At 72.5% G+C, this 57202-nt stretch carries 49 protein-coding genes and 1 pseudogene (1 of these 50 cut by a window edge); 30 read left to right on the top strand and 20 right to left on the bottom strand.

The features are described from left to right. Positions 1–99: 99 nt before the first annotated feature. The 3 genes from AC0666_RS13095 to AC0666_RS13085 all read left to right on the top strand — a co-directional run bounded on the left by AC0666_RS13095 (position 100) and on the right by AC0666_RS13085 (position 2254). On the top strand, positions 100–1038 hold the full coding sequence (locus AC0666_RS13095) for a PAC2 family protein (RefSeq protein ID WP_468584737.1): 939 nt from the start codon (positions 100–102) through the stop codon (positions 1036–1038). Positions 1039–1119: 81 nt separating this feature from the next. After that, on the top strand, positions 1120–1731 hold the full coding sequence (gene coaE / locus AC0666_RS13090; RefSeq protein ID WP_361720969.1) for a dephospho-CoA kinase: 612 nt from the start codon (positions 1120–1122) through the stop codon (positions 1729–1731). Positions 1732–1852: 121 nt separating this feature from the next. Further along, positions 1853–2254 carry a tetratricopeptide repeat protein gene (locus AC0666_RS13085; RefSeq protein ID WP_478707594.1) on the top strand — a complete coding sequence of 134 codons (402 nt, stop codon included), beginning with the start codon at positions 1853–1855 and terminating at the stop codon, positions 2252–2254. 101 nt (positions 2255–2355) lie between these two features. Here the strand turns inward: AC0666_RS13085 and AC0666_RS13080 are convergent, their stop codons facing one another. Next, complete coding sequence (locus AC0666_RS13080) at positions 2356–2613, bottom strand: DUF6343 family protein (protein WP_468966859.1); 258 nt, start codon at positions 2611–2613, stop codon at positions 2356–2358. Positions 2614–2818: 205 nt separating this feature from the next. Between AC0666_RS13080 and AC0666_RS13075 the strand changes: the two genes are divergently transcribed. Beyond that, positions 2819–5659, top strand: coding sequence for a DEAD/DEAH box helicase (locus AC0666_RS13075; RefSeq protein WP_468966856.1), 2841 nt, complete (start codon positions 2819–2821; stop codon positions 5657–5659). Continuing rightward, complete coding sequence (locus tag AC0666_RS13070; protein ID WP_478707593.1) at positions 5656–6861, top strand: SWIM zinc finger family protein; 1206 nt, start codon at positions 5656–5658, stop codon at positions 6859–6861. The genes AC0666_RS13075 and AC0666_RS13070 overlap by 4 nt, the downstream gene beginning before the upstream one ends. On the opposite strand, the gene AC0666_RS13065 is transcribed toward AC0666_RS13070, so the two are convergent. Continuing rightward, positions 6842–7390 carry an HAD domain-containing protein gene (locus AC0666_RS13065; protein WP_478707592.1) on the bottom strand — a complete coding sequence of 183 codons (549 nt, stop codon included), beginning with the start codon at positions 7388–7390 and terminating at the stop codon, positions 6842–6844. The genes AC0666_RS13070 and AC0666_RS13065 overlap by 20 nt on opposite strands. Before the next feature lie 194 nt (positions 7391–7584). Between AC0666_RS13065 and AC0666_RS13060 the strand changes: the two genes are divergently transcribed. After that, positions 7585–8244: a chaplin gene (locus AC0666_RS13060; RefSeq protein ID WP_478707591.1), complete on the top strand. Its 660-nt coding sequence runs from the start codon at positions 7585–7587 to the stop codon at positions 8242–8244. Here AC0666_RS13060 and AC0666_RS13055 read toward each other — a convergent pair. Beyond that, positions 8200–8919: a DUF2293 domain-containing protein gene (locus AC0666_RS13055; RefSeq protein WP_468966844.1), complete on the bottom strand. Its 720-nt coding sequence runs from the start codon at positions 8917–8919 to the stop codon at positions 8200–8202. The genes AC0666_RS13060 and AC0666_RS13055 overlap by 45 nt on opposite strands. A 148-nt stretch (positions 8920–9067) precedes the next feature. On the opposite strand from AC0666_RS13055, the gene AC0666_RS13050 reads away from it, so the two are divergent. After that, positions 9068–9532: a cupin domain-containing protein gene (locus AC0666_RS13050; RefSeq protein ID WP_468966841.1), complete on the top strand. Its 465-nt coding sequence runs from the start codon at positions 9068–9070 to the stop codon at positions 9530–9532. Here the strand turns inward: AC0666_RS13050 and AC0666_RS13045 are convergent. Beyond that, positions 9496–10941 (bottom strand): WGR domain-containing protein, encoded by a 1446-nt coding sequence (locus tag AC0666_RS13045; RefSeq protein WP_468966838.1) that lies wholly within the window; start codon positions 10939–10941, stop codon positions 9496–9498. The two genes, AC0666_RS13050 and AC0666_RS13045, sit on opposite strands and share 37 nt — an antisense overlap. Positions 10942–11032: 91 nt before the next feature. Between AC0666_RS13045 and AC0666_RS13040 the strand changes: the two genes are divergently transcribed. Beyond that, positions 11033–11686 (top strand): nucleoside/nucleotide kinase family protein, encoded by a 654-nt coding sequence (locus AC0666_RS13040; protein ID WP_468966835.1) that lies wholly within the window; start codon positions 11033–11035, stop codon positions 11684–11686. 179 nt (positions 11687–11865) lie between these two features. Beyond that, a complete protein-coding gene (locus tag AC0666_RS13035) occupies positions 11866–12471 on the top strand; it encodes a hypothetical protein (protein WP_468584718.1) in 606 nt (201 codons plus the stop codon). 3 nt (positions 12472–12474) lie between these two features. Here the strand turns inward: AC0666_RS13035 and AC0666_RS13030 are convergent, their stop codons facing one another. Continuing rightward, positions 12475–13413, bottom strand: coding sequence for a carbohydrate kinase family protein (locus AC0666_RS13030; protein WP_478707590.1), 939 nt, complete (start codon positions 13411–13413; stop codon positions 12475–12477). Continuing rightward, positions 13410–14369, bottom strand: coding sequence for a pseudouridine-5'-phosphate glycosidase (locus AC0666_RS13025; protein ID WP_478707589.1), 960 nt, complete (start codon positions 14367–14369; stop codon positions 13410–13412). The genes AC0666_RS13030 and AC0666_RS13025 overlap by 4 nt, the downstream gene beginning before the upstream one ends. Positions 14370–14537: 168 nt before the next feature. Here AC0666_RS13025 and AC0666_RS13020 point away from each other — a divergent pair, with 168 nt between their 5' ends. Then, positions 14538–14900: a cupin domain-containing protein gene (locus AC0666_RS13020; protein ID WP_468966826.1), complete on the top strand. Its 363-nt coding sequence runs from the start codon at positions 14538–14540 to the stop codon at positions 14898–14900. A 10-nt stretch (positions 14901–14910) separates the two neighbouring features. Here AC0666_RS13020 and AC0666_RS13015 read toward each other — a convergent pair whose 3' ends face one another. The 3 genes and pseudogenes from AC0666_RS13015 to AC0666_RS13005 form a co-directional block, all read right to left on the bottom strand. After that, positions 14911–16095 (bottom strand): MFS transporter, encoded by a 1185-nt coding sequence (locus AC0666_RS13015; RefSeq protein ID WP_478707699.1) that lies wholly within the window; start codon positions 16093–16095, stop codon positions 14911–14913. 221 nt (positions 16096–16316) lie between these two features. After that, complete coding sequence (locus tag AC0666_RS13010) at positions 16317–16880, bottom strand: methylated-DNA--[protein]-cysteine S-methyltransferase (protein ID WP_468966823.1); 564 nt, start codon at positions 16878–16880, stop codon at positions 16317–16319. Between the two features lie 219 nt (positions 16881–17099). Next, a pseudogene (locus AC0666_RS13005) lies at positions 17100–18053 on the bottom strand (glycerophosphodiester phosphodiesterase); the annotation flags it as partial. Positions 18054–18298: 245 nt separating this feature from the next. Between AC0666_RS13005 and uvrB the strand changes: the two are divergent. From uvrB to AC0666_RS12985, 4 genes are all read left to right on the top strand, one after another. Further along, positions 18299–20458, top strand: coding sequence for an excinuclease ABC subunit UvrB (gene uvrB, locus AC0666_RS13000; protein WP_468966817.1), 2160 nt, complete (start codon positions 18299–18301; stop codon positions 20456–20458). A gap of 86 nt (positions 20459–20544) precedes the next feature. Next, positions 20545–21123, top strand: coding sequence for a TerD family protein (locus tag AC0666_RS12995; RefSeq protein ID WP_468584707.1), 579 nt, complete (start codon positions 20545–20547; stop codon positions 21121–21123). 86 nt (positions 21124–21209) lie between these two features. Then, positions 21210–23132 (top strand): TerD family protein, encoded by a 1923-nt coding sequence (locus AC0666_RS12990; RefSeq protein WP_478707588.1) that lies wholly within the window; start codon positions 21210–21212, stop codon positions 23130–23132. A gap of 233 nt (positions 23133–23365) precedes the next feature. After that, complete coding sequence (locus tag AC0666_RS12985) at positions 23366–24349, top strand: TerC/Alx family metal homeostasis membrane protein (protein ID WP_478707587.1); 984 nt, start codon at positions 23366–23368, stop codon at positions 24347–24349. Between the two features lie 25 nt (positions 24350–24374). On the opposite strand, the gene AC0666_RS12980 is transcribed toward AC0666_RS12985, so the two are convergent. The 3 genes from AC0666_RS12980 to AC0666_RS12970 all read right to left on the bottom strand — a co-directional run bounded on the left by AC0666_RS12980 (position 24375) and on the right by AC0666_RS12970 (position 27256). Further along, positions 24375–25691: an MFS transporter gene (locus AC0666_RS12980; protein WP_478707586.1), complete on the bottom strand. Its 1317-nt coding sequence runs from the start codon at positions 25689–25691 to the stop codon at positions 24375–24377. A 209-nt stretch (positions 25692–25900) separates the two neighbouring features. Further along, a complete protein-coding gene (locus AC0666_RS12975) occupies positions 25901–26557 on the bottom strand; it encodes an MBL fold metallo-hydrolase (RefSeq protein WP_361721023.1) in 657 nt (218 codons plus the stop codon). A 9-nt stretch (positions 26558–26566) separates the two neighbouring features. After that, a complete protein-coding gene (locus AC0666_RS12970; RefSeq protein ID WP_468966805.1) occupies positions 26567–27256 on the bottom strand; it encodes a maleylpyruvate isomerase family mycothiol-dependent enzyme in 690 nt (229 codons plus the stop codon). 185 nt (positions 27257–27441) lie between these two features. Between AC0666_RS12970 and uvrA the strand changes: the two genes are divergently transcribed. Beyond that, positions 27442–30390, top strand: a complete 2949-nt coding sequence (gene uvrA / locus AC0666_RS12965; RefSeq protein ID WP_468584701.1) for an excinuclease ABC subunit UvrA — start codon at positions 27442–27444, stop codon at positions 30388–30390. A gap of 129 nt (positions 30391–30519) precedes the next feature. Here the strand turns inward: uvrA and AC0666_RS12960 are convergent, their stop codons facing one another. Then, the gene (locus AC0666_RS12960; RefSeq protein WP_478707585.1) at positions 30520–31170 is read right to left on the bottom strand and encodes an NAD(P)-dependent oxidoreductase; all 651 of its coding nucleotides are present in this window, start codon (positions 31168–31170) and stop codon (positions 30520–30522) included. Positions 31171–31239: 69 nt separating this feature from the next. Between AC0666_RS12960 and AC0666_RS12955 the strand changes: the two genes are divergently transcribed. Beyond that, on the top strand, positions 31240–31845 hold the full coding sequence (locus tag AC0666_RS12955; RefSeq protein WP_468966797.1) for a TetR/AcrR family transcriptional regulator: 606 nt from the start codon (positions 31240–31242) through the stop codon (positions 31843–31845). Positions 31846–31870: 25 nt separating this feature from the next. On the opposite strand, the gene AC0666_RS12950 is transcribed toward AC0666_RS12955, so the two are convergent. Then, positions 31871–32752: a carbohydrate kinase family protein gene (locus tag AC0666_RS12950; RefSeq protein ID WP_468966795.1), complete on the bottom strand. Its 882-nt coding sequence runs from the start codon at positions 32750–32752 to the stop codon at positions 31871–31873. Between the two features lie 92 nt (positions 32753–32844). Between AC0666_RS12950 and AC0666_RS12945 the strand changes: the two genes are divergently transcribed. Then, on the top strand, positions 32845–33303 hold the full coding sequence (locus AC0666_RS12945) for a Rieske (2Fe-2S) protein (protein WP_478707584.1): 459 nt from the start codon (positions 32845–32847) through the stop codon (positions 33301–33303). A 28-nt stretch (positions 33304–33331) separates the two neighbouring features. On the opposite strand, the gene AC0666_RS12940 is transcribed toward AC0666_RS12945, so the two are convergent. Continuing rightward, positions 33332–34282, bottom strand: a complete 951-nt coding sequence (locus tag AC0666_RS12940; RefSeq protein ID WP_468966789.1) for a hypothetical protein — start codon at positions 34280–34282, stop codon at positions 33332–33334. 228 nt (positions 34283–34510) lie between these two features. Between AC0666_RS12940 and AC0666_RS12935 the strand changes: the two genes are divergently transcribed. The 13 genes from AC0666_RS12935 (at position 34511) to pgi (ending at position 50496) form a co-directional block, all read left to right on the top strand. After that, the gene (locus tag AC0666_RS12935) at positions 34511–35101 is read left to right on the top strand and encodes a papain-like cysteine protease family protein (protein WP_468966786.1); all 591 of its coding nucleotides are present in this window, start codon (positions 34511–34513) and stop codon (positions 35099–35101) included. A 5-nt stretch (positions 35102–35106) separates the two neighbouring features. Further along, positions 35107–35895 carry a hypothetical protein gene (locus AC0666_RS12930; RefSeq protein ID WP_468967572.1) on the top strand — a complete coding sequence of 263 codons (789 nt, stop codon included), beginning with the start codon at positions 35107–35109 and terminating at the stop codon, positions 35893–35895. A gap of 302 nt (positions 35896–36197) precedes the next feature. After that, on the top strand, positions 36198–38234 hold the full coding sequence (gene uvrC / locus AC0666_RS12925) for an excinuclease ABC subunit UvrC (RefSeq protein WP_468966785.1): 2037 nt from the start codon (positions 36198–36200) through the stop codon (positions 38232–38234). Further along, entirely contained in the window at positions 38231–39214 is a 984-nt protein-coding gene (gene rapZ, locus AC0666_RS12920; protein WP_468966783.1) for an RNase adapter RapZ, read from the top strand. Before uvrC ends, rapZ begins: the two co-directional genes overlap by 4 nt. Then, positions 39211–40281, top strand: coding sequence for a gluconeogenesis factor YvcK family protein (locus AC0666_RS12915; protein ID WP_468966778.1), 1071 nt, complete (start codon positions 39211–39213; stop codon positions 40279–40281). The genes rapZ and AC0666_RS12915 overlap by 4 nt, the downstream gene beginning before the upstream one ends. Next, positions 40272–41261 (top strand): DNA-binding protein WhiA, encoded by a 990-nt coding sequence (gene whiA, locus AC0666_RS12910; RefSeq protein WP_356849235.1) that lies wholly within the window; start codon positions 40272–40274, stop codon positions 41259–41261. The genes AC0666_RS12915 and whiA overlap by 10 nt, the downstream gene beginning before the upstream one ends. Positions 41262–41425: 164 nt before the next feature. After that, complete coding sequence (locus tag AC0666_RS12905) at positions 41426–44389, top strand: M14 family metallopeptidase (protein ID WP_478707583.1); 2964 nt, start codon at positions 41426–41428, stop codon at positions 44387–44389. A 231-nt stretch (positions 44390–44620) separates the two neighbouring features. Further along, the gene (gene gap / locus AC0666_RS12900) at positions 44621–45625 is read left to right on the top strand and encodes a type I glyceraldehyde-3-phosphate dehydrogenase (RefSeq protein WP_468584682.1); all 1005 of its coding nucleotides are present in this window, start codon (positions 44621–44623) and stop codon (positions 45623–45625) included. Positions 45626–45749: 124 nt separating this feature from the next. Next, on the top strand, positions 45750–46961 hold the full coding sequence (locus tag AC0666_RS12895; RefSeq protein ID WP_478707582.1) for a phosphoglycerate kinase: 1212 nt from the start codon (positions 45750–45752) through the stop codon (positions 46959–46961). Positions 46962–46967: 6 nt separating this feature from the next. Next, positions 46968–47744, top strand: coding sequence for a triose-phosphate isomerase (gene tpiA, locus AC0666_RS12890; protein ID WP_468584679.1), 777 nt, complete (start codon positions 46968–46970; stop codon positions 47742–47744). A gap of 161 nt (positions 47745–47905) precedes the next feature. Beyond that, positions 47906–48127, top strand: a complete 222-nt coding sequence (gene secG / locus AC0666_RS12885; protein ID WP_361724080.1) for a preprotein translocase subunit SecG — start codon at positions 47906–47908, stop codon at positions 48125–48127. 188 nt (positions 48128–48315) lie between these two features. Further along, positions 48316–48651 carry an RNA polymerase-binding protein RbpA gene (locus tag AC0666_RS12880; RefSeq protein WP_007263454.1) on the top strand — a complete coding sequence of 112 codons (336 nt, stop codon included), beginning with the start codon at positions 48316–48318 and terminating at the stop codon, positions 48649–48651. Positions 48652–48789: 138 nt separating this feature from the next. Beyond that, positions 48790–50496, top strand: coding sequence for a glucose-6-phosphate isomerase (pgi, locus tag AC0666_RS12875; protein ID WP_478707698.1), 1707 nt, complete (start codon positions 48790–48792; stop codon positions 50494–50496). 84 nt (positions 50497–50580) lie between these two features. On the opposite strand, the gene pgl is transcribed toward pgi, so the two are convergent. From pgl to tkt, 5 genes are all read right to left on the bottom strand, one after another. Continuing rightward, on the bottom strand, positions 50581–51363 hold the full coding sequence (pgl, locus tag AC0666_RS12870) for a 6-phosphogluconolactonase (protein ID WP_361724083.1): 783 nt from the start codon (positions 51361–51363) through the stop codon (positions 50581–50583). A 112-nt stretch (positions 51364–51475) separates the two neighbouring features. Beyond that, complete coding sequence (opcA, locus tag AC0666_RS12865; protein ID WP_468966766.1) at positions 51476–52531, bottom strand: glucose-6-phosphate dehydrogenase assembly protein OpcA; 1056 nt, start codon at positions 52529–52531, stop codon at positions 51476–51478. Next, the gene (zwf, locus tag AC0666_RS12860) at positions 52528–54054 is read right to left on the bottom strand and encodes a glucose-6-phosphate dehydrogenase (RefSeq protein ID WP_361724089.1); all 1527 of its coding nucleotides are present in this window, start codon (positions 54052–54054) and stop codon (positions 52528–52530) included. Before zwf ends, opcA begins: the two co-directional genes overlap by 4 nt. A gap of 6 nt (positions 54055–54060) precedes the next feature. Further along, the gene (gene tal, locus AC0666_RS12855) at positions 54061–55179 is read right to left on the bottom strand and encodes a transaldolase (RefSeq protein WP_468966762.1); all 1119 of its coding nucleotides are present in this window, start codon (positions 55177–55179) and stop codon (positions 54061–54063) included. Between the two features lie 30 nt (positions 55180–55209). Next, positions 55210–57202 carry the 3' portion of a transketolase gene (gene tkt / locus AC0666_RS12850; RefSeq protein WP_468966759.1) on the bottom strand. The gene runs 95 nt beyond the window's last position, so only the last 1993 of its 2088 coding nucleotides appear in the window; its start codon lies beyond the right edge, outside the window; its stop codon occupies positions 55210–55212.

Raw genomic sequence — 57202 nt, 5'->3', positions numbered from 1 at the left:
CCGGTGGCCTGTTGCGTTCCTGTGAAAGCGCCAACTGGGGAATGGTGCAGCCCTCTTGGACGTTCTTGGCAAGGAAGGCGGCGAGGAGGAGTGGTGGCGGTGCTTGATCCACGAGGTTTGTACGAATGGGATGCCAAGGGACTGGCAGTGGCGGACCTGGCGTTGGCCCAGGACTCGGCCGGGCTGGTCATGCTCTACCACTTCGAGGGATACATCGACGCGGGCGAGGCCGGTGAGCAGATCGTCGAGCGGTTGCTCGACACGCTGCCGCACCAGGTCGTCGCCCGTTTCGACGCCGACCGGCTGGTCGACTACCGGGCCCGGCGCCCGCTGCTGACCTTCCAGCGCGACCACTGGACCGAGTTCGAGGAGCCCCGGCTGGAGGTCCGCCTCGTGCAGGACGCCACGGGTGCACCCTTCCTGCTGCTGTCCGGCCCCGAGCCGGACGTGGAGTGGGAGCGCTTCGCCGCCGCCGTCCGGCAGATCGTCGAGCGGCTCGGTGTGCGGCTCTCGGTCAACTTCCACGGCATCCCGATGGGCGTCCCGCACACCCGGCCCGTGGGCATCACCCCGCACGGCAACCGCACCGACCTGATGCCGGGCCACCGCAGCCCGTTCGACGAGGCGCAGGTACCGGGCAGTGCCGAATCGCTGGTCGAGTTCCGCCTCGGCCAGGCCGGGCACGACGTGCTGGGCGTCGCCGCCCACGTACCGCACTACGTGGCCCGCTCCCCGTACCCGGACGCCGCGCTGACCGTGCTGGAGGCGATCACGGCGGCGACCGGGCTGGTGCTGCCGGCCGTGGCGCACGCCCTGCGGACCGAGGCGCACCGCACGCAGACGGAGATCGACCGGCAGATCCGCGAGGGGGACGAGGAGCTGGTCGCCCTGGTCCAAGGCCTTGAACACCAGTACGACGCGGCGGCCGGGGCCGAAACCCGGGGCAACATGATCGCCGAGCCGGCGGAGATCCCGTCGGCGGACGAGATCGGCCGCGAGTTCGAGCGGTTCCTCGCGGAGCGCGAGGGCGAGGGCTGACCATGGGGGCGCGGAGCCGCGCCGACGACGCCGTACGGGGTGGCGCACGGCGGCGGGGGTGCGGGGTCTAGGCTGCTGGGCATGCTGAAGGTGGGCCTGACAGGCGGAATCGGCGCCGGCAAGAGCGAGGTCTCGCGGCTGCTGGCGGGGTACGGGGCGGTCGTCGTGGACGCCGACCGCATCGCGCGGGAGGTCGTGGAGCCCGGGACACCGGGGCTCGCGGCGATCGTCGCGGCCTTCGGGGAGTCCGTCCTGACCCCCGAGGGCGGGCTGGACCGGCCCAAGCTCGGATCGATCGTCTTCGCCGACCAGGCGAAGCTCCAGACCCTCAACGCGATCGTGCACCCGCTGGTCGGCGCCCGGTCGGCGGAGCTGGAGGCTGTCGCGGGGCCCGAGGCGATCGTGGTGCACGACGTACCGCTGCTCGCGGAGAACGGCCTGGCGCCGCTGTACGACCTGGTGGTCGTGGTGGACGCGGCGCCGCAGACGCAGCTGGCCAGGCTGACCGGGCTGCGCGGGATGGCCGAGGAGGAGGCGCGGGCCCGGATGGCCGCGCAGGCCACGCGTGAGCAGCGGCTGGCGGTGGCCACGCTGGTGATCGACAACGACGGGCCGCTGGCGGCGCTGGAGCCGCAGGTGCGCGACGTCTGGGAGGAACTCGCCGCACGGGCGGCCGCCGGAAACGGGGCCTGACCGGCGGACCGGCCGGTCCTGGTCGGCCGCCCGGCCGGGCCCGTCGGCGGATGGGCCGGGCCGTCGGAATGCGGGCGGGGCGGTCGGCGTTGAACGCGCGGGGAGAGGGAAGGAACAGACCGTGTCCGACACCACGCCGCATTCGGCGCCGCAGCCTTCGCCGTCCGGCGCGTCCCCGGAGACGCACGTCATCGACTACCGGGCCGCCGAGCAGCTGCTGGCCGCGCGGGACCCGCGCGGCGCAGTGAAACTGCTCGACTCGGTCATAGCCGCCCACCCGGAGAACACCGCGGCCCGGCTGCTGCGCGCCCGGGCCTTCTTCGCGTCGGCCCAACTGCGTCCGGCGGTGCTGGAGTTCGAGCTCGTGCTGGAGCGTGAGCCGGACAACGCGTTCGCGCACTTCGCGCTGGCCCGCACCCACGAACGCGCGGGCCGTCCCGCGCAGGCCCGCAAGCACTTCCGCCTCGCTGCGGCGCTGGACCCCCGGCCGGACTACCTGGCGGCGGCCCGCTTCGAGGAGTAGGCCTCGGCCGTGGCCCTCGATGCCCGGGCGGCGGGCGGTGGGCGGCTGTACGGGGCGGGCCGTGGCCGTCAGCGGCTGGGCGGCTCGTACGGCGTGTGCCCTCAGTGTCTGGGCGGCTCGTACGGCGGGATGTCGGGGCCGGGCTGGTAGTGCGGGCCCTGGTGGATGTGGTGCACCACCACCGTCAGGTCGATGGCCGCGAGCACCGCGACCACCCCGCAGGCGGCAGCCCAGCCGGGGCGGCCGACCATCGAGAAGGCGGCCGTGCCCGCGGCAGCCCAGACCAGTCCCCACAGGCTCAGCCAGAACCGCAGCCGCAGCGGGCTGCGCGCCGTCACCGGCTCGTTTCCGGAACGCATGACCATCGCCTCGCCGTCATCGTCCTACGCCCCTCCTACCCATGCTGCCACCGCTGCACCACCCGGGTGACGGGCGGCTGCACGGCGGGCTCCGATTCCGGCAAAGGCCCAGGCCGGGGGCGGTGTCAGTGGGGCCGCCTAGACTCGGCGGCAGAGCAGATCCGTCGGGTGGGGCACCCGGGGAGCACCAGGAGAGGGGGAGACCATGGCAGCGCAGGCCGAGGCGCCGGCACCGGCGGCCGCCCTGCTGCGGCATGCCGCCGTGTTCCTCCCCGCCCCCGTCCCCCGCGAGGCCCGTATCGCCTTCTGGGCCCCCGACGGCGACGCCCTGCCCGAGGCCGGGACGCCCACCCCGCTCACCGTGGTCCGCCCCCACGGCACCGGTGTCCGCACCCGTACCGTTCCCGCCGTGACCCTGCCCCTCGGCGCCGCCCTGCCGCTGCTCGCCCGCGCCCCGCGCAGCCCCGCCGCGCATCCGGCGACCCGGGCCTGGGGCACGGCGGCCGTGCAGGCCCTCGGCCTCGTGGCGCGCGGCCGGCTGCTCCCCGGTCTCACCGCCGACGGGGTCGACGCCTGGCGGGCCGGTCCGCTCGACGCCGAGGACATCGGCCACCTCCGGGCGGTCGCCGCCGCCCTCCCGCCCGAGGGGCATGCGGTCCCGCTGCCCGGGCGGCGCCCGCTTCAGCTGCCCGAACCGGAGGCTCTGGTGCGGGCGTTCCTCGACGCCGTCGCCGACATGCTGCCCCGGACCCCGGCCGCGCCCGTGGCCGCCGGGAGGCCGTTCGCGGCCGCGGAGCCGCAGCAGGTCCGTGCGATGGAGGCCTGGGCCGCGCAGGTCGCGGCCGGCGCCGACGCCGGGGTGGGCATCTCCCTGCGGCTCGACCTGTCCTCCTTCGAGATCTTCGATACGCCGGAGGAGCCCGGGGAGAGCGACACCCGCCGGGCGGGGGCCGCCGTGGTCCAGGTGCACAGCCTCGCCGACCCCACCCTCGTCACCGACGCCGCCCAGCTGTGGGCCGGCGCGTCCGCCGCCGGGTTCGGCCCGCGCGCCCGGATCGATGCCGTCCTCGCGCTGCGCCGGGCCGCCCGCGTCTGGCCGCCGCTGCTGCGCCTGCTGGACCAGCCGGTCCCCGATGCCCTCGCCCTCTCGGACCTGGAGCTCGAAGAGCTGCTGGGCGTGGGCGCGAGCCGGCTGGCGGCCGCCGGGGTCGCGGTCCACTGGCCGCGCGAGCTGGCCCGTACGCTGTCCGCGACCGCGGTCGTACGGTCCACCGCGCCCGGATCGGCCACCGACGGCACCGCCTTCTTCGACGCCGACCAGCTCTTCGCCTTCTCCTGGGAGCTGGCGCTCGGCGGCGACCGACTCACCCCGGGGGAGATGGACGCGCTGGCGCAGGCCCACCGGCCCGTGGTGCGCCTGCGCGACCAGTGGGTGCGGGTCGATCCGGAGCTGGTGCGCAAGGCGCGCAAGCGCGAGCTCGGACTGCTGGACCCGGTGGACGCGCTGGCCACCGTACTGACGGGGACGGCCGAGGTCGACGGCGAGCCGGTCGAGGCGGTTCCCGTCGGGGCGCTGGCCGCGCTGCGGGAGCGGCTGACCGGGGAACTGGCCCCGCTGCCCCAGCCCGCCGGACTGAAGGCGACCCTGCGCGACTACCAGGCCCGCGGCCTGGCCTGGCTGGACCTGATGACCTCGCTCGGCCTCGGAGGCTGCCTCGCCGACGACATGGGCCTCGGCAAAACCGTCACCCTGATCGCGCTGCACCTGCACCGGGACCGCCCCGAACCGACCCTCGTCGTGTGCCCGGCCTCGCTGCTCGGCAACTGGCAGCGGGAGATCGAGAAGTTCGCCCCGGGGGTGCCGGTGCGGCGCTTCCACGGCGGCGGCCGCAGCCTCGACGGACTGGCCGGCGGCTTCGTGCTCACCACGTACGGGACGATGCGCGCGAGCGCGGCCCGGCTGGCCGAGCAGAGCTGGGGCATGGTCGTCGCCGACGAGGCGCAGCACGTGAAGAACCCGCATTCGGCGACCGCGAAGGCGCTGCGCACCATACCGGCGCCCGCCCGGGTGGCTTTGACGGGCACCCCGGTGGAGAACAACCTGTCCGAGTTGTGGGCGCTGCTCGACTGGACCACGCCGGGTCTGCTGGGCCCGCTCACCACCTTCCGGGCCCGCCACGCCCGCCCCGTGGAGCACCAGCAGGAGGAGGACGGGGGCAATGAGGCGGCCGTTGCCCGGCTGGCGGCGCTGGTGCGGCCGTTCCTGCTGCGCCGCAAGAAGTCCGACCCCGGTATCGCCCCCGAGCTGCCGCCCAAGACGGAGACCGACCACCCGGTCTCACTCACCCGCGAGCAGGCCTCGCTCTACCAGGCGGCGGTGGACGAGGCGATGGCGGTGATCGGGGCGAGCGAGGGCATCGAGCGGCGCGGCATGATCATGAAGTTGCTGGCCTCGCTCAAGCAGATCTGCAACCACCCGGCGCAGTACCTGAAGGAGGAGCAGCCCCGGATCCCGCACCGCTCGGGCAAGCTGGCCCTGCTGGACGAGCTGCTGGACACGATCCTGGCGGAGGACGGCTCGGTCCTGGTCTTCACGCAGTACGTGACGATGGCCCGGATCATCGAGCGGCACCTGTCGGCGCGGGGGATCGCGCACCAGCTGCTGCACGGCGGCACCCCGGTCGCGCGCCGGGAGGAGCTCGTGGACCGCTTCCAGTCCGGTGAAGTCCCGGTCTTCCTGCTCTCGTTGAAGGCGGCGGGCACCGGGCTGAACCTGACCCGGGCCGGGCATGTCATCCACTTCGACCGCTGGTGGAACCCGGCCGTCGAGGAACAGGCCACCGACCGCGCCTACCGCATCGGCCAGACCCAGCCCGTCCAGGTCCACCGGATCATCGCGGAGGGCACGGTGGAGGACCGGATCGCCGAGATGCTGGAGGCGAAGCGGGCCCTGGCCGACGCCGTCCTCGGTTCGGGCGAGGCGGCGCTGACCGAGCTGACCGACCGTGAGCTGGCCGACCTCGTCGCGCTGCGGAGGCCCGCATGATCACCGCGCGGGACGACCGCCGCCGGACCTTCGACGCCGTGCCCGCCGGGGTGGAGGCGGTCAGCTGGTGGGGCCGGGCCTGGGTGTCGGCCTTGGAGGAGACCTCCCGCGACCCGGCCCGCCTCGCGCGGGGGCGGGCGTATGCGGTCGAGGGCCACGTGGAGTCGGTCACGGTCACCCCGGGCCGGATCGTCGCGTACGTCCGGGGCAGCCGGGCCCGCCCGTACCGGACGGAGCTGGCGCTGAGCCCCTTCCCCGACAGCGTCTGGAGCGAGGTCCTGGAGGAACTGGCGGCCGACCCCGGGGCTCTGGCCGCGCTGCTGGAGCGGGAGGTTCCGCAATCGCTGGCGGGTACCGTCATGCCCGGCGCGGGCGAGCTCGTGCCCCGCTGCTCCTGCCCGGACACGGGCCGTCCGCCGTGCAAGCACGCCGCGGCCCTCTGCTACCGGGCGGCGCGCCTGCTCGACGAGGACCCGTTCGTCGTGCTGCTCCTGCGCGGCCGGGGCGAGCGGGAGCTCCTCGACGAGCTGACCCGCTGCAGCGCCGCCCATGCCGCCCGCGAGCGGCCCGACGCGGCGCCCGGCCTCCCCGGCGTCCCGGCGCGGGCCGCGCTCGCCCGTGGCGTGCTGCCCCCGCTGCCGGCGCCGCTCGCCCCGCCGGCCGCGGCCGGCCTCCCGCCCGCCTACCCGGCCGATCCCGCCGCCCCGGACCCCCTCGCCCTGGAGCAGCTCGCCACGGACGCCGCCGCCCGGGCCCTCGCCCTGCTCACCACCGGCGAGGACCCCTTCGCCGGGCTCACCCTCTGGCAGGACGCGGTCCGCCTGGCCTCCGCCCACCCCACGGCGGGACTGACCGGCGCGGCCCGCACCCTCTACCGGGACCTGGCGCGCGCCACCGGCCGCACCCCCACCGACCTGGCGCGGGCCGCAGCGGCCTGGCGCCAGGGCGGGCTGCCCGCACTCGACGCGCTTGAGGAACCGTGGGATCCGCCGGCCGGCCCCTTCGACCGGGCGCGCCCCGCGCTCCTGGCCGCCTCCCTGGGGGCGTTCCGACCCGACCGCAACCGCCTCACCGGCCACACCCGCCAGCTCCGGCTGGGCCGCGACGGCCTCTGGTACGCCTACGAGTCCCGCCCGGGCGCCGACGACTGGTGGCCCACGGGCACCCCGTCAGCCGACCCCCTCAGCGCCCTCCTCGGCTGAGCTGCGCCGCCCAATCGGCCAGGGCCGCGAAATCGCGGGGACGCAGTCCCCGGCGGGGGTGGATGCGCAGCAGGAGGGCCGGGGCGGGGTGGCGGGCGGCGACCCACGCGCGGTCCCGGGAGGTGATCATGTCGTCCACCCAGGCGAAGGGACGGCCCGCGGCCCAGTCCAGGAGGGGGCGGGTCTTCCAGGAGAGCCCGTCGGGGTCACGCACGAAGAGTTCCGGCCATTCGATGACGGGAAGGTCGGCGGGTAGTCCGATGTGCGGGGCGATCATCGTGTTGGCCTCGTGCATCCACGTGGTGGCCCACACGAGTTCGTAGGGCAGGGCGAGCAGGCGGGCGCCGTGGGCGGGGTGGAGGCGGACGCGCAGGCCGCGCTGCGCGCTGCGTGAGTCCGGGCGCCGGCGGGACATCCAGACGGCCGGGCGCATCCGGTGGCTGGTGTATCCACGCAGGCCGGCCAGGGGGGAGCGGAAGGGGTTGAGGGGGCCGTCCACATCCAGGAGCAGCAGGGGGCGAACACTCATGAAGGAGGCCCTACCCAGTACACGATGGAGTGAAATGCCCACCGGCTCTATAACCCGAATGGGTTTACCGCGTTGTTCCGGTGCGGGTCCAACACCCGTAACTCCTCCGGAAAGCAGGGAAACTGATGCGTCACAGTCGTCGGAATGGCTTGATCGCCACGGTGGTTGCGGGAGGCGGACTTGCGGTCGCGGGTGTGAGCGGCTTCGCCTATGCCGACGCGGATGCCGGCGGGGTGGCCGAGCGTTCGCCGGGGCTGCTGTCCGGGAACCTGGTGCAACTGCCGGTGCACACGCCGGTGAATGTGTGCGGCAACACCGTGAGCGTGGTCGGCTTGCTCAACCCGGCCGCGGGCAATCGCTGTGCCAACGGGCAGCCGGGGCCCTCCCAGCCGTCCTCGGAGCCCTCGCACCCGGCGACGCCGGGGACCGCGAACGGGGGCGGTGCGCACGCCGCCGCAGGGGGAAAGGATTCACCGGGCGTACTGTCCGGCAACGGGATCCAGCTCCCGGTCGACCTCCCGTTGAACGTGAGCGGCAACTCCGTCAACGTCGTCGGAGTCGGCAACGCAACCGGGGGCAACACCTCCGTCAACGGCACGCCCAGCAGCCCCAAGCCGTCCCAGCCGTCCCAGCCGTCCCAGCCGACGCAGCCGACCCGGCCCCCCGAGTCGTCGCGGCCCGCCGTCCCGTCCCAGCCGGCCGCCGCGGGGCGGCCCCTCACCCCGGCCGCACCGCCGCAGCACGGCTCGGCGCTCGCCCACACGGGGGCCGAAGGCATGGGCTACCTGCTGCCCGGCGGCGGCGCCCTGCTACTGGGCGGAATGCTGCTCTACCGCCGCTTCCGCCTCGGGTAGGGCCTCGCAGGACACTTGTGGTGGCGGCGGTGTCCCCCAGGCGTCCAGGATCGCGTCGATCTGCGGGGCCAGGCGGGCCCGGGCCGCGAACCGCGGTACGCCCGCCATCAGCAGGGCGTCGTACTCGGTGTCGACATGCCGTACGGCAGCCCGGACCGCCACCGACACGGCCGGCCCGTCCAGCGCGCGGCCGGCCGCGGTACGGCCGACCCGGCCGCTGCCGCGTACCGAGGCGTGGGCCGCGATCGCCTGCGCCCGCTCGGCCGGGCATCCCGGGAACAGCCGCAGTATCTCGGCGGCGAACGCCGCCGTGAACCGGACGTCCTCGGCCGCGCGGCGCAGCCGGTCGCGCTCCCGGCGGCGGGCCCGTGCCTCGGCGTCCGCGAGGCAGGCGCGCTCCGCGCGGGCCAGGGCCGGTTCCTCGACCAGGATGCCCTGGCGTTCGTAGCGGCGGCGCCGCTTGTTGAAGCGGACGACGACGGCGGACAGCGAACTGGCCTCACGGGCCCGCCGGGAGAGCGCGGCGTCCCCGCGCGGCAGGTACACGAGGTGGCCGAGGTCGGCGCAGTCCAGACAGCGGGGCACGCCGACCTCGCGGACGAGATGACGCATCGGTCCCTGACGGCACTGCGCGCAGTGGATCGCCTTCAGCGACTCGAAGACCACGAGGCTCATGCCGATGTGATACCGCCACCGGGTCCTGTTATCACCTTGCCGCACACCGGGGTTGAGGTTTGACGAACTCTCCCTCGATGTCCGGATGTCCCTCTACCGTGGGTGGACGGGGCTGCGGTATGGCCGTACTGCCCATGAAGGAGGACACATGGGCGGGCAGCAGACGACGGCGCGGCTTTCCAGAGCGGAGGCCCGAGCGGCCGACCGGGCGGCGGCGCGGGTGCGGACTCGAACGGAGCACCTGGCCGGGCAGGAGGTCGTCATAGAGCCCGGTGGTTGCACCGGCTGGCACTTCCACGAGGTTCCGCTGATCGCACTGGTCCGATCCGGGACGCTGACCCGCATCCTGCACGACCACACGGTCGTCGTGCACCGGCCCGGGGACAACTTCGTGGAACCCCCGGGCATCGAACACGTCCACCTGGGCCGCAACCTCGGACCCGACCCCGTCGTGCTGTACGTGACCTCCACGCTCGCCGAAGGCGACGCCTTCTCCATACCCGCCGCGGCCCCGCCGGGCGCCGCACCGTGTTCCTGCCCGGGGTGCCTTCCCCGCACCCCGGGAGGCAAGCCCGCTCACACCAGGCGGCGTATCTCCCCGCGCACCCGGTAGAAACCGCCCGAGGCCGCATGCAGCCCGTCCACCACGTACCGGGCGCCGGGTTCCCGGATCCCGCGCGGGAACTGCACGTTCCAGTGGGGCTCGAAGCCGCCCGACACCACCTGGACCCGTATCCGGCCACCCTGCTGGACGCACTCCACCACCACGCCGTCCGCCGGCGCCGCGGCCACCGAGACCGTGGCCACCGCCGAGGGGGACGCCGCCGGGGTGAACACCGGCAGCGCAGCGGCCGACTTCACGTCCACCGCCGTCGGCACCGAGCCCCGCTGGGCCGCGGCTATCGCCGCCTCGCTCGCATCCACGCAGACCAGCGAGCCGTCCGTGGTCACCAGGTACAGCCGCTCGTCCAGGTACTGCATGGACAGCGCGGCCCCGCTGCCCGTGCCGAGCTTCCACAGCCGCCGCCCGTCCGCGTCGAAGCAGTAGACGGAGGAGGCGAGGTCGCCGGCGAACACGTGCCGCCCGTCGGGGGAGGTCGCGCAGGAGTACACCGCCGCGTCACACCGGTACGAGGCCTCCACCGCGCCCGTCGCCTTGGACAGCCGCTGCACCGTATTGCGGCCGGTCCCGGCGAACACCGCGTGCTCCTCCTGCCAGCCGAACAGCACCGAGCCGTCCGTCGCGGTGTGCCACAACTCCTTCCCGCCGTCCGGTGCGTACGCCGTGACGCCTCGGCTGTCGCCGTGGTAGACCGCGCGCTCGTCCGCCCGCACCATCCACGCGTTGGTGCCCGACGAGCGCCGCGACCACTGGAACTCGTCCTCGTGGTCGATGACGGTCAGCCCGCCGCTGCGGTCCGACACGCTCAGCACACCCTCGTGGATGTCGAGCCAGAAGATGTCCACGTCCGCCGCGATGTCGTACGCCCCGAACGGAACCTTCGACGACAGGTCGTACACCGTGCCGTCGTCACAGCCCGCGTATATCCAGAACTCGTCCGCCACCAGGCACTTCACCCCGTCCGGCAGCGCGTACCGGGCCAGGACCTCGCCGCCGTGGCTGAGCGTGTAGACGTCCCCCGCCTGGTTGCCCACCCAGCAGCGGTCCTCGTCCACATGGATCCCGAACGCCGAGGACCCCGTACGGAAACGCCACAGCACCGGAGCCACCGCGCGCGCCGTCGACGGCGCGGCGGTGACCTGCCGACGGGTCACCGCCCGGGCGGCGCGTCGGCCGCGCACGGCCGGTGCGTACCCCTTGCGGACCTTTTCGCCGATCTTCTTCGCAGCGGCCGCCCGGGCCTTCTCGGCGGTCGGGAACGAGGAGCTCTGCAGCTGGCCTTCCGCCCCGATGCGGCCGTACCGCACCGAGACGGCCGTGCCGTCCACCGTCACCTCGTAGAACTTGTGCGCTCCGCCGCCGTCCTGCGACAGCTCCAGATAAGTCGTCTCGCGAGCCATGACAGACCCCTCCCCAAGGCCGGGCCAACGGCTCCTTCCCGCCGGTGATCCCTCGTCAAAAACGCTAAGGCCCACCACTGACAATGGGCTCGTGCAGCTGGAAGCGATCACATGGCAGCGGATGGCCGAGCGGCTCGCCGCTCACCTCGACGAACACAGACCCGCGACGGACCAGGCCAGTTGGCAGCGCGTGGGGATCGACGGCGCGCCCGCAGCAGGCACCGGGCTGCTCGCCGGGCAGCTCGCCGACGCGCTGCGGCCGCGCGGCCGCGCGGTCCTCGTGGTGGCGGCCGAGGGATTCCTGCGCCCGGCCTCCCTCCGCTTCGAGTACGGCCGCGAGGACGTGGACGCCTACCTCGGCGGCTGGTACGACACGGCCGCCCTCTGGCGGGAGGTGTTCGGCCCCACCGACCCGGGCGGTACCGGCAGGGTCCTGCCCGACCTCTGGGATCCGGTGACCGACCGGGCCACCCGCAGCCCGTACACGGAACTGCCGCCGGGCGGCGTCGTGATCGTGCACGGTCCTCTCCTGCTGGGCCACTGGTTCCCCTTCGACCTCAGCGTGCACATCCGCCTCTCCGCAGCAGCCCTGGCCCGCCGCACGGAGGAGTCCGCGCGCTGGACCCTGCCCGCCTTCGCGCGCTACGAGTCCGAGACCGACCCGGCCTCGACCGCCGACGCCCTGGTGAGGGCCGACGACCCACGCCACCCGGCGTGGACCGGCATCCGCGGGGAGGCGCCCTGAGCCGCGGCGGCCGGCCTGAGCCCTGCCGTCCGGTCACGGACGTACCCGATCCGCAACAGCCCGATCCCCGCCCGGTGACGACCGTGATCAGGCCATCGTCGTGGCCGATACCGGACGCTACGTTGACGGGAACGCTTCAACGGCGGCCACCCCCTGGCCCCTTGGCAGAGGAGACGGCAATGAGCAGAGGCCCCAAGGCAGCGGCACTGGCCGCGCTGGCCCTGTGCGCGACCCTGGCCCTGACGGGCTGCAACGGTGACACGGACACGGGAGCCGAGGGTCCGACCCCCGGCGGCGCCCCCGGCGCGACCACCGCCCCGCCCTCGGCCCCCGTCGGCGGTGCACTGCCGGCGCCCTCGAAGCCGCCGGTGAAGGCCACGCCGGCCGCGTCCGCCGCCGCGCCCGGCAAGCCCGAGCCGTCGGCCCCCGCGCCCGCCTGCGCCTCCAAGATGCCGATCTCGCCGGACGAGATCGCCGTCTACCGCTACACCCCCGAAGGCGGCTTCCACAGCCTGATCGTCAGGCACGGCCACTGGGGCTGCCCCGGTCCGGGCGGTGCCGCCCACTTCGAGACGGTCGGCGTGGAGACCTTCATCCCGATCGCCGAGGACGCCAAGATCACGGCCCTCACCCCGATCGTCGCAAGCCCGGTGAGCAAGCCGATCACCCTCCACGAGCTCACCGAGTGGCTCATCGCCCACCCCGACAAGGGCCTGGTGTTCCACTACAACGTGGGCAAGTCGGGCGCGATCGAGACCCTCGGCCAGGAGGAATACCTCACCTGAGGCTTACGGGCGTCCGCCCAACCGGGTGACCGCCTGGGCGGCGGTGCGGCAACCCGCCCGGGCGGCTTCCGCCGGGCCGGCGCCCGCGAGCCGGGCCGCGAGGAAGCCGCCGGCGAAGGCGTCGCCGGCGCCCGTCGAATCCACCGCCTCGGCCGCCTCGGCGGCGATCTCGGCCGTGACCCGGCCCGCCTCCGCCACCAGGGCCCCCGCCGCGCCCCTGGTGACCACCACCAGCGGGAACCGCCGGCTCAGCTCCGCCGCCGCCCGCGCCGAACCGGCCGGTTCCGGCAGCCCGGCCAGCAGCCGCGCCTCGTCTTCGTTGGGCAGCAGGACATCCGCCCCCGCCACGGCGTCGAGGAAGCGCTGGGGGCCCAGAGTGACCAGGAACCCGGCCGAGGCGGGGTCGACGCTCACCGGCACGCCCCGGGCCCGGGCGGCGCGCAGGGCGACCAGGGCCAGCTCGCGGCTGCTGTCGGCGAAGAACAGGTAGCCGGACAGGTGGAGATGGCCGACCCCGTCGAGCAGGGCGGGCGCCCAGTCCGCGGGCGAGAGCCGCAGCGCGGCCCCGCTGTCGGTGAGGAACGTGCGCTCGGTGTCCTTGCCGACCAGCGCCACCACCGTGCCCGTCGGCTCAGCCGGGTCGACCACCAGATGGGGCCGCACCCCTGCGTCGAGCAGCGCCCGCTCGTGCCACTGCGCGGACTCGGTCCCCACCCGCGCGAGGAGGCGCACCTCCACGGCCCCCGCCCGGACCGCCCAGCACGCCGCGTTGGCCCCGGCGCCGCCGGGCAGGGTCCGGATCCGGGCCGCCGTGTCCGTGGCCGGGGCGAGCGGCTGCGGATGTATGGCCACCACGTCCGTGACCACGTCCCCGACGACCAGCAGCGCCCCGGAAGCCGCCGCCCCAGCCGCCCCGGCCCCCGTCGCCCCCGCCGCGGTCACGCCCGGTCCTCCCGGTCGGCCCAGGCCCCCGCGATGCGGGCACCGAGCGCCACGTTGCCCCGTACCGCCGCGAGGTTGGCCTCCAGCGAGGCCCCGCCCGTCGCCCGCACCAGGAACCCCAACAGGAACGGGGTCACCGCCTGCCCCGTGATGCCCCGCTCCCGGCACGCGTCGAGGGCCTGGGCCAGGACCCGGTCGTGCAGCTGCGGATCCAGCTGCTCCGCCTCCGCCACCGGATTGGCCACCAGCAGGGCCGATCCGGCGCCACCCAGCCGGTCCTGAGCGGCCATCACCGCCGCCACCTCCTCCGGGCGGCTCACGCTCCAGTCCACCGGCTCACCGGAACTGGAGAGGTAGAAGCCGGGGAAGTGATCCGTCCCGTAGCCCAGGACCGCCACCCCCAGCGTCTCCAGCCGCTGCAAGGTGGCAGGCACGTCCAGGATCGATTTCACGCCCGCGCACACGACCGTGATCCGCGTGCGGGCCAGCAGCGCGAGATCGGCCGACTCGTCCTGCGTCTGCGCCCATTCGCGGTGTACGCCGCCCAGTCCGCCCGTGGCGAAGACCCGCAGCCCGGCGCGCGCGGCCAGGAACGCCGTGGCGGACACCGTCGTCGCCCCGGTCGCCCCCGTCGCGAGCGCGGGCGCCAGATCCCGGTGGCCGAGCTTGCGTACGCCCTCCCCGGCGGCCACCCGCTCCAGTTGGTCCTTGTCCAGCCCCACGTGGGCCACGCCGTCCAGGACCGCGATCGTCGCCGGAACGGCTCCTTCCGCGCGGACCAGCGCCTCCAGCTCGGTGGCCACCGCCAGATTGCGCGGGCGGGGCAGGCCGTGCGCGATGATCGTCGACTCCAGGGCCACGACGGGCCCCTGCCGGTCGAGGGCCTCGCGTACTTCGTCGGAAAGGACCGGGACCGGTCCGGGGACGCCTGATGCGGATGCTGTGTGCTGTGACATGTCCCCATCCATGGCACGGGATTCCCCCCGCCAAACGCCTTCCCGGGCCGACGGTCCGAACCCGTCCGATGAGCGCTGCCTGCTGGACAGGGTGACGCGTGCGGCGGGCCGAGGCTGGACGGTCTGGCCACCGCGGTCCGCCGGGCGTGCGGACTACGCTGGCGCGCCATGAGCACCAGTGAGCACGCCCCGGCCTCCTTCGCCGTGTCCGTTCCCGATGCCGAGCTGGAGCCGGAGGACCTCAACCCCGGCCAGATCGTCTCCGGCGAGCCCGTCGTGACGGGCAAGGTCCTGTGGGAGTCCCCGGACGGCAGGCAGCTGCGCGGCATCTGGCAGATCACCCCGGGCGTGGTCACCGACACGGAGGCCGACGAACTGTTCGTGGTGATCAGCGGCCGGGCCACCATCGAGGTCGAGGGCGGCGCGACCCTGGAGGTGGGCCCCGGCTCCGCCTGCGTGCTCCGGGAGGGCGACAAGACCACCTGGACCGTGCACGAGACGCTGCGCAAGGCCTACCACCTCAACCTCTGAGCCGGGCTGCTCAGCCCTTGGCCGCCACCGGATGGCGGCGCGCCGTGAACAGCGCGAGCGCCGCCATCGGCAGGAGCAGGCAGGCGCCGATGGCGGTCAGCCAGCCGTAGCCCGCCTGGGACATGACCAGGCCGGCCGCCGCCCCGCCCACGCCCGCGGCCGTGTTCATCGTGAGATCGCTCAGGCCCTGTACGGCGGCCCGCGCGGCCTGCGGCACCGAGTCGGTGAGCAGGGCCGAGCCGGAGACCATGCCGGCGGACCAGCCGAGGCCGAGCAGGAAGAGGCCGGCCGCGCTCTGGCCGTGGTGCGGCCCGGCCGTTCCGGCGAGCAGCGCCGCGAGCGACAGCAGTCCCGCCGCCAGGCCGATCACCGTCAGGCGTCCGAGCCGGTCCGCGAGCCAGCCCATGACGGGTGAGAAGGCGAACATGCCCGCGATATGACCGCTGATCACCAGGCCGACGAGCTCCAGGCCGGCCCCGTGGTGGCCGAGCTCGACGGGGGTCATCACCATGATCGAGACCATGGCGGTGTGGGACACGGCGACGGTCAGCAGGGCGAGCCGTGCCCGCGGCGAGGACCGGACGGCCGCGAACCCGGCGCGCAGCGAGCGGCCCTCGCGGGTCTGCTCCTCGGGCGCGGCCAGGGCCCGGGCGGTCAGCAGCGGATCGGGGCGCAGCAGGATGCCGATCAGCGTGCCGGTGAGGACGAAGACGGCTGCGGCCCATACGAAGGGGCCGGCCGTCTCGGGTATGGAGGTGCCGGCGAAGCTCCGGCTGGCCGGCGCGGAGAGGTTCGGGCCGAGCACCGCGCCGATGGTGGAGGCCCAGACCACGACCGAGATGGCCCGCGCCCGGTGGTCGGGGGCGGCGAGGTCGGCGGCGGCGAACCGCGCCTGGAGGTTGGCGGAGGAGGCGGCCCCGAAGGCGGCCATACCGAGCATCAGCAGCGGGAAGCTCCGGACCGCGGTGGCCAGGACGACCAGGCCCGCGCCGACGGCCCCGATCGCGTAGCCGAGCACCAGCCCCGGCCGGCGGCCCCGCGCGGTCATCAGGGCGGCCAGCGGCAGCGAGACGAGGGCCGTGCCGATGACGGCGGCGGTGGAGGCGAAGCCGGACAGCGCCTCGGTGCCGCTGATCTCGGTGGCCAGGACGGGGGCCAGGGCAATGCTGATGGGCACGCCGACGCCGCCCAGCATCTGGGCGGCGACCAGCACGCCGGAGGTACGCCGCTGCAGGCGGGGCAGGTCCGCGGGGTCGACGGGCAGGGCCGGCCGGTCGGTGCCGGGCAGCGCGCTCACGCCGTACGCCCCTGTCGCGGGGAGGGGCGGCGTACGGGTGCGAGGAGGCCGGGGGCGGCGACAGTAGTCACCGCGGAAGTGTCCCACCCCTTACCACCCCTCACCACCCCCTCGGCCGCTCAGAACAGCGGCTGCGGCAGCACGCCCTCCAGCGCCAGCAGGCTCCGCTTGGTCTCCACCCCGCCGCCGAAGCCGCCGATCCCGCCGTCGTTCTCCACGACCCGGTGGCAGGCCACCACCAGCGGCAGCGGATTCGAGCCCATGGCATGGCCCACGGCCTGCGCCGCGCCCGGTTGGCCGACCCGCGCGGCGAGCTCCCCGTACCCCACGACCGCCCCGTACGGCACCGAGCGGTCCAGCTCCTGGAGCACCTTGCGGTGGAAGCCGGAGCTGAGCCGCCAGTCCAGCGGCAGTGCGAAGCGCCGCAGCGAGCCCGCGAAGTACGCGGTCAGCTGGCGTATCGGCTCGGCCAGCAGGACCTCCTCGCCCGGCGCGGGGCGCCGGGCATCGGCGCCGAGCCGGGAGACCAGCGCGCCGATCATCGCCTCCACCCGGTCCGGCTCGGCATGGAACTCGACCCGGACCAGCCCCTGCGGGGTCGCGGCCAGGAGCAGGGGACCGATGACGCTGGCGACGACGGTCCATTCGAGGTGCGGCCCGCGCGGCCGCTCGGTGCTGTCCACCCCTCCACCGTACGGGCCGCCACCGACAGCGGGATCCCGCGCGGTTCAGCTCCCGAGCGCCCCTTCGCGCCCCAGCGCCCCGCCCTGTCCGAGCAGCCCGCCCTGTCCCAGCAGCCCGTCCTGTCCGAGCAGCCCGTCCTGTCCGAGCAGCCCGTCCTGTCCGAGCAGCCCGTCCTGTCCCAGCAGCCCCTCGCGCCCGAGCGCCGCCTCCTGCCCGAGCACCGCCTCCTGCACGACGTCCGGGGCGTTGGTGATGATCCCGTCCACGCCCATCCCCTGGACCTTCCGGGCGGTCGCCGCGTCGTCCACGATCCAGGTGTCGACCTCCATCGCCTTGCCGTGCGCCCCCAGCAGGCCGTGCACCGCCGCCACCCAGTCCGCCGAGATCGTGGTGTGCCACGGGTTGATCCGGTCGGTGAACTCGGCGTACCGCGGGAGGTCGGCCACCGTGGGGGTGCCGAGGAAGGCCGTCACCAGGTCGGGGCGCACGTCGTGCACGATGCGGACGGAGTCCGCGCTGAAGCTCTGCACCACCAGGCGGCGCTGGACGTGGCCCTCGTCGAGCCAGCCCGCCTCGTCCAGGACCCGCAGGGTCTGCTCCTCGATCCCCGGGTAGAGCTCGGGCTTCTTGATTTCGAGCAGCAGCCGCTGCTGGTTGCGCTGCACCCGGTCGAGGTACTGCCGCAGCGTCGGGACCCGGGCGCCGGTGAACTGCGGGCCGAACCAGCTGCCCGCGTCGAGCCGGGCGATCTCCGTCGCGGTGAAGTCCTTGACCAGCCAGGACTTGCGGTCCGGGAACACCTGCTCGACGTCGGTCGTGCGGGTCAGGGAGTCGTCGTGGATCACCACCAGCTCCCCGTCCTTGGTGCGCTGGACGTCGTTCTCGACCCAGTCGAAGCCCAGCCGCATCGCCAGGTCGATGGCCGCGAGGGTGTTCTCCGGGGCGTACGCCGAAGCCCCCCGGTGGGCGTACACGACGGGCCCCAGCGGCCCGGTCGCGGTGGCGGCCGGGGCCGAGCCGGCGGCGCCGGTGCCGGTGCCCGTTCCGGTTCCGGTGCTCGTGTCGGGCCCGGTCTCAGGGCCGGTGGCGGCGGACGAGGCCGTCCCGCCCATGACGGTCAGGGTGAAGCCCAGGAAGGCGGCCGCGGCCGCGGCGGCGGGTCGGACGTACATGTGCGTTCTCCTCGGGTCGGAGCCCTGTTCCTGCGTCAGGCGGGTGCGGAACGGCAGACGTTGTGGCGATGCACCTCACGGCGGGACCGCTAGGGCGATCATCGGCTTGAAGATCACCGGGCCGCCACCGAACTACGACAAACGGACCAGAAAGGAGGAGATCCGCTCCGCCCGCCCCCTGCGGGTGCGAGCCGCGGGCCGGCGGGGAATGCGTGAGTGTCAGTGGAGGGTCGTACGGTGGACTCATGCGGCCCGTATCGAAGATCGAACGCACGGTGGCGCCTTTCGAGGTCGTCAGCCCCTACCAGCCCAGCGGCGACCAGCCGGCGGCCATCGCCGACCTGGAGAAGCGCATCCGCGCAGGTGAGAAGGATGTCGTCCTGCTGGGCGCGACCGGCACCGGCAAGTCGGCGACCACCGCGTGGATGATCGAGAAGCTCCAGCGCCCCACCCTGGTGATGGCGCCGAACAAGACGCTCGCGGCCCAGCTGGCGAACGAGTTCCGCGAGCTCCTGCCGAACAACGCCGTCGAGTACTTCGTGTCGTACTACGACTACTACCAGCCCGAGGCTTACGTTCCGCAGTCGGACACGTACATCGAGAAGGACTCCTCGATCAACGAGGAGGTGGAGCGGCTGCGCCACTCCGCGACCAACTCGCTGCTCACCCGGCGCGACGTCATCGTCGTCGCCTCCGTGTCCTGCATCTACGGCCTCGGCACCCCGCAGGAGTACGTCGACCGGATGGTCCCCCTCAAGGTCGGCGAGGAGATCGACCGGGACCAGCTGCTGCGCCGCTTCGTCGACATCCAGTACACGCGCAACGACGTCGCCTTCACCCGCGGCACCTTCCGGGTGCGCGGCGACACCATCGAGATCTTCCCGGTCTACGAGGAACTGGCCGTCCGCATCGAGATGTTCGGCGACGAGATCGAGGCCCTGTCCACCCTGCACCCGCTGACCGGCGAGGTCATCAGCGAGGACCGCGAGCTGTACGTGTTCCCCGCCAGCCACTACGTCGCCGGCCCCGAGCGCATGGAGAAGGCGATCGCCGGCATCGAGGCGGAGCTGGCCGAGCGCCTCGCCGAGCTGGAGAAGCAGGGCAAGATGCTGGAGGCCCAGCGGCTGCGCATGCGCACCACCTACGACCTGGAGATGATGCGCCAGATCGGGTCCTGCTCCGGCATCGAGAACTACTCGCTGCACATGGACGACCGGGCGCCGGGCTCCGCGCCCAACACCCTCATCGACTACTTCCCCGAGGACTTCCTCCTCGTGATCGACGAGTCGCACGTGACCGTCCCGCAGATCGGCGCGATGTACGAGGGTGACGCCTCCCGTAAGCGCACCCTGGTCGACCACGGCTTCCGGCTGCCCTCCGCGCTCGACAACCGGCCCCTCAAGTGGGAGGAGTTCCAGGAGCGGATCGGTCAGACCGTCTACCTGTCGGCCACCCCCGGCGCCTACGAGCTCTCCCGCAGCGACGGCTTCGTCGAGCAGATCATCCGCCCCACCGGCCTCATCGACCCCGAGGTCGTGGTCAAGCCGACCGAGGGCCAGATCGACGACCTGGTGCACGAGATCCGCCAGCGGGTGGAGAAGGACGAGCGCGTCCTGGTCACCACCCTCACCAAGAAGATGGCGGAGGACCTCACCGACTACTTCCTGGAGCTCGGCATCGCCGTCCGCTACCTGCACAGCGACGTCGACACCCTGCGCCGGGTCGAGCTGCTGCGCGAGCTGCGGTCCGGCGAGTACGACGTCCTGGTCGGCATCAACCTGCTGCGCGAGGGCCTCGACCTGCCCGAGGTGTCGCTGGTGGCGATCCTCGACGCCGACAAGGAGGGCTTCCTGCGCTCGGGGACCTCGCTGATCCAGACCATCGGCCGTGCGGCGCGCAACGTCTCCGGCCAGGTCCACATGTACGCGGACAAGATGACCCCGGCCATGGAGAAGGCCATCGAGGAGACCAACCGGCGCCGGGAGAAGCAGGTCGCCTACAACAAGGCCAACGGGATCGACCCGCAGCCGCTGCGCAAGAAGATCAACGACATCGTGGCCACCATCGCCCGGGAGGAGCTGGACACCGAGCAGCTGCTCGGCACCGGTTACCGGCAGGGCAAGGACGGCAAGGGGCCCAAGGCCCCCGTCCCGGCGCTCTCCGCCGGCGTGGCGTCCCCGGCCAAGGCGGCCAAGGGGGCCGGTAAGGCGGCCAAGGCCGCCAAGGCGCCCGTGGTGGCGACCGACCGTCCCGCCGAGGAACTGGCCGCGCTCATCGAGCAGATGACCGAGCGGATGCGGGGCGCGGCCGCCGAGCTCCAGTTCGAGGTCGCGGCCCGGATCCGGGACGAGGTGAGCGAGCTGAAGAAGGAGCTGCGGCAGATGAAGGAAGCGGGCCTCGCCTGACCCGTGAGCGGTCAGTAGGGTTGGCGGCAGCCGCAGGTACACGCTGCGCGCCCACATCGGGGGCGGGCTAGGAGAGGGGACAGCGCGTGACGGTCAACATGACCAAAGGTCAGGCCATCAGTCTGCAGAAGCAGGACGGAGGCACCCTGACCGCGGTCCGGATGGGCCTCGGCTGGCAGGCGGCCAAGCGCCGGGGGCTGTTCGGCTCCCGGACCCGGGAGATCGACCTCGACGCGTCGGCGGTGCTCTTCGCCGACAAGCAGCCCGTCGACGTCGTGTTCTTCCGGCACCTGCAGAGCGACGACGGCTCGGTCCGCCACACCGGTGACAACCTCGTCGGCGGCGCCGGCCAGGGCGGGGACGACGAGTCGATCCTCGTCGACCTGCAGCGCGTGCCGGTGCACATCGACCAGATCGTCTTCACGGTGAACTCCTTCACCGGCCAGACGTTCCAGGAGGTGCAGAACGCCTTCTGCCGGATCGTCGACGAGACCAACGGCCAGGAGCTGGCCCGCTACACCCTCGACGGCGGCGGCGCGTACACCGCGCAGATCATGGCCAAGGTGTCGCGGGCGGGCGCCGGCTGGCAGATGACGGCCCTCGGGAACCCGGCCAACGGCCGTACCTTCCAGGACCTGATGCCGGCGATCCTGCCGCACCTGTAAGCCGTACGGACCCGAGAACAGCCGTACGGAACAAGAGAACACGAGCAGAAGCAAGAGCAGGCCGACGGCGGGGGAGGGGCTGCACGATGACGGCCGAACTGGTCCGGGGGCAGAACCACCCCCTGTCCCGGAGCCGGGTGGAGATCAGGGTCTCGGCGGGCACACCCGTGCTCGCCGTGGTCGCGGTCTGCGACGACGCGGGACGGCTGGCGGGCCCCGAGGCGCTCGCCCACCCCGGCGCCCCCGCCCTGCCCGGCCTGGAGGCACCGGGGAGGACGGCGGCCGAACACCGCTTCGCCGTCGACCTCGACGCCGTCGGGCCGGCCGTGCACCGCGTCGGGGTGGTCCTGGTGCTGCCGCCCGGGGGCCCCGCGCGGTTCGGCGCGGTTCCCGCCCCCTCCGTCTCCGTCGCCGACCCGGCGGGCCCGGAGCTCGCCGGCTACACCCTGACCGGGCTGGACTCCGAGACCGCCGTGCTCGCTCTGGAGCTGTACCGGCGCCAGGGCGCCTGGAAGGTACGGGCCGTCGGCCAGGGCTACGCCGACGGGCTCGGCGCGCTGCTCGCCGACGCCGGACTGGGCGGGCAGGCCGCTGCGGCACTGGCCGCCACCGTCCTTTCGGCCGCGGCCCCCGCCGCCTCGACGCCGACGCCGGCAGCCGCGGTCCCGACGGCCGGACGGGGCCTGCCCGGTCCGCAGGACGCGGAACCGCCCTTTCCCGGCCAGGCCGCCTCCGAGCCGTCGGCCGCCGCCGACGGGCCGCCCGCGCTGAGCCCGCCCACCCTCGACTACGTACACCCGCGCCGCCGCCGGACCACCGCGGAGGCGCCGGAGCCCGCGCCCCGGGCCGCCGAGACCCCGGGGCCCGGCGAAGTGCCGCGTCCCTTCGCGGGCGACGCCAGTGGCTGGTCCATGGAGGAGCGCCTCTACAACCAGGTCTGGGGCATGTTTGAGGACCTGGCCCGGACGGTCGCCGCCTACCGGAGCGCCTGCGACTTCGCCGACTCCCGGATGGACCGGGAGCTGGACGAGGCCCTGTCCGACCCCCGCCACCGCCTCGCGGGTTCCGGCAGCGCCGCCCGCGACGAGGCCCGGGCCCGCCGTGACGAGCTCGTCGCCCGGGCGCAGGCCGTGCTCGACCGGGACCTCGCCCAACTGGCCGCCGAGTCCGAGGTGGTCGAGCCCGCGCTGCCGACCGCGTACGCCCGCTGGGCCAATCCCGTCTGGCATGGCAGCGAAGTGCCCCAGGAGGAGCCGCTGGCCCTGCGCCTGGGGGACCTGCACCTGCCGGAGCGGCCCGGACTGCGCATTCCGATGCTGGTGCGCCTCCCGTTGGAGCGCGGGCTCTGGATCGACAACGGCCGCACCGGCTCGGAGGCCGCCATGGCCATGGACACCGACCGGCTGCGCCGGGCCGCCATGGACATGGCCGTCGCGCACGCGGTCCGCCTCCTCGCGGTCCACCCCGGCGACCGGTACGCGGTCCATGTCATCGACGCGGCCGGGGCCGGGGCCGCCTCACTGGCTCCGCTCGTACGCGCCGGGGTGCTGGCCGGGCCGCCCGCCGCCGGCGCCGCGGCGGTCACGCAGACCCTGGCGCAGCTGACCCGGCGGGTGGACCTCGTACAGATGGCGCTGCGGGCCGGGGCGCCCGAGGAACTGCCGCCGGACGTGGACACGGCCGAGCAGCTCCTGATCGTGCACGACTTCCCGCACGGCTTCGACGACCGGGCGGTCACGCAGCTGCGGTACCTGGCCGACGAGGGTCCGCCCGTCGGCGTGCACCTGCTGATGGTCGCGGACCGGGACGAGGCCTCGGCGTACGGACCGCTGCTCGACCCGCTGTGGCGCTCGCTGATGCGGCTGTCGCCGGTCCCGGACCACCACCTCGCCGACCCGTGGGTCGGCCATGCCTGGACCTTCGAACCCGACCTGCCGCCGCAGGGCAGCCAGGTCCTGGAGGAGACGCTGGAGAGGATCTCCACGGCCCGCCGCCAGGGCCGCGCATGACCATTCCTTGGCGTTCCCTTTACCTTTTCCGCCTCTGACCGGTACCCTGATCGTGCGGAGGGGAGTATTCCTGCTTTCCTGCACGGCGCGCCCGTCAGTACGGACCACTCGGTCATGTGAACCGCAGTCGGTCCCGGGGCGTCGGCCCGTGGCCCCAGCGGCCCGGGTGGAAGAGACCTCCGGCAGCGATGACGCTGACCTGTGTGCCGAGCCATCCGCCGGAGGCGTGAAAAGTGGACGTTTCGTTGACCCTCTGGGTGCTGACCATTCTCGGTCTGGGCATCCTGATCGGCGCCGATTTCTTCATCGGCCGCAAACCGCACGACGTATCGATCAAGGAAGCGGGCACCTGGACGGTCGTCTGGATCGTCCTCGCCGCGCTCTTCGGCCTCGGCTTGCTGTTCTTCGGCAGCGGCCAGGCCTCCCAGGAGTTCTTCGCGGGCTTCATCACCGAGAAGTCCCTGAGCGTGGACAACCTCTTCGTCTTCGTCCTGATCATGGCGAAGTTCTCGGTGCCCTCCCAGCTCCAGCAGCGGGTGCTGCTCGTGGGCGTGCTGATCGCCCTCGTCCTGCGCGCGATCTTCATCGCCGCCGGAGCCGCGATCATCACCACTTTCTCCTGGGTCTTCTACCTCTTCGGCGCCTTCCTGATCTACACCGCGTGGAAGCTCATCCAGGAGGCCCGCAAGGGCGAGGAGGAAGAGGAGTTCGAGGAGAACCGCCTCCTCAAGTCCATCGAGAAGAAGTTCGGCGTCGCGGACCGGTACCACGGGACCAGGCTGTTCATCCGCAACAACGGCAAGCGCATCCTGACCCCCTTGATGGTGGTCATGCTCGCCATCGGCACCACCGACGTGCTGTTCGCCCTGGACTCGATCCCCGCGATCTTCGGCCTCACCCAGGACCCGTACATCGTCTTCACCGCCAACGCCTTCGCCCTGATGGGCCTGCGCCAGCTGTACTTCCTCATCGGCGGCCTGCTCCAGAAGCTGGTCCACCTCAGCTACGGCCTGTCCGTCATCCTGGGCTTCATCGGCGTCAAGCTGGTGCTGCACGCCCTGCACGAGTCGGGCGTCCACGTACCGCAGATCTCCATCCCGGTCTCCCTCGGCGTCATCTGCGGCGTCCTGGTGATCACCACCCTCACCAGCCTGCGGGCGTCGAAGAAGCAGGCGGCCGCCGAGGCCGCCGCCTGCTCGGAGAGCATCGGCGCCTGATCCGCCGCCGGCCCGCGGGCCGGCGCTACACGGGGGCGGCCGCTTCGGCCGCCCCCGCTTCCCTGCCCGCCCCCGGCCCCCTGCGGGGCCGGACGACCGTGGGGTTGGTCTCCGGCAGGAGCGCGAAGCAGCCCAGGCTGAGCAGGCAGAGGCCGCTCAGGTACAGGGCCACGCCCCACGGCGGGCCCGAGCCGTCCGCCAGCGCCGTCGCCACGATCGGGGTCAGGGCCCCGCCCAGCACCCCGCCCAGGTTGTAGCCCACGGCCGCGCCCGTACAGCGGATCCGCGGGGCGTACAGCTCCGGCAGGTACGCGCCCACCACGGCGAAAGTGGTCACCATGCCCAGCAGGCCGCCCAGGAAGCCGATCGTCATCAGCAGCGGATCCGTGGTGCGCAGCAGCGCGACGAAGGGGAACATCCACACCGCGCACATCGCGCAGCCGATCAGGCACAGCGGCTTGCGCCCGTACCGGTCGCCCAGCACGGCTGCGAACGGGGTCACCGTGGCCTTGAGCACGACGGCCGCCATGATGCAGGCCAGCATCACGGTGCGGTCCACCTCAAGGTGCTTGGTGGCGTACGCGAGGGACCAGGTGGTGACCGCGTAGAAGACGGCGTACCCCGAGGCGAGGGCCCCGCCGGTCAGCATGAGCAGCCGCCAGTGCCCGCGGACCACCTCGGACAGCGGGGCGTCGGCGCGCCGCCCGGTCTCCGCGAGCGCGCGGAACTGCGGTGTCTCCTCCACCGAGCGGCGCAGCCACAGCCCGGCCAGGGCCAGCAGCCCGGCGGCCCAGAAGGGCACCCGCCAGCCCCAGGAGGTGAACTGCTCGTCGCTGAGGGCTGCGGACAGCGCCAGGATCATGCCGTTGGCCAGCATGAAGCCCACGGGCGGCCCGATCTGGGGGAAGCTCGCCCACAGCCCGCGCCGGTGCTCGGGGGCGTGCTCGGCCGTCAGCAGCACCGCCCCGCCCCACTCGCCGCCGAGGCCGAGCCCCTGCAGGAACCGCAGCAGGAGCAGCAGGACCGGCGCGGCCGCCCCGATCGAGGAGTACGTCGGCACGCAGCCGACCCCGACGGTGGCGAGGCCGGTCAGCAGCAGGGAGACGAGCAGCACCGGGCGGCGGCCGTGGCGGTCGCCGATGTGGCCGAAGACGGCGGAGCCCAGCGGGCGGGCGAGGAAGCCGATGCCGAAGGTGCCGAAGGCCGCGAGGGTTCCGGCCAGCGGGGAGAACGAGGGGAAGAAGAGCGGGCCGAGCACGAGGGCGGCGGCCGTGCCGTAGACGAAGAAGTCGTAGAACTCGATGGCCGTTCCGGCGAGCGAGGCCAGGGCCAGTCGCGCCATCGACGGTGACGGCGGCGGCGTCCGCGGCGGCGACGACGTGGCCGGGGACGGAGGCGTCGCCGGGGCGGGGGCGGGGTCGTGGTGCATGGTGCAGCAACTACCCCGCCCCGCACCTCCGGGACGTGCGTTCGGTCATCTTCGACCGGAAGGAGTGCACTCCTCCGCGGAGTTGACCGGACGGCGACCGGCCGGCGCCGGCCGGGCCGGGACTACCAGCCCCGCTCGCGCCACTCGGCCAGGTGCGGGCGCTCGGCGCCGAGCGTGGTGTCGTTGCCGTGCCCCGGGTACACCCAGGTCTCGTCCGGCAGCTGCTCGAACAGCTTGTGCTGCACGTCGTCGATGAGGCTCGCGAAGGCCTCCGGGTCCCCCCACGTGTTGCCGACGCCGCCGGGGAAGAGGCAGTCCCCGGTGAAGACGTGCGGGTGCCCGTGCGGGTCGTCGTAGACCAGCGCGATCGAGCCCGGAGTGTGTCCCACCAGGTGGCGGGCGGTCAGGGTGACCCGTCCCACCGTGATCGTGTCGCCGTCCGCCACCGCCACGTCGGTGGGCACCGGGATGCCCTCGGCGTCGAAGGCGCCCGCGTACGTCCGGGCGCCGGTCGCGTCGACCACCTCCTGGAGGGCGCCCCAGTGGTCGCCGTGGCGGTGGGTGGTGACGACCGAGGCGATGCCGTCGTCCCCGATCAGCTGCAGCAGCGTGTGCGCCTCGGCGGCTGCGTCGATCAGCAGCTGTTCGCCGGTGGCCCGGCAGCGCAGCAGGTAGGCGTTGTTGTTCATCGAGCCCACCGCGACCTTTGAAATCATCAGGTCCGAGAGTTCATGCACGTCGGCCGGACCGCCGACCTTGACCGCTCCGCTGTACGTCATGTCGTGATCCTAGAGCGCCGGGAGGGCGGGCAGGGCTCCGCCCGCGGTGGTCAGCGAGGCGCCCTTGTCGCCGCGGCCGGCCAGCCAGGCCAGCAGCCCGGCCGCCGGGCCGGAGACGGTGACGACGGGGTCCCCGGCGGTGCCGGTCCGCCAGGTGCGGCCGTCCGTCGCGGTCAGGGCGGTGGCGGGGACTTCCGGGCGCCCGGCCCAGCGGTCCGCGAGGAAGGCGATCTCGCGCCCGGTGAACTCCTCCGGCAGGTCGTCGAGCCCGTAGCCGATGTTCAGGTCGACGTGGTGCAGCTCCACCTCGACGAGCCGGCGGAAGGGCACGTTCGAGGCGAGGTCGGTCACACCGTTGCGCAGTTCGACGGTCCGGGACCACTCCTGGGGGGCGTCCGCGACGGCCTGGAAGCGGTCCGCGGAATTCCGCACGTCCTCCAGCTGTTCCACCAGAGGCCGGCCGGCATCGCGCTCGATGTCCGCGTCGCGGGCTTCGCCGCTCTCGTACATCGGGCGGCCCTCCAAGACGTTGACGAGGGCGTCCGCATTGCGTGCGAGGTGGGCCAGGATGTGGCCACGGGTCCACCCGGGGAGGTGTGACTCCCCGGCCAGGGCGGCGTTGTCCAGTTTCGCGGCCGCGGTCAGCAGCCGGTCCGTGGCTTCACGTACAGATCGCAGGTCGTGCACATGATCAGTCATGGGACCGAGCCTAGTGGGCCCGGGGCGTGGGCCACCCGATCGGGTGAAGCCGTCCCTGGCGTGCCGTAAATCGAATGCGCGTGCTATACGCTCGTAAGTCAAGCACCACCCCACCGCAGAGGCGCCCCCCATACCCTGGGACGGGGGCCCGTGCCCCCGCTCTCTCAAGAAAGGTGCGGACCGGCGTGACCGACCGTCTCATCGTTCGTGGCGCTCGCGAGCACAACCTCAAGAACGTCTCGCTCGACCTGCCCCGCGACTCCCTCATCGTCTTCACCGGACTCTCCGGGTCGGGCAAGTCCTCCCTGGCCTTCGACACGATCTTCGCCGAGGGCCAGCGCCGCTACGTCGAGTCGCTCTCGTCGTACGCCCGCCAGTTCCTCGGGCAGATGGACAAGCCCGACGTCGACTTCATCGAGGGCCTCTCCCCGGCCGTCTCGATCGACCAGAAGTCGACCTCGCGCAACCCGCGCTCGACCGTCGGCACCATCACCGAGGTCTACGACTACCTCCGCCTGCTCTTCGCGCGCATCGGCAAGCCCCACTGCCCCGAGTGCCGCCGCCCGATCTCCCGGCAGTCCCCGCAGGCGATCGTGGACAGGGTGCTCGCGCTCCCGGAGGGCAGCCGCTTCCAGGTGCTCTCGCCGCTGGTGCGCGAGCGCAAGGGCGAGTTCGTCGACCTCTTCTCCGACCTCCAGACCAAGGGCTACAGCCGGGCGCGGGTGGACGGGGAGACGATCCAGCTCGCCGAGCCGCCCACGCTGAAGAAGCAGGAGAAGCACACCATCGAGGTGGTCGTCGACCGCCTCACCGTCAAGGACAGCGCCAAGCGCCGGCTCACCGACTCGGTGGAGACCGCCCTCGGCCTCTCCGGCGGCATGGTGATCCTGGACTTCGTCGACCTGGCCGAGGACGACCCCGAGCGTGAGCGGATGTTCTCCGAGCACCTCTACTGTCCGTACGACGACCTGTCCTTCGAGGAGCTGGAGCCGCGGTCCTTCTCCTTCAACTCGCCCTTCGGAGCCTGCCCCGAGTGCACCGGCATCGGTACGCGCATGGAGGTGGACCCGGAGCTGATCATTCCGGACGAGGACAAGTCCCTGGACGAGGGGGCGGTCTCCCCGTGGTCGCTCGGCCACACCAAGGACTACTTCCAGCGGCTGATCGGCGCGCTCGCCGGCGAGCTGGGCTTCCGCACGGACATCCCGTGGGCCGGGCTGCCGGCGCGTGCGAAGAAGGCCCTGCTGTACGGGCACCGGACGCAGATCGAGGTCCGCTACCGCAACCGGTACGGACGGGAGCGGGCCTACACGACGGCCTTCGAGGGCGCCGTGCCGTTCGTCAAGCGGCGGCACGCGGAGTCCGAGAGCGACGCGAGCCGCGAGCGCTTCGAGGGCTACATGCGCGAGGTGCCGTGTCCGACCTGTGAGGGCACCCGGCTCAAGCCCATCGTCCTCGCGGTGACGGTGATGGAGAAGTCCATCGCCGAGGTCGCCGCGATGTCGATCAGCGAGTGCGCGGAGTTCCTGGGGCAGCTGCGGCTCGACGCCCGGGACAAGAAGATCGCCGAGCGGGTCCTCAAGGAGGTCAACGAGCGGCTGCGCTTCCTCGTGGACGTCGGCCTGGACTACCTCTCGCTGAACCGCGCCGCCGGGACCCTTTCGGGCGGCGAGGCCCAGCGCATCCGGCTGGCCACGCAGATCGGCTCGGGCCTGGTGGGCGTGCTGTACGTGCTCGACGAGCCCTCCATCGGCCTGCACCAGCGGGACAACCACCGGCTGATCGAGACGCTGGTGCGGCTGCGCGACATGGGCAACACCCTGATCGTGGTCGAGCACGACGAGGACACCATCAAGGTGGCCGACTGGGTCGTGGACATCGGTCCGGGCGCGGGCGAGCACGGCGGCAAGGTCGTGCACAGCGGCTCGCTGAAGGAGCTGCTGAAGAACGGCGAGTCGATGACCGGGCAGTACTTGTCCGGCAAGCGGTCCATCGCCGTCCCGGACGTACGCCGCCCGGTGAACGGGGACCGCAGGCTCACCGTCCACGGCGCCAAGGAGAACAACCTGCGGGACATCGACGTGTCCTTCCCGCTGGGCGTGCTCACGGCGGTCACGGGCGTCTCCGGCTCCGGCAAGTCCACGCTGGTCAACGACATCCTCTACACGCACCTGGCGCGCGAGCTGAACGGCGCCCGGTCGGTGCCGGGGCGGCACACGCGGGTGGACGGGGACGACCTGGTCGACAAGGTCGTGCACGTCGACCAGTCGCCGATCGGGCGCACGCCGCGGTCGAACCCGGCGACGTACACGGGTGTCTTCGACCACGTGCGCAAGCTCTTCGCCGAGACGATGGAGGCGAAGGTGCGCGGCTACCTGCCGGGCCGCTTCTCCTTCAACGTGAAGGGCGGCCGGTGCGAGAACTGCTCCGGTGACGGCACGATCAAGATCGAGATGAACTTCCTGCCGGACGTGTACGTCCCGTGCGAGGTGTGCCACGGCGACCGGTACAACCGGGAGACGCTGGAGGTCCACTACAAGGGCAAGTCCATCGCGGAAGTCCTGAACATGCCGATCGAGGAGGCGCTGGACTTCTTCGAGGCCGTGCCGACGATCGCGCGGCACCTGCGGACGCTGAACGAGGTGGGCCTCGGTTACGTGCGGCTCGGCCAGTCGGCGCCGACGCTCTCGGGCGGTGAGGCGCAGCGCGTGAAGCTGGCTTCGGAGCTCCAGAAGCGGTCGACGGGGCGGACCGTCTACGTCCTGGACGAGCCGACGACCGGTCTGCACTTCGAGGACATCTCGAAGCTGATCAAGGTGCTGTCGGGGCTGGTGGACAAGGGGAACTCGGTGATCGTCATCGAGCACAACCTCGACGTCATCAAGACGGCGGACTGGGTCATCGACATGGGTCCCGAGGGCGGCTACGGCGGCGGTCTCGTGGTGGCCGAGGGCACGCCGGAGCAGGTCGCGGCGGTGGGCGCGAGCCACACGGGCAAGTTCCTGCGGGACATCCTGGGCGCGGACCGCATCTCGGACGCGGCCCCGGTGGTGCCGGCGGCCCGGAAGCGGGCCACGGCCAAGAAGGCCGCCGCCCCGGCCAAGAAGGCGACGGCGCGGGCCCGCAAGGCCTGACCGCCGCCCTGGCAGCGGTCCTCCGACGCCGGCGGGGCTGGAAGATCCAGCCCCGCCGGCGTTCGGGGATCCGGGTCCCCGGGCCCCGGACCGGTTCCGGGGGAGGGGGCCGGGCCGTCCGGCCCGGTGTCAGGCGGCGACGCCCACCGCGTGGTGGACGGTCGAGGGGTCCGTCAGGGAGGTCAGGAGGGCGTCCGCGACGTCCGCGCGGGCGATGACCCGGCCTTTCGGCACATTCGCTCCGACCACCCTGCGGTAGCGGCCGGTGCCCGGCCGGTTCAGCAGACGCGGCGGCCGGATCACCGTCCACTGCGTGCCGCTCGCCCGGATCGTCGCCTCCATGACGGCCAGATCCGCGTACAGGTCCCGCAGCGCCCTCCGCAGCAGCGGCAGGAAGACCTTCCGGCTGAACCATCCGTCGTCCGCCACGTCCGGCCCCACCGGAGCCGCGCTGACCGCCGCGAGGCGGCTCACCCCGGCCCGGTCCATGGCGCTCACGATGGCCCGTAGCGCCGGCCCCGTGACCGGAGCCAGCCGGGCCTGCTTGTTGCCGGCCGCTCCCAGCGCCGAGATCACCGCCGAGCGGCCGGAGAGGACGGGGAGCAGGGCGTCCTCGTCCGTGAGGTCGGCGATGACCGCCACCCGGAGCCGGTCGTGCGCCGCAACCCCCAGCCGGGCCGGGTCCCGGACCAGCGCCGTCACCTCGTGACCTGCGTCGAGCGCCTGGCGGACGACCTCGCGGCCTACGCCGCCCGAGGCTCCGAACACCGTGAGTTCCATGGCTGAGCTCCCGCCTCCCCAAGGGTGGGTGAGTATTTACTCACCCTCAGATGCCCCTAGAGTGAGTGAATGCTCACCTCGAAGTCAAGCCGTCCCACGCCCGAGCGGCTGCTGGACGCCGCCGAGACGCTGATGCGCACCATCGGCCTGGCCAACACCACGACGAAGGCCATCGCCCGGGAGGCGGGCTGCTCGGAGGCCGCGCTCTACAAGTACTACGCGAACAAGGAGGAGCTGTTCGTGCGGGTGCTCATGGAGCGCACGCCCAACGCCGGACCGCTCATGGCCGAGCTCGGGGGGGACCACCCGGAGCGCTCCGTGGAGGACGGCCTCGCCGCCATCGCCCGGCACGCCTCCCTCTTCTACGCGGATGCCATGCCCATGGCGGCCTCGCTCTTCGCCGAGCCCGCGCTGCTGACCCGGCACCGCGAGGGCGTCCAGCAGATCGGCACCGGGCCGCACGTCGTACGCGACGCCCTGACCGCACACCTGCGCCGGGAGCAGGACCGAGGGAGGCTGCGCCCGGACGCCGATCCCGCGGCCGCCGCCGCGCTGCTGCTCGGCGCCTGCTTCCAGCGGGCCTTCTTCCTGCACTTCTCCGGCGCGGAAGTCGTCCAGCCCGTCGAGGAGTTCGCCCCCGCCGTGGCCCGTACCCTGTGGGCCGCCCTCCGCTGAGCCGTGCGCCGGCGGGTGGGCCGGGCTAGGCGCCGAGCTCTCCCGCGTACGGCGGCTCGGCGCCCGCCCGCGTGCAGGTCAGGGCGGCCGCGTGGGCGGCATGGGCCAGGACGGCAGGCCAGTCCACCGGGCCGGACCGTTCGCGGGCGGCCAGCCGGTGCAGCAGCGCCGCATTGACCGTGTCGCCCGCACCGATCGTGTCGACCACCGCCACCGGACGGGCGGCCGCCGTGTGCTCCGCGCCCTCCCGCGTCCGGACCGTCAGCCCCTGGTCGCCCCGGGTGAGCACCACCGCGGACGGCCCCGCCGCCAGCCAGTCCTCCACCCGGCCGCCCAGCCACCGGGCGTCCTCCTCCGACAGCTTGAGGACGGACACGTACGGCAGCCAGCCGCGGAACCGGGCTCGGTAGGCCTCCGGGTCCGGGATCAGCCCGGGCCGGATGTTGGGGTCGAGCAGGGTCAGCAGCCCGCGCCGCGACTCCCGGCGCAGCAGGGCCTCGTACGCGCTCGCGCCCGGTTCAAGCGCCAGCGAGCAGGTGCCGAGGGCCAGGGCGCGGGCGCTCGCCGGGAGCGCGTCGGGCAGGGTGAACAGCCGGTCCGCCGTGCCCTCCACGTAGAAGCCGTACGCCGCCGAGCCGTCCGGGGCCAGCGAGGGCACGGCGAGGGTGGTGGGCTCCGGGCCGCGCTGGACCAGCGAGAGGTCGACCCCGGCCGCTCGCAGCCCGGCCAGCAGGCTTTCGCCGAGGCCGTCCGTCGAGACCCTGGAGCAGAAGGCGACGTCCGCACCGAGCCGGCCCAGTGCCAGCGCGGTGTTGTACGGCCCCCCGCCCGGCCGCGGCAGCAGCGCGCCCGGCGGCTGCGCCACGGGCACCAGGTCGATCAGGGCTTCTCCGCCGACGACGATCACGCGGGGGAAGCTATCCCATCGGCCGCCGGTATCGTCGGGTGGGCCCGGCCGAACGGAGTGCCGGCCGCCGCAGTCCGAACCAGGAGCACCGCATGTCCGCGTCGCCGTCCTCCCCCTCGCCCCGCCGGGAAATACCCCCGGCCCGCCGTACCGTCCTCAAGGGCGCCGCCGCGCTCGCCCGGGCGGCCGGCGCCGGAGCGACGCTCGCGGCCTGCTCCCCCGAGGGCAACAGCGGATCCGGCTCCCCGGCGGTCCCCACCGCCCCGGTCGAGCTCGGAGCCGCGTCCGAGGTGCCGGTCGGCGGCTCGAAGCTGTTCCGCGAGCGGAAGCTGGTCGTCAGCTGCCCCGCCGAAGGCCAGTACAAGGCGTTCAGCGCCCAGTGCACGCACGCCGGCTGCGTCCTGGACAAGATCGTCGAGGGGGAGGCCAACTGTCCCTGCCACGGCAGCCGCTTCGACGTGGCGACCGGCAAGGTGCTGCGCGGCCCGGCCGCCGACCCGCTGCCCGCCGTCCCCGTCAGGGCCGAGAACGGCAGGCTCATCGCCGGCTGACCGCACCCCCCGCCCGCCGGCGTGCCGGCTAGGCCCAGTCCCAGGCGATGCCGAGGATCCCGCGCCGCACCGTCGGCTCCACCAGGTGCACCGCCCGGTGGCGTCCGCTCGGGGTCAGGTCGGCGAGGTCCCTGCTCGGCGCCCCCGGGCCGGAGCGGCTGAAGCGCCGGCAGCGCACCGGCAGCGCCGCCTCGTCGAAGCGGACCTGGAGCACGTACTGCCCGCCGGTGTAGCTGAACCCGCGGACGTACTCGGTGCTGCGGCCGCCGGTCCCGTCCTCGAAGCCGTACCCGAAGACGTACGTGTCCCCGGCGCGCAGCCGGGCGTCGAAGAGCAGCTCGGCGACGAGCACCTCCGCCTCGCCGTGCCAGCGCACCCGGCCGGTGCGGCAGTTCTCGTGCGCCTGGACCCGCACCCGGGCCGGGTCGCACCCCGGGTCGCCGTGGTGGACGGCGAGGTAGCGGTCGACCCCGTCGCGGTGGGCCCGTACGACGTGCTGCGACTCGCGGCCCAGCAGCTCACCGGCGCCTCCGATGCGCACCCGCTCGTGGTGGCCGACGGTGTGCAGGCCGCCGTCGGCGGGCAGTTCCATGCCGGCCAGCAGCTCTTCCACGGCCGCCCCCACGCTGATCAGCGCCCGGTACGAGCGGGACGGCGGACGGACCGCTTCCGGCCCGGCGCCCCGCCCGGACTCGGTCAGCAGCCGCAGCAGCGTGCCCGTGGGCAGTTCGAGGATCTGCTCCAGGGCCCGTACGGCCCGCAGGGACTCGGGGCGGCGCGGGTGGCGGGCGCCCTGCTGCCAGTAACTGAGGCTGGTCACTCCGACCTTGATGCCGCGGGCGGCCAGCCGGTGCTGGACGCGGTGCAGCGGCAGCCCGCGAGCGGTGAGCGCGGCGCGCAGCGCCAGATGGAAGGGTCCGGTGCGCAGCAGGTGCGCGATGTCCTCGGTGCTCGCCGCGCCCTGCCCCGTCGACCGCATGGCGGCTCCTTCTGTGAACGTTCACGCGCGGTGGGACGGGAGGGTCTGCCGTGGGTGTCCGGGGTCCAGGTGAAAGGACGGCAGCCGTTCACACGGCGGTCCCGCCGTTCACACTGCAATGTCCCCGCGTATTGAAGCGTGTTGACCTGATCGCGACAACACCTTGATGCTCCTCCTCAGCGTCCGGACGCGCTCCTCCATCCCCACTCCCCCCACGGGAGGAACGCGATGCGCAACCGAAACCGGCGGCTGTCCCTGGCCGCCGTCCTCACCGCCGTGCTCTTCGCCCTGCCCACCGCCACCGCCACCGCCGCCGGTGCCGGTACCGACTCCGCCCTGTCCTCCAAGCGCCTGAACATCACCATGCAGGCGCAGCAGAAGACCAACTGGTGCTGGGCCGCCAGCGGCAACACGATCGCCACGTGGTTCGGCCGCACCTACACCCAGAACCAGTTCTGCAACGCTGCCTTCAACCGCCAGCAGGGCTACGACTGCCCCAACAACCAGGCCACCCTGGGCAACGTCCAGACCGCCCTGAACTGGGCCGGGATCAGCCCCGGCTCGTACGTGAACGGCTGGCTCCGCTACAGCACCGTACAGACCGAGATCGACGCGAACCGCCCGATCGAGACCCGGATCCAGTGGTCCAACGGCGGTGGCCACATGCACGTGATCTACGGCTACGACACCGCGAACAGCTGGGTCTACTGGGGCGACCCGTGGCCGTCCAGCGACCGCTACAACTGGGCCTCCCACGCCTGGTACGTGGACAACGGCACCTTCTCCTGGACCCACTCGCTCTACCGGATCGGGGCGTGAGCGCCATGACCGCGACCGTACGCACCGCCGCGGCCGTGCTCGCCGCGACCGCCGGCCTGGCCCTCGGCCTGACCCCGCAGGCCTCCGCCACACCCGTGCCGCAGCCCCGGTCGGTCACCGCCGAGACCCGGGCCGAGGCGGGCCGGGCGGCCGCCGCCCCCGACACCCTGGCCACCCTCTCCCGGTTCTTCGCCCGGGAGGGCAAGGTCACGGTGGCCGCCGCACAGCCCCGCATCCAGGGGGAGGCGGTGCCGGTCCACTACCTCTCCCCGGACTTCGTCGCGGGCAAGCCCGGCGCGTCCGTGGCCCGTCTGGAGTTCCTCGCCACCAAGGCGGTCTCCTCGGACGGGCAGCAGGCCTCGCTGTGGACCGCCAGGACCGGGGCGGGCTGGCAGGTGGTGAACATCGCCACCGGCGACGACGAGTTCCGCTACGCGCAGATGGGCGCCGCGAAACTGCCCGGCGGCACGGTGTTCCGGGAGCCGCAGACCGACGCCTGGTACGTCGCCGGGGACAGCCGGGTCCTCCCGCTGGACGAGGACGCGGTACGGGCGGTGGGCGACGGCGGGACCACCCTCGCCGCCTACCGCACCCGGGTGGCGAAGGCGTACGGGGACAAGCTCCCCGGCTCCGCCTACGCCAAGGCCGGCAAGGCCGGCGGCTTCGACACGGCGGCGCCCGCCGCCGCCGGGGCCGACGTACCCGTGGTGGCGGGAGCCGCCGGCGCACTGGCGCTCGGCGCAGCCGGATCGGCCGCCCTGCTGCGCCGGCGCCGGCGGGCCGCGCAGGGCTGATCCGCCGGGCACCCCCGACCCCCGCAGGGCTCGGCCGTCCCCCCGGACGCCGGGCCCTGCGGGACCGTCCCCTCCCCGCCCTTCTCCCGTTCACCGGGCTCCGCCCGGACCCCGCGCCTCAAACGCCGGCGGGGCTGGATCCGGCCGGCCCCGAGCCCCCGCGCCTCAACCGCCGGCGGGCTGGAACGGCAGGTCCGGGCCGCATCGGGGCGCGGGCCCGTGCCGGTGGGCCCGGGCCTGCGCCGTCCGCCCGACCGAGCCGGTGCTGCCGGGTTGTCGGTCCCCGCAAGTAGGGTGTTGGCATGGCCGACCCTTCCAGTTACCGCCCCGCGCCGGGACAGGTGCCCGACTCCCCGGGGGTCTACAGGTTCCGCGACGAGCACCGCCGGGTGATCTACGTCGGGAAGGCCAAGAGCCTGCGCCAACGCCTGGCGAACTACTTCCAGGACGTCGCCGGCCTGCACCCCCGTACCGCCACGATGGTGACCACGGCCGCCTCCGTCGAGTGGACCGTCGTCTCCACCGAGGTCGAGGCGCTCCAGCTCGAATACTCCTGGATCAAGGAGTTCGACCCCCGGTTCAACGTGAAGTACCGGGACGACAAGAGCTACCCCTCCCTCGCCGTGACCATGAACGAGCAGTACCCGCGGGTCCAGGTCATGCGCGGCCCCAAGAAGAAGGGCGTGCGCTACTTCGGACCGTACGGGCACGCCTGGGCCATCCGCGAGACCGTCGACCTGATGCTGCGGGTCTTCCCCGTCCGCACCTGCTCCGCCGGGGTGTTCAAGCGGTCCGCCCAGATCGGCCGCCCCTGCCTGCTCGGCTACATCGGCAAGTGCTCCGCGCCCTGCGTCGGCCGCGTCACCCCCGAGGAGCACCGCGAACTCGCCGAGGACTTCTGCGACTTCATGGCCGGCCGCACCGGCACCTACCTCTCCCGCCTGGAACGCCAGATGCACGAGGCCGCCGAGGAGATGGAGTACGAGAAGGCCGCCCGGCTGCGCGACGACATAGGGGCGCTGCGCCGGGCCATGGAGAAGAACGCCGTCGTGCTCGCCGACGCCACCGACGCCGACCTCGTCGCGGTCGCCGAGGACGAGCTCGAAGCCGCCGTCCAGATCTTCCACGTACGCGGCGGCCGGGTCCGCGGCCAGCGCGGCTGGGTCACCGACAAGGTCGAGGCCGTCGACACCGCGGGGCTCGTCGAGCACGCCCTCCAGCAGCTGTACGGGGAGGAGAAGGGCGAGGCCGTACCCAAGGAGGTGCTGGTCCCGGCGCTCCCCGACGACGCCGCCGCGCTCGCGCTGTGGCTCGCCGAGCGCCGCGGCTCCCAGGTCAGCCTGCGCGTGCCGCAGCGCGGGGACAAGAAGTCGCTCATGGAGACCGTGCACCGCAACGCGCAGCAGTCCCTGGCCCTGCACAAGACCAAGCGCGCCAGCGACCTCACCACCCGGTCCCGGGCCCTGGAGGAGATCGCCGGGGCCCTGGAGCTGGACAGTGCGCCGCTGCGCATCGAGTGCTTCGACATCTCGCACCTGCAGGGCGAGGACGTGGTGGCCTCCATGGTCGTCTTCGAGGACGGCCTCGCCCGCAAGAGCGAGTACCGGCGCTTCCAGATCAAGTCGCATCCGGGGCAGGACGACGTCCGCTCCATGCACGAGGTGGTCTCCCGGCGGTTCCGCCGCTACCTCCAGGAGAAGCTGAAGACCGGCGAGTGGTCCCCGGAGGACGGCGACGAGCAGCCGGCCGAGGACGACGGCAGGCCCAAGCGCTTCGCGTACCCGCCCCAGCTCGTCGTGGTCGACGGCGGGCAGCCGCAGGTGGCCGCCGCCCAGCGGGCCCTGGAGGAGCTCGGGATCGACGACGTGGCGGTGTGCGGCCTGGCCAAGCGGCTGGAGGAGGTCTGGCTGCCCGGCGAGGACGACCCGGTGGTACTGCCGCGCAGCAGCGAGGGCCTGTACCTGCTGCAGCGGGTCCGTGACGAAGCCCACCGGTTCGCCATCCAGTACCAGCGCAACAAGCGCGGCAAGCGGATCAGGTCCGGCCCCCTGGACGAGGTGCCGGGACTCGGCGAGAGCCGCAAGCAGGCCCTGGTCAAGCACTTCGGTTCGGTGAAGAAGCTGAGACAGGCGACAATCGACCAGATCTGCGAGGTCCCCGGTATAGGCCGCAAGACGGCCGAGACCGTGGCCGCGGCGCTCGCCCGGGCGGTCCCCGCCGGTCCTGCCGTCAACATGGCGACAGGAGAGATCATTGAGGATGACCATCCCGCGCCAGTGGGAGGGGGTACCCCCAGCGGTGGCTGGGGGACATCGTCCGAACGGGGGACCGAGCAATGACCGAGCACGCGTCCGAGCACGAGACCGCGCACACCACCGACCACACGACCGAGCACGACCGAGACGGAGCACAGGTGACTACGGGCACGACAGTGGAGCCCGGAGATACCGCCGAGGCGGCCATCCCCGAACTGGTGATCATCTCCGGCATGTCAGGCGCCGGCCGCAGCACGGCGGCCAAGTGTCTGGAGGACCTCGGCTGGTTCGTCGTCGACAACCTCCCGCCCGCCCTGATCCCCACCATGGTGGAGCTCGGCGCCCGCTCGCAGGGCAATGTGGCGCGGATCGCCGTCGTCGTCGACGTCCGCGGCCGCCAGTTCTTCGACGCCCTGCGCGAGTCCCTCGCCGACCTGGAGCTGCGCGGGGTCACCCGGCGCATCGTCTTCCTGGAGTCCTCCGACGACGCGCTGGTCCGCCGCTTCGAGTCGGTCCGCCGCCCGCACCCGCTCCAGGGCGACGGCCGCATCGTCGACGGCATCGCCGCCGAGCGCGACCTGCTGCGCGAGCTGCGCGGCGACGCCGACCTGGTGATCGACACCTCCAGCCTCAACGTGCACGAGCTCCGCGCCAAGATGGACGCGCAGTTCGCCGGCGACGAGGAGCCCGAGCTGCGGGCCACCGTCATGTCCTTCGGCTACAAGTACGGCCTCCCCGTAGACGCCGACCTCGTCGTCGACTGCCGCTTCATCCCGAACCCGCACTGGGTGCCCGAGCTGCGCCCCTTCACCGGGCTGAACCCGGAGGTGTCGGGCTACGTCTTCAGCCAGCCCGGCGCCAAGGAGTTCCTCGACCGCTACACCGAGCTGCTCCAGCTCATCGCCACCGGCTACCGCCGCGAGGGCAAGCGGTACGTGACCATCGCGGTCGGCTGCACGGGCGGCAAGCACCGCAGTGTCGCCATGTCGGAGAAGCTCGCCGCCCGCCTCGCCTCCGAGGGAGTCGAGACCGTCGTGGTCCACCGGGACATGGGGCGCGAGTGACCGGACGCACGCTGCGGCTGCGCCGCCTGCGCCGTCTCACCTCGGGACGGGACGAGGACGGCGCCCGCCGCACCGGGCTGCGCCGCGGCGCAGCCCCCAAGGGGGCCGCACCCAAGGTCGTCGCCCTCGGCGGCGGCATGGGGCTGTCGGCCTCCCTGGCGGCCCTGCGCCGGATCACCGGCGAGCTCACGGCCGTGGTCACCGTCGCCGACGACGGCGGCTCCAGCGGCCGGCTGCGCGAGGAGCTCGGCGTACTGCCGCCCGGCGACCTGCGCAAGGCGCTGGCCGCGCTGTGCGGCGACGACGACTGGGGCCAGACCTGGTCCCGCGTCATCCAGCACCGCTTCCAGTCCGCCGGCGCCCTGCACGAGCACGCCGTCGGGAACCTGCTGATCGTCGCCCTGTGGGAGCAGCTGGGCGACCCGGTCCAGGCCCTCGACCTGGTGGGGAAGCTCCTCGGCGCCCAGGGCCGGGTCCTGCCCATGTCGGCGGTGCCCCTGGAGCTCCAGGCGCTGGTCCGGGGCCACGACCCGGCCCGACCGCAGGACGTGGACACCGTCCGGGGACAGGCCACGGTGGCCACCACCCCCGGCGAGGTGCTCTCCGTCCACGTCGTGCCCGGCGACCCGCCGGCCGTGCCGGAGGCCGTGGCCGCGGTGCTGGACGCGGACTGGGTGGTGCTCGGTCCCGGGTCGTGGTTCTCCTCGGTGATCCCGCACCTGCTGGTCCCCGAACTCCTCGACGCGCTGATGGCGACCAAGGCCCGCCGGGTCCTGTCGTTGAACCTCGCGCCGCAGCCCGGTGAAACAGAGGGCTTCTCTCCGCAGCGTCATTTGGAGGTTTTGGCCCGACACGCCCCTAAACTCGCCCTGGACGTGGTGCTGGCCGACCAGGCCGCCGTGCCCGACCGCGAGTCCCTCGCCGATGCCGCACAGCGGTTCGGTGCCGCGGTCGAACTGGCCCCCGTGGCCAGGCAGGACGGCTCTCCGAAGCATGACCCGGAGCTGCTCGCCGCCGCGTACGACCGTATTTTTCGGATGCATGGAAGGATCGGCCCATGGCGATGACGCCAGCGGTGAAGGATGAGATCTCCCGGCTCCCCGTCACCCGGACCTGCTGCAGGAAGGCGGAGGTCTCGGCGATTCTTCGGTTCGCGGGCGGGCTGCACCTGGTGAGCGGGCGGATCGTCATCGAGGCGGAGCTGGACACCGGGATCGCTGCCCGGCGCCTGCGCAAGGACATCCTGGAGATCTTCGGCCATTCCTCGGACCTCGTGGTCATGGCTCCCGGCGGACTGCGCCGCGGCAGCCGCTACGTCGTCCGCGTCGTGGCCGGGGGCGACCAGCTGGCCCGCCAGACGGGCCTCGTGGACGGCCGGGGCCGCCCCATCCGGGGTCTTCCCCCGCAGGTGGTCTCCGGGGCCACGTGTGACGCCGAGGCGGCCTGGCGCGGCGCCTTCCTGGCCCACGGCTCGCTCACCGAGCCGGGCCGGTCCTCCTCGCTGGAGGTCACCTGCCCCGGTCCGGAAGCCGCCCTGGCCCTGGTGGGCGCCGCCCGGCGGCTCTCCATCGCCGCGAAGGCCCGCGAGGTGCGCGGGGTGGACCGGGTCGTGGTCCGCGACGGCGACGCCATCGGCGCCCTGCTGACCCGGCTCGGCGCCCACGAGTCGGTGCTGGCGTGGGAGGAGCGGCGGATGCGGCGCGAGGTGCGCGCCACCGCCAACCGCCTGGCCAACTTCGACGACGCCAACCTGCGCCGCTCGGCCCGGGCCGCGGTGGCCGCCGGGGCCCGCGTCCAGCGCGCCCTGGAGATCCTGGGCGAGGAGGTGCCCGAACACCTGGCCGCGGCCGGCCGGCTGCGCATGGAGCACAAGCAGGCCTCCCTGGAGGAGCTGGGCGCGCTCGCCGACCCGCCGCTGACCAAGGACGCGGTCGCCGGCCGGATCCGCCGCCTGCTGGCGATGGCCGACAAGCGGGCCCAGGACCTCGGCATCCCCGGCACCGAGTCCAACCTCAGCGAGGAGCTCGCCGACAACATGGCCGGCTAGCCGGTCGGCCCTCTCCCGCGTCCTCGGACAGGGTCGTAGGCCTCCCGGGGCCCGTACGTCACACGTGCGGGCCCCTTTCGGCCACGCCCCATTGACATGAGCATGGGCCGGTCGTGAGCCTGGCGGGCGAACGCTTTCGTGGCACACGACGCCCAGGGGGGCACATGAGGCACCGCGCGAGATCGATCCTCGCCGCCGGCACGCTCGTCCTCGGAACCACACTGGCCGCCTTACCGGCGACGGCCCACGCCCGGCCCGCGCCGGACGCGGCCTCCGGCGCCGACGAGGTCCGCGTCTACGACGCCGACATCACCAGGGAGCAGGTCCCGCTGGTGCTCGCGGCCGGCCAGGACGCCCACGAGCTCGCCGAGCGCGCCCCGCAGACCGGTACCGCCCACGTCGAGCTCTTCCTCACCGGCGGCCAGGCGAAGGAGCTCGCCGCGAAGGGCGTGAAGCTCGCCGAGCACAAGGTCCCCGCCAAGGCGGCGGAGCGCTCCCGGGCCGCCGGCGACGGGGTCTTCCGCCCGTACGGCGGCAAGGGCGGCCTCCAGGAGGAGATCCTGAAGACCGCGCAGGCCAACCCGGCCCTCACCAAGGTCGTCTCCATCGGCAAGACCGTCCAGGGCAAGGACATCCTGGCGCTGAAGGTCACCAAGAACGCCAGGACGACCAAGGACGGCGACAAGCCGTCCGTGCTCTACATGTCGAACCAGCACGCCCGTGAGTGGATCACCCCCGAGATGACCCGGCGGCTGATGCACCACACCCTCGACAACTACGGCAAGGACCAGCGGATCACCAAGCTGGTGGACTCCACCGAGCTGTGGTTCCTGCTGTCCGCCAACCCCGACGGATACGACTACACCCACGCGCCCGGGGGCAACCGGCTCTGGCGCAAGAACCTGCGCGACAACAACGGCGACGGAACCATCACCGCGGGCGACGGCGTCGACCTCAACCGCAACTTCGCCTACAAGTGGGGCTACGACAACGAGGGCTCCTCCCCGAGCACGTCGAGCGAGACCTACCGCGGCCCCAAGGCATCCTCCGAGCCCGAGACCGTCGCCCTCGACCGGTTCGAGAAGCGCATCGGCTTCCGGTACGCCGTCAACTACCACTCCGCATCCGAGCTGCTGCTCTACGGAGTGGGCTGGCAGGTGGCCACACCGACCCCCGACGACGTCGCCTACAAGGCGCTCGCCGGCACCCCGGAGAACCCGGCCGTCCCCGGCTACCACCCCCAGCTCTCCTCCGAGCTCTACACCACCAACGGCGAGGCCGACGGCCACGCGGGCAACGTCAACGGCATCATGATGTTCACGCCGGAGATGACCACCTGCCAGACGGCCTCCGCGAGCGACCCGAACGACCGGTGGAAGCCCGAGGACTGCCAGTCCGGCTTCAACTTCCCGGACGACGAGAAGCTGATCCAGGCCGAGTTCGCCAAGAACATCCCCTTCGCGCTGGCCGTCGGCGAGTCCGCCGCCCACCCCGACCAGCCCACGTCCTCCGTCGGCCTGAGCGCCGCCGACTTCACCCTCGACCCCTTCACCACCTCCTACGCGGCCGGCCGTGAGGGCCAGACGGTCTCCGTCACGGCCCGCAAGGCGCTGAAGGACAAGCAGCTCAACTTCCGAATCAACGGCGGCCGCACGCACGACGAAGACCTCAAGCCGTGGAAGGGCGGCCAGGTCTACGGCGGCGAGGACAACAACTGGTTCGACGAGTACCGGGCCACGGTCGACGGCGCGAAGCCCGGCGACAAGGTCGAGGTCTGGTTCACCGGCCGGGACCGCTCCGGGAGGAAGGCCACCAGCGAGCACTTCACGTACACGGTCGCGGAGCGGCCGCGGGGCGCCGACGTGCTGGTGATCGCCGAGGAGGGCGCCACGGCCCGGCACGCGCAGGAGTACGTCGACGCGGTGCGCGCCAACGGCAAGTCCGCGACGGTCTGGGACGTGGCGGCGCAGGGCGCCCCGCACCACCTCGGCGTGCTCTCCCACTTCCGCACGGCCGTCCACTACACCGGCGCCAAGACCCCCGGCGGGCCCACCCAGCTGGCGGTGCGCGACTTCCTGAACGAGGGCGGCAAGCTGATCGAGGCCGGCGAGCTGGCGGGCGGCAACGCCCAGGTCGGGCGCGCCGTCACCGACGACTTCAGCCAGTACTGGCTCGGCGCCTACGACCGTACGAGTGTCACCGGCGCCACCGGATTCACCGGCACGGGCACCCTCGCCGGGGCCAAGGGCGCCCTCGCCGACGCCGACGGCAACCCCCTCAACGCGCCCGGCTCCTACGCGGTGACCTCCGAGGCCCTGCCGCCGGCGCAGTTCCCGCAGTTCAAGAGCGCGCAGGCGGGCCAGTACGCCGGGGTCGTGAACCCGTACGCCCCCTACGCCGGCGCCGGGATGGCCGCGGCCACCCACGAGGACAACGACTGGAAGCGGCTCACCCGCACCATCGACCTGACCGGCGTCACCGCGGCCGACAGGCCCCAGCTCAAGATGGCCCTGAACTGGAACACCGAGCCGGGCTACGACCACGCCGTCCTGGAGGCGCACACGGTCGGCGGGGAGGACTGGACCACCCTTCCCGAGGCGGGCGGACAGACCGGGAACGCCGTCCCCGAGGAGTGCGAGGGCGGGTTCTTCGTGAACGGCCACCCGTTCCTGCGCCACTACCTCACCGTGGCGTCCGGCGGGTGCACCCCGCAGGGCACCAGCGGCACCTGGAACAGCTTCACCGGTTCCTCCGGCGGCTGGAAGCAGGTCTCCTTCGACCTGAGCGCGTACGCGGGCAAGAGCGTCGAGGTCTCGCTCTCCTACGTCACCGACCCGGGCTCCGGCGGCCGCGGCGTCTTCGCGGACGAGGCGCGCCTCTCCGTCGGCGGCGCCGACCAGGCCGCAGAGGGCTTCGAGACCTCGCTGGGGGCCTGGACCGCACAGGGCTCACCGGCCGGAAGCCCTCAAGTCCCGGGCGACTGGGCCCGTTCCGGGGAGCTGTACAAGTCCTACGCCTCGGTCACTACGCGTAACACGGTGCTCCTCGGTTTCGGCCTGGAACACCTGCCGACGGCAGCGGATCGAGCGGTACTCGTCGGTAAATCACTGCGTTCCCTGAACCGGTGATCGACGAACCCCCTGCCGCTCACTCTGAGTGATGCGGCTCGGAAGCCCGCGGCGCCCCGTACCCGGACCTGGGGTACGGGGCGCTGGGGGAATCCCCCTGCAGGAGGGGGAGTGTCAGGTCCCGGCCGATGTCACCGAGAAGCTCACAGAGAGGTAGGGTCGTAAGCGGTCGGGGACATCCCATACAGCTCGCCGGCTGACAGACCGGCGCACCAACGAGGAGATCGGTTCGTGACGATCCGCGTAGGCATCAACGGTTTTGGCCGCATTGGCCGCAACTACTTCCGCGCGCTCCTGGAGCAGGGAGCGGACATCGAGATCGTCGGTGTCAACGACCTGACTGACAACGCCACCCTGGTCCACCTGCTCAAGTACGACACCATTCTGGGCCGCCTCAAGGCCGAGGTCTCCCACACCGAAGACACCATCACCGTCGGCGGCAACACCTTCAAGACGTTCGCCGAGCGCGACCCCGCGAACCTGCCCTGGGGCGAGCTGGGCGCCGACATCGTCATCGAGTCGACCGGCATCTTCACGAAGAAGGCCGACGCCGCCAAGCACATCGCCGCGGGCGCGAAGAAGGTCCTCATCTCGGCTCCGGCCAAGGACGAGGACATCACCATCGTGATGGGCGTCAACCAGGACAAGTACGACGCCGCCAACCACCACGTCATCTCCAACGCCTCCTGCACCACCAACTGCGTGGCGCCGATGGCCAAGGTCCTCGACGAGAACTTCGGCATCGTCAAGGGCATGATGACGACGGTCCACGCCTACACGAACGACCAGCGGATCCTGGACTTCCCGCACTCGGACCTGCGTCGCGCCCGCGCCGCAGCCGAGAACATCATCCCGACCTCCACCGGTGCCGCCAAGGCCACCGCGCTGGTCCTGCCGCAGCTCAAGGGCAAGCTGGACGGCATCGCCATGCGCGTCCCGGTCCCGACCGGCTCGGTCACCGACCTCGTCCTGGAGCTCGACCGCGAGGTCACCAAGGACGAGATCAACGCCGCCTTCCAGAAGGCGTCCGAGGGCCAGCTGAAGGGCATCCTCGACTACACCGAGGACGCGATCGTCTCCTCCGACATCGTGAACTGGCCGGCCTCCTGCACCTTCGACTCCTCCCTGACGATGGTGCAGGGCAAGCAGGTCAAGGTCGTCGGCTGGTACGACAACGAGTGGGGCTACTCCAACCGCCTCGTCGACCTCACCGTCTTCGTCGGCGGCCAGCTCTGATTTCCGGAGCGGCAACCACGATGTGAAGCTCAGGGTCCGGGCGGCGCGACGACGCGCCGGCCGGACCCTGTAGTTTGCCTGTCGTTCTTCGCCCCGACATGGGCGCCTAAGGAGTCAGAAACACATGAAGACGATCGACGAACTCCTCGCCGAGGGCGTCTCCGGCAAGCGGGTCTTCGTCCGCGCCGACCTGAACGTGCCGCTCGCCGGCGACACCATCACCGACGACGGCCGCATCCGCGCCGTGCAGCCGACCATCGCGAAGCTCGCCGAGGCCGGCGCCCGCGTGGTCGTCGCCTCGCACCTGGGCCGCCCCAAGGGCGCCCCGGACCCGGCCTTCTCGCTCGCCCCCGCCGCCAAGCGGCTCGGCGAACTGCTGGGCGCCGAGGTCGCGTTCGCCCCCGACACGGTCGGCGCCTCCGCCAGGGAGACCGTCGCGAAGCTCGCCGACGGCCAGGTCGCCGTCATCGAGAACCTGCGCTTCAACGCCGGTGAGACCTCGAAGGACGACGCCGAGCGCGGCGGCTTCGCGGACCAGCTCGCCGAGCTCGCCGACGTCTACGTCGGCGACGGCTTCGGCGCCGTCCACCGCAAGCACGCCTCGGTCTACGACCTGCCCGCGCGCCTGCCGCACGCCGCCGGCCAGCTCATCGCCACCGAGGTCGGCGTCCTGAAGAAGCTGACCGCCGACGTCAAGCGTCCGTACGTCGTCATCCTCGGCGGCGCCAAGGTCTCCGACAAGCTCGCCGTCATCGACGAGCTGCTCGGCAAGGCCGACCGCCTCCTGATCGGCGGCGGCATGGCCTACACCTTCCTCAAGGCCAAGGGCCACGAGGTCGGCATCTCCCTCCTCCAGGAAGACCAGATCCCGGTCGTCACGGAGTACATGGAGCGCGCCGAGAAGAACGGCGTCGAGCTGGTCCTGCCGATCGACATCCTCGCCTCCGCGGACTTCCCCGACCTCAAGGGCAAGACCCCGGCCGAGTACATCACCGTCGACGCGGACAAGATCCCCGCCGACAAGGAGGGTCTGGACATCGGTCCCAAGACCCGTGAGCTGTACGCCTCGAAGATCGCCGACGCCGAGACCGTCTTCTGGAACGGTCCCGTGGGCGTCTTCGAGCACCCCGACTACGCCGGAGGCACCCGCGCCATCGCGCAGGCCCTCGTCGACAGCAGCGCGTTCACCGTGGTCGGCGGCGGCGACTCCGCCGCGGCCGTGCGCACGCTCGGCTTCGACGAGAACGCTTTCGGACACATCTCTACCGGTGGCGGCGCCTCCCTCGAATACCTTGAGGGCAAGACGCTCCCCGGCCTCGCCGCACTGGAGGTCTGACCCTCAATGAGCACGCGTACCCCGCTCATGGCGGGCAACTGGAAGATGAACCTCAACCACCTTGAGGCCATCGCGCACGTCCAGAAGCTCGCCTTCGCCCTCGCCGACAAGGACTACGACGCCGTCGAGGTCGCGGTGCTGGCGCCCTTCGTCGACCTGCGCTCGGTCCAGACGCTGGTCGACGGCGACAAGCTGAAGATCAAGTACGGCGCCCAGGACCTCTCGGCGCACGACTCCGGCGCCTACACCGGCGAGATCTCCGGCTCCATGCTCGCCAAGCTGAAGTGCACGTACGTGGCGGTCGGCCACAGCGAGCGCCGCCAATACCACGGTGAGAGCGACGAGCTCTGCAACGCCAAGGTCAAGGCCGCCTACCGGCACGGGATCACCCCGATCCTCTGCGTCGGCGAGGGCCTGGAGATCCGCAAGGCCGGCCAGCAGGTCCCGTACACGCTGAACCAGGTCGACGGCGGTCTCAAGGACGTCCCGGCCGAGCAGGTCGAGTCCATCGTGATCGCGTACGAGCCGGTCTGGGCGATCGGGACCGGCGAGGTCGCGACCCCCGAGGACGCCCAGGAGGTCTGCGGGGCGATCCGCGGCCGCCTGGCCGAGCTGTACTCCCAGGAGCTGGCCGACAAGGTCCGCATCCAGTACGGCGGCTCGGTGAAGTCCGGCAACATCGCGGCGATCATGGCCCAGCCCGACGTCGACGGCGCCCTGGTCGGCGGCGCGGCGCTGGACGCGGACGAATTCGTCAAGATCGTCCGCTTCCGCGACCAGTAGGCACTGTGATCGTCGCAGTGAGTATGCGGTAGGGCGGATCCGTCGTACCCTTGCGGGGGCCGGGAGGCTGAACCATCAGCCGCCGGCCCCCGCGCGCATCCGGCAGCACACCGGGATGCCGGACAGCCAGTAAGCCAGACAGATAGGAATCAGCCGTGATTATGGGGTTCTCGATCGCCCTGATCGTCTTCAGCGCCCTGCTGATGCTGCTCGTGCTGATGCACAAGGGCAAGGGCGGCGGCCTCTCCGACATGTTCGGCGGCGGCATGCAGTCGTCCGTCGGCGGCTCCTCTGTCGCGGAGCGCAACCTGGACCGCATCACCGTCGTGGTCGGTCTGCTGTGGTTCGCGTGCATCCTGGCGCTCGGCATCCTGATGAAGTAGAGGGGCCTACGGTTCTCGCCATTCCGGCAGCCCGGCCGCCTGCGCCCCGCCTATCATGAGACCGGCGTCCACAGCCCGGAGTGAGTAACTCCATGTGATGGACGTGCGTTGGGCCTTACGTAGACTGGGGCGCCCGCGGCGGAAATCCACTGACGCTTCGCGGCACCATCACGCAGGGAGTTACGACCGTGGCAAGTGGCAACGCGATCCGTGGCAGTCGGGTCGGAGCGGGGCCGATGGGTGAGGCCGAGCGCGGCGAGTCCGCGCCCCGCCTGCGCATCTCCTTCTGGTGCTCGAACGGGCACGAGACGCAGCCGAGCTTCGCCAGCGACGCGCAGGTGCCGGACACCTGGGACTGCCCGCGCTGCGGGTTCCCGGCCGGCCAGGACCGGGACAACCCCCCGGCCCCGCCCCGCACCGAGCCGTACAAGACGCACCTGGCGTACGTGCGCGAGCGGCGTACGGACGCCGACGGCGAGGCGATCCTCGCCGAGGCGCTCGCCAAGCTGCGCGGCGAGATCTGAGACAGGTCGGCACAGGGCCCGGCCCGTGGGAGAAGACTCCTGCGGGCCGGGCCCTTTGCGCGTGTTGCGCTGCTTGTGATCCCTTAAGTTGGTGGTGGCGGGGCACGACAGGACGGAAGAAACGGGTTGATGTCCGAGATGAACGCAAATCAGGCCGCCGCGCGAAGCGCGTCAAACGAGGGTGGTGGCGGGCGACGGGAGGGACGTACGAGGCTCAACCGGACGCCCGAGTGGCTGGCACTCGGCAAGCACCGGGAAGCGCTGGGGAACACGCATCTGCGCGAGCTGTTCGAGGCGGATCCGAACCGGGGCACGGGCTACACCCTGCAGGTCGGCGACCTGCACATCGACTACTCGAAGCACCTCGTCACCGACGAGACGCTGGAACTGCTGCGCGAACTCGCCGCCGCCACCGGCGTGGCCGAGCTGCGGGAGGCCATGTTCCGCGGCGAGAAGATCAACACCACCGAGGACCGCGCGGTCCTGCACACGGCCCTGCGCGCGGCCGCCGACGCCGTCGTCGAGGTGGACGGCGAGAACGTCGTCCCCGGCGTGCACGCCGTACTCGACAAGATGGCCGCCTTCTCCGAGCAGATCCGCTCCGGGCAGTGGACCGGCTTCACCGGACGGCGCATCACCAACATCGTCAACGTCGGCATCGGCGGCTCCGACCTGGGCCCGGCCATGGCCTACGACGCGCTGCGCCCCTTCACCGACCGCGGCCTGACCGTGCGGTTCGTGTCCAACGTGGACGGCGCCGACCTGCACGAGGCCGTACGGGACCTGGACCCGGAAGAGACGCTGTTCATCATCGCGTCCAAGACCTTCACGACGATCGAGACCATCACCAACGCCGAGTCGGCGCGGGACTGGCTGCTCTCCGGGGTCGGCGGTGACCAGGCGGCCGTGGCACGGCACTTCGTGGCGCTGTCGACCAACGCCGAGAAGGTGACGGCCTTCGGCATCGATCCGGCCAACATGTTCGAGTTCTGGGACTGGGTCGGCGGGCGCTACTCCTTCGACTCGGCCATCGGCCTGTCGCTGATGATCGCGATCGGCCCCGAGGCCTTCCGTGAACTGCTCGCCGGTTTCCGGACGATGGACGAGCACTTCCGCACGGCGCCGCCGCAGGAGAACGCCCCGCTGCTGCTCGGCCTGCTCGGGATCTGGTACGGCGCCTTCTTCGACGCCCAGTCGCACGCGGTCCTCCCGTACAGCCACTACCTTTCCCGGTTCCCGGCCTACCTCCAGCAGCTCGACATGGAGTCCAACGGCAAGTCCGTCGACCGGGACGGCAATCCGGTGGACTGGCAGACGGGACCGGTCGTGTGGGGCACGCCCGGCACCAACGGGCAGCACGCGTACTACCAGTTGATCCACCAGGGGACCAAGGTCATCCCCGCGGACTTCATCGGCTTCGCCCGGCCGGTGGCGGAACTGCCGCCGAGGCTGGCCGCGCAGCACGACCTGCTGATGGCCAACTTCCTCGCCCAGACGCAGGCGCTGGCCTTCGGCAAGACGGCGGACGAGGTCCGGGCGGAAGGGGTCGAGGAGTCCCTGGTCCCCCACAAGACCTTCCGCGGCAACCATCCGACGACCACCATCCTCGCCACGGAGCTGAGCCCCTCCGTGCTGGGGCAGCTGATCGCGCTGTACGAGCACAAGGTGTTCGTGCAGGGCGCGGTGTGGAACATCGACTCCTTCGACCAGTGGGGCGTGGAGCTCGGCAAGGTCCTGGCCAAGCGGGTGGAGCCGGCCCTGTCGCAGGGCGCGGACGTACCGGGCCTCGACCCTTCGACGAAGGCCCTCGTCTCCGCCTACCGGCGGCTGCGCGGCCGCGCCTGACCGTCCGGGCCGTCCGGTCCGCCCGGGCGCAGACGACGCGAAGGGCCCGCACCCCGGGGGGTGCGGGCCCTTCGGCCGTAGGGGTCAGGCCGAGGCAGGGGGGTACATGCCCGGCGGGAGCTTCGCCGCGGCCGCGCGGTCGAGGAGCCACAGCGTCCGCGAGCGCCCGTACGCACCCGCTGCCGGGGCCTGGAGCTCGCCGGCCCCGCCGAGCGCGATCGCCACCGCGCCCGCCTTGTCCTCGCCGGCCGCCAGCAGCCACACCTCCTTGGCCGCCCGGATCGCCGGGAGCGTCAGCGAGACCCGGGTGGGCGGCGGCTTCGGCGCACCGTGGACGCCGACCACCGTGCGCTCGGCCTCGCGCGCCGCAGGGTGTTCCGGGAACAGCGACGCCACGTGGGTGTCCGGGCCGACGCCCAGCATCAGCACGTCGAAGCGCGGCACCGGCCCGTGGTCCTCCGGGCCCGCCGCCCGGCGCAGCTCCGCCGCGTAGGAGGCCGCCGCGGCGTCCACGTCGTCCCCGTACGGGCCGTCCGAGGCCGGCATGACGTGGACCCGGGCCGGGTCCACCGGGACGGCGTCCAGCAGGGCCTCGCGGGCCTGGGTGTGGTTGCGCTCGGGGTCGTCGGCCGGGACGTACCGCTCGTCGCCCCACCACAGGTCCAGCCGGGCCCAGTCGACGGCGTCCCGGGCCGGGGCGGCCGCCAGGGCCGCGAGCAGGCCGTTGCCGTTGCGGCCACCCGTCAGGACCACCGAAGCGCTGCCGCGGGCCGCCTGCGCGTCCACGATCTTCGTGATGAGCCGGGCCGCCGCGGCCTGGGCCATCAGCTCCTTGTCCCGGTGGACGACGACCTGGGGAGTCGTCATACCCATGTTCTTGCCGCCTTCTTGGTCGCGACTTCTCGGTCGGGAAATGGCTCGGCCGCCGGCCCGGTCCCTGCCCCCTCGGGGGCCGGACCCGGCCGACGGCCGCGGTTCGTCACTGCTTGGCCGGAGCCTTCTTCGCAGCCGTCTTCGCCGCGGGCTTGGCAGCCGGCTTGACGGCCGGCTTCGCCTCCGCCTCGGTCGTCTCCGCCGCCCCGGCCGCAGCCGGCGCCGCGGCCGGCTGCTCCGCCTCCAGCGTCGCCACGCCGAACTTCAGCGCGGACTCGTAGGTGTTGTCCGGGTCCAGCCGCCGCAGCTCCTCCGCGAGCAGCTCCGCCGTGTCGCGGCGCTTCAGCGCCACCGCACGGTCGGGCTGCCCCGGCATGCACAGCGTGGCCAGGGAGCCGTCCGCACGGTCCAGGACGATCTCGCCCTCCTTGGTCGTCAGCCGGACCGACGTCAGGCCGGGGCCCGAGGAGACGGTCCGCTTGACGGGGACCTCAAGCCGGTCCCCGAGCCACATGGCCAGCAGCTCGCAGCTCGGGTTGTCGTCCTCGCCCTCGACGTGCGCCGAGACGACCGTCACGTGCTGCTGGTCCAGCGCCGCCGCCAGCATCGAACGCCAGGGGGTGATCCGGGTCCAGGACAGGTCCGTGTCCCCGGGCGCGTACGACGCGGCGCGCCCGGCGAGCGCATCGATCGGGTCCTCGCAGGAGTACGTGTCCGTGATCCGGCGCTGCCCCAGGGCCCCCAGCGGATCGCCCGCCAGGTCCGTCGGAGCACCCTCCGGCCACCACACCACCACCGGGGCGTCCGGCAGGAGCAGGGGGAGGACCACCGACTGGGCGTGGTCGACCAGCTCGCCGTGCAGGCGCAGCACGATCGTCTCGCCGCTGCCGGCATCCGCCCCGACACGGACTTCCGCGTCGAGACGGGCGTCACGACGGCTGCGCGGCGAGCGGCTGACCCGCTTGATGACGACGAGGATCCGCGAGGGGTGCTCGTGGGACGCGTCGTTCGCCGACTTGAGCGCGTCGTACGCGTTCTCCTCGTCGGTCACGATCACCAGCGTGAGGACCATGCCGATGGCCGGCGTGCCGATGTCCCGGCGCGCCTGCACCAACGCGGCGTTGATCTTGCTGGAGTTGGTCTCCGTGAGGTCGATCTTCATGGCCGGCGCCAGCTCCGTCCGTCTCGTGCGAGCATCTCGTCCGCCTCGACCGGCCCCCAGGTGCCCGCCGGGTACTGCGCGGGCTTGCCGTGCTTGTCCCAGTACTCCTCGATCGGGTCGAGGATGTTCCAGGAGAGCTCGACCTCCTGGTGGCGCGGGAAGAGGTTCGCGTCACCGAGCAGGACGTCGAGGATCAGGCGCTCGTACGCCTCGGGGCTCGACTCCGTGAAGGACTCGCCGTAGGCGAAGTCCATCGTGACGTCCCGGACCTCCATCGAGGTGCCCGGAACCTTGGAGCCGAAACGAACCGTCACGCCCTCGTCCGGCTGGACCCGGATGACCAGGGCGTTCTGCCCCAGCTCCTCGGTCGCGCCCGACTCGAACGGCAGGTACGGGGCCCGCTTGAAGACGACGGCGATCTCGGTCACGCGGCGGCCCAGGCGCTTGCCGGTCCGCAGGTAGAACGGGACGCCCGCCCAGCGGCGGTTGTTGATCTCCAGGCGGATGGCCGCGTAGGTGTCGGTCTTCGACTTCGGGTCGATGCCGTCCTCTTCGAGGTACCCGACGACCTTCTCGCCGCCCTGCCACGCCGCCGAGTACTGGCCCCGCACGGTGTGCTTGCCCAGGTCCTCCGGGAGCTCGACGGCCGTGAGGACCTTGAGCTTCTCGGCCACCAGCGCCTTCGGGTGGAAGGAGCCGGGCTCCTCCATCGCGGTCAGCGCGAGCAGCTGGAGCAGGTGGTTCTGGATGACGTCGCGGGCCGCGCCGATGCCGTCGTAGTAGCCGGCCCGGCCTCCGATGCCGATGTCCTCCGCCATGGTGATCTGCACGTGGTCGACGTACGACCGGTTCCAGATCGGCTCGAACATCGTGTTGGCGAAGCGGAGCGCCAGGATGTTCTGGACCGTCTCCTTGCCGAGGTAGTGGTCGATCCGGAAGACCTCGTCCCGCGGAAAGACCTCGTGGACGACCTTGTTGAGCTCCTCGGCGCTCTTCAGGTCGTGCCCGAAGGGCTTCTCGATGACCGCGCGCCGCCAGGAACCCGCCTTCTGGGCCAGGCCGTGGTCCTTGAGCTGCTGGACCACCTTGGGGAAGAACTTCGGCGGGACCGACAGGTAGAAGGCGAAGTTGCCGCCCGTGCCCTGCTGCTTGTCGAGCTCCTCGATCGTCGCCTTCAGCGTCTCGAACGCCTGGTCGTCGTCGAAGTCGCCCTGCACGAACCGGCAGCCCTGCACCAGCTGCTGCCAGACCTCTTCCCGGAACGGCGTGCGCGAGTGCTGCTTGACGGCCTCGTACACCTCCTGGGCGAAGTCCTCGTGCTCCCACTCACGGCGGGCGAAGCCGATCAGCGAGAAGCCCGGCGGGAGCAGGCCTCTGTTGGCCAGGTCGTAGACGGCAGGCATCAGCTTCTTGCGCGACAGGTCACCCGTAACGCCGAAAATGACCAGGCCGGACGGCCCCGCGATGCGCGGAAGCCGCCGGTCCTGTGCGTCACGAAGCGGGTTCGCTCCGTTTACAAGCAACGTGCTCTAGCCTTCCGTGGGGGCGAGGCGCTCAAGCTCCGCCTCGGTCGACTTCAGCAGGTCGTTCCAGGACGCCTCGAACTTCTCGACGCCCTCGTCCTCCAGCAGCTGCACCACATCGTCGTACGAGATGCCCAGCTTCGCGACCGCATCGAGCTCGGCGCGCGACTGCGCGTACGAGCCGCGCACGGTGTCGCCCGTGATCTCGCCGTGGTCGGCGGTGGCCTCCAGGGTGGCCTCCGGCATGGTGTTCACCGTGTTCGGGGCGACCAGGTCGTCCACGTACAGGGTGTCCTTGTACGCCGGGTCCTTGACGCCGGTCGAGGCCCACAGCGGACGCTGCTTGTTGGCGCCTACCCGCTCCAGGGCGTTCCACCGGTCGGAGGAGAAGACCTCCTCGTAGGCCTCGTAGGCCAGGCGGGCGTTGGCGAGGGCCGCCTTGCCCTTCAGGGCCTTCGCCTCGTCCGTGCCGACCGAGTCCAGGCGCTTGTCGATCTCGCTGTCCACGCGGGACACGAAGAACGAGGCGACCGAGTGGATCAGGGACAGGTCCAGGCCGGAGGCCTTCGCCTTCTCCAGACCCGCCAGGTAGGCGTCCATGACCTCGCGGTAGCGCTCCAGCGAGAAGATCAGCGTGACGTTGACGCTGATGCCGCGCCCGATCACCTCGGTGATCGCCGGCAGGCCCGCCCTGGTAGCCGGGATCTTGATGAGGGTGTTCGGGCGGTCCACCAGCCAGGCCAGCTGCTTGGCCTCGGCGACGGTCGCCCGGGTGTCGTGGGCGAGGCGCGGGTCGACCTCGATCGAGACCCGGCCGTCCTGGCCGTCGGTGGCGTCGAAGACCGGGCGCAGGATGTCGGCGGCGTCGCGGACGTCCGCCGTCGTGATCATCCTGATGGCCTCCTCGACGGTGACCTTGCGGGCGGCGAGGTCCGCGAGCTGCTGCTCGTAGCCGTCACCGCTGCTGATCGCCTTCTGGAAGATCGACGGGTTGGTGGTCACGCCGACCACGTGCGACTGGTCGATGAGCTCGGCCAGGTTGCCGGACGTGATGCGCTTGCGGGACAGGTCGTCCAGCCAGATCGCCACACCCTCGTCGGAGAGGCGCTTGAGTGCGTCTGTCATGGGATTACAACTCCTACTCTGGTGCCGGCGTCAGCGCGCGGCGGCGGCGATCGATTCCCTGGCGGCGGCGGCGACGGCCTCGGGGGTGAAGCCGAACTCGCGGAAAAGCACCTTGGCGTCGGCCGAGGCACCGAAGTGCTCCAGCGACACGATCCGGCCGGCGTCGCCCACGTAGCGGTGCCAGGTCAGGCCGATGCCCGCCTCGACCGCGACGCGCGCCTTCACCGACGGCGGCAGGACGCTGTCCTTGTATGCCTGGTCCTGCTCCTCGAACCACTCGACGGACGGCATCGAGACCACGCGGGTCGGGACGCCCGCGGCCTGGAGCTGCTCGCGGGCCTCGACGGCCACGTGCACCTCGGAGCCGGTGCCGATGAGCACGACCTGCGGCCGGCCGCCCTCGGCCTCGAACAGCACGTACCCGCCCTTGGCGGCGTCCTCGTTGGGCTCGTACGTCGGCACGCCCTGACGGGTCAGCGCCAGACCGTGCGGGGCGCCCTTGCCGAACACCTTGGTGTGGCGGCGCAGGATCTCGCGCCAGGCGATGGCCGTCTCGTTCGCGTCGGCCGGGCGGACCACGTTCAGGCCCGGGATGGCGCGCAGCGAGGCGAGGTGCTCCACGGGCTGGTGGGTCGGGCCGTCCTCGCCCAGGCCGATGGAGTCGTGCGTCCACACGTACGTCACCGGCAGGTGCATCAGGGCGGACAGGCGCACGGCGTTGCGCATGTAGTCGGAGAACACCAGGAAGGTGCCGCCGTAGATGCGGGTGTGGCCGTGCAGCGCGATGCCGTTCATGGACGCGGCCATGGCGTGCTCGCGGATGCCGAAGTGGATGGTGCGGCCGTACGGGTCGGCCTCCGGCAGCGGGTTGCCCTTCGGCAGGAAGGACGAGGTCTTGTCGATGGTGGTGTTGTTGGAGCCGGCAAGGTCGGCCGAGCCGCCCCACAGCTCCGGGATGATCCCGCCGAGCGCCTCAAGCACTTTGCCGGAGGCCGCGCGGGTGGCGATGCCCTTGCCCGGCTCGAAGACGGGGAGCTTGTCCTCCCAGCCCGCGGGCAGCTCGTTGGCGTTGATCCGGTCGAACTCGGCGGCACGCTCCGGGTTGGCCGTGCGCCAGGCCGAGAAGTCCTTCTCCCAGGCGGCCTTGGCGTCGCGGCCGCGGTCCAGGGCCTTGCGGGTGTGGCCGATGACCTCGTCGGAGACCTCGAAGGCCTTCTCCGGGTCGAAGCCGAGGACGCGCTTGGTGGCGGCCACCTCGTCGTCGCCGAGGGCCGAGCCGTGCGCGGCCTCGGTGCCCTGGGCGTGCGGGGCCGGCCAGGCGATGATCGAGCGCATCGCGATGAACGACGGGCGCCCGGTCTCGGCCTTGGCGGCCTGGAGGGCCTCGTACAGCGCCTTCGGGTCGAGGTCCCCGTTCTCCTGCTGGGCCACGCGCTGGACGTGCCAGCCGTACGCCTCGTACCGCTTGAGGGTGTCCTCGGAGACGGCCGTCTCGGTGTCACCCTCGATGGAGATGTGGTTGTCGTCCCACAACAGGACGAGGTTGCCGAGCTTCTGGTGGCCCGCGAGGGAGGAGGCCTCGGCGGAGATGCCCTCCTGGAGGCAGCCGTCACCGGCGATCGCGTAGACCATGTGGTCGAACGGGGACGTGCCCGGGGCGGCCTCCGGGTCGAACAGGCCGCGCTCGTAGCGGGCCGCCATGGCCATGCCCACCGCGTTGGCGACACCCTGGCCCAGCGGGCCGGTGGTGGTCTCGACGCCGGCCGTGTGGCCGTACTCGGGGTGGCCGGGGGTCTTGGAGCCCCAGGTGCGGAAGGCCTTGAGGTCGTCCAGCTCCAGGCCGAAGCCGGCCAGGTAGAGCTGCGTGTAGAGAGTCAGGGACGAGTGACCCGCGGAAAGCACGAAACGGTCGCGGCCGACCCACTCGGGGTCGGCCGGGTCGTGCCGCATGACCTTCTGGAAAAGGGTGTACGCGGCGGGGGCCAGGCTCATCGCCGTACCGGGGTGGCCGTTACCGACCTTC

Source organism: Streptomyces sp. NPDC043680 (assembly GCF_056436685.1).
The sequence above is the reverse complement of the archived record's forward strand: the minus strand, read 5'-3'. Positions and strand labels throughout refer to the sequence as shown.

Coding starts and splice junctions, on each gene's coding strand:
- coaE (WP_361720969.1), top strand. CDS start 1,120: ATGCTGAAGGTGGGCCTGACAGGCGGAATCGGCGCCGGCAAGAGCGAG.
- AC0666_RS13080 (WP_468966859.1), bottom strand. CDS start 2,613: ATGCGTTCCGGAAACGAGCCGGTGACGGCGCGCAGCCCGCTGCGGCTG.
- AC0666_RS13075 (WP_468966856.1), top strand. CDS start 2,819: ATGGCAGCGCAGGCCGAGGCGCCGGCACCGGCGGCCGCCCTGCTGCGG.
- AC0666_RS13070 (WP_478707593.1), top strand. CDS start 5,656: ATGATCACCGCGCGGGACGACCGCCGCCGGACCTTCGACGCCGTGCCC.
- AC0666_RS13065 (WP_478707592.1), bottom strand. CDS start 7,390: ATGAGTGTTCGCCCCCTGCTGCTCCTGGATGTGGACGGCCCCCTCAAC.
- AC0666_RS13055 (WP_468966844.1), bottom strand. CDS start 8,919: ATGAGCCTCGTGGTCTTCGAGTCGCTGAAGGCGATCCACTGCGCGCAG.
- AC0666_RS13050 (WP_468966841.1), top strand. CDS start 9,068: ATGGGCGGGCAGCAGACGACGGCGCGGCTTTCCAGAGCGGAGGCCCGA.
- AC0666_RS13045 (WP_468966838.1), bottom strand. CDS start 10,941: ATGGCTCGCGAGACGACTTATCTGGAGCTGTCGCAGGACGGCGGCGGA.
- AC0666_RS13035 (WP_468584718.1), top strand. CDS start 11,866: ATGAGCAGAGGCCCCAAGGCAGCGGCACTGGCCGCGCTGGCCCTGTGC.
- AC0666_RS13025 (WP_478707589.1), bottom strand. CDS start 14,369: ATGTCACAGCACACAGCATCCGCATCAGGCGTCCCCGGACCGGTCCCG.
- AC0666_RS13020 (WP_468966826.1), top strand. CDS start 14,538: ATGAGCACCAGTGAGCACGCCCCGGCCTCCTTCGCCGTGTCCGTTCCC.
- AC0666_RS13015 (WP_478707699.1), bottom strand. CDS start 16,095: ATGCTGGGCGGCGTCGGCGTGCCCATCAGCATTGCCCTGGCCCCCGTC.
- uvrB (WP_468966817.1), top strand. CDS start 18,299: ATGCGGCCCGTATCGAAGATCGAACGCACGGTGGCGCCTTTCGAGGTC.
- AC0666_RS12990 (WP_478707588.1), top strand. CDS start 21,210: ATGACGGCCGAACTGGTCCGGGGGCAGAACCACCCCCTGTCCCGGAGC.
- AC0666_RS12980 (WP_478707586.1), bottom strand. CDS start 25,691: ATGGCGCGACTGGCCCTGGCCTCGCTCGCCGGAACGGCCATCGAGTTC.
- AC0666_RS12975 (WP_361721023.1), bottom strand. CDS start 26,557: ATGACGTACAGCGGAGCGGTCAAGGTCGGCGGTCCGGCCGACGTGCAT.
- AC0666_RS12970 (WP_468966805.1), bottom strand. CDS start 27,256: ATGACTGATCATGTGCACGACCTGCGATCTGTACGTGAAGCCACGGAC.
- AC0666_RS12960 (WP_478707585.1), bottom strand. CDS start 31,170: ATGGAACTCACGGTGTTCGGAGCCTCGGGCGGCGTAGGCCGCGAGGTC.
- AC0666_RS12955 (WP_468966797.1), top strand. CDS start 31,240: ATGCTCACCTCGAAGTCAAGCCGTCCCACGCCCGAGCGGCTGCTGGAC.
- AC0666_RS12945 (WP_478707584.1), top strand. CDS start 32,845: ATGTCCGCGTCGCCGTCCTCCCCCTCGCCCCGCCGGGAAATACCCCCG.
- AC0666_RS12940 (WP_468966789.1), bottom strand. CDS start 34,282: ATGCGGTCGACGGGGCAGGGCGCGGCGAGCACCGAGGACATCGCGCAC.
- AC0666_RS12935 (WP_468966786.1), top strand. CDS start 34,511: ATGCGCAACCGAAACCGGCGGCTGTCCCTGGCCGCCGTCCTCACCGCC.
- AC0666_RS12930 (WP_468967572.1), top strand. CDS start 35,107: ATGACCGCGACCGTACGCACCGCCGCGGCCGTGCTCGCCGCGACCGCC.
- uvrC (WP_468966785.1), top strand. CDS start 36,198: ATGGCCGACCCTTCCAGTTACCGCCCCGCGCCGGGACAGGTGCCCGAC.
- rapZ (WP_468966783.1), top strand. CDS start 38,231: ATGACCGAGCACGCGTCCGAGCACGAGACCGCGCACACCACCGACCAC.
- whiA (WP_356849235.1), top strand. CDS start 40,272: ATGGCGATGACGCCAGCGGTGAAGGATGAGATCTCCCGGCTCCCCGTC.
- AC0666_RS12905 (WP_478707583.1), top strand. CDS start 41,426: ATGAGGCACCGCGCGAGATCGATCCTCGCCGCCGGCACGCTCGTCCTC.
- AC0666_RS12895 (WP_478707582.1), top strand. CDS start 45,750: ATGAAGACGATCGACGAACTCCTCGCCGAGGGCGTCTCCGGCAAGCGG.
- tpiA (WP_468584679.1), top strand. CDS start 46,968: ATGAGCACGCGTACCCCGCTCATGGCGGGCAACTGGAAGATGAACCTC.
- secG (WP_361724080.1), top strand. CDS start 47,906: ATGGGGTTCTCGATCGCCCTGATCGTCTTCAGCGCCCTGCTGATGCTG.
- pgi (WP_478707698.1), top strand. CDS start 48,790: ATGAACGCAAATCAGGCCGCCGCGCGAAGCGCGTCAAACGAGGGTGGT.
- pgl (WP_361724083.1), bottom strand. CDS start 51,363: ATGACGACTCCCCAGGTCGTCGTCCACCGGGACAAGGAGCTGATGGCC.
- opcA (WP_468966766.1), bottom strand. CDS start 52,531: ATGAAGATCGACCTCACGGAGACCAACTCCAGCAAGATCAACGCCGCG.
- tal (WP_468966762.1), bottom strand. CDS start 55,179: ATGACAGACGCACTCAAGCGCCTCTCCGACGAGGGTGTGGCGATCTGG.